Annotated in this window: 50 protein-coding genes (1 of these 50 cut by a window edge); 33 read left to right on the top strand and 17 right to left on the bottom strand. The window is 34.2% G+C overall.

All coding sequences use genetic code 11. The features are described from left to right. Positions 1-869, top strand: the 3' portion of a protein-coding gene (locus EDD66_RS12560; protein ID WP_123609938.1) for an amino acid permease. It extends 568 nt beyond the left edge of the window; the window shows 869 of its 1,437 coding nt (coding positions 569-1,437); the start codon falls outside the window, past its left edge; the stop codon is at positions 867-869. A gap of 83 nt (positions 870-952) precedes the next feature. Continuing rightward, positions 953-2,866 carry an anaerobic carbon-monoxide dehydrogenase catalytic subunit gene (cooS, locus tag EDD66_RS12555; protein ID WP_123609937.1) on the top strand — a complete coding sequence of 638 codons (1,914 nt, stop codon included), beginning with the start codon at positions 953-955 and terminating at the stop codon, positions 2,864-2,866. A gap of 182 nt (positions 2,867-3,048) precedes the next feature. On the opposite strand, the gene EDD66_RS12550 is transcribed toward cooS, so the two are convergent. Next, positions 3,049-6,402 carry a 5'-nucleotidase C-terminal domain-containing protein gene (locus EDD66_RS12550; RefSeq protein ID WP_123609936.1) on the bottom strand — a complete coding sequence of 1,118 codons (3,354 nt, stop codon included), beginning with the start codon at positions 6,400-6,402 and terminating at the stop codon, positions 3,049-3,051. 121 nt (positions 6,403-6,523) lie between these two features. Here EDD66_RS12550 and EDD66_RS12545 point away from each other — a divergent pair, with 121 nt between their 5' ends. The 4 genes from EDD66_RS12545 (at position 6,524) to EDD66_RS12530 (ending at position 10,210) form a co-directional block, all read left to right on the top strand. Further along, entirely contained in the window at positions 6,524-7,315 is a 792-nt protein-coding gene (locus EDD66_RS12545) for a MerR family transcriptional regulator (protein WP_123609935.1), read from the top strand. Next, a complete protein-coding gene (locus tag EDD66_RS12540; RefSeq protein ID WP_123609934.1) occupies positions 7,308-8,237 on the top strand; it encodes an ABC transporter ATP-binding protein in 930 nt (309 codons plus the stop codon). Before EDD66_RS12545 ends, EDD66_RS12540 begins: the two co-directional genes overlap by 8 nt. A 1-nt stretch (position 8,238) precedes the next feature. Further along, the gene (locus EDD66_RS12535; RefSeq protein ID WP_123609933.1) at positions 8,239-9,009 is read left to right on the top strand and encodes an ABC transporter permease; all 771 of its coding nucleotides are present in this window, start codon (positions 8,239-8,241) and stop codon (positions 9,007-9,009) included. Positions 9,010-9,187: 178 nt separating this feature from the next. Then, positions 9,188-10,210, top strand: a complete 1,023-nt coding sequence (locus EDD66_RS12530; protein WP_170164346.1) for a hypothetical protein — start codon at positions 9,188-9,190, stop codon at positions 10,208-10,210. Positions 10,211-10,286: 76 nt separating this feature from the next. On the opposite strand, the gene EDD66_RS12525 is transcribed toward EDD66_RS12530, so the two are convergent. Beyond that, the gene (locus tag EDD66_RS12525; protein WP_123609931.1) at positions 10,287-10,919 is read right to left on the bottom strand and encodes an SIMPL domain-containing protein; all 633 of its coding nucleotides are present in this window, start codon (positions 10,917-10,919) and stop codon (positions 10,287-10,289) included. 143 nt (positions 10,920-11,062) lie between these two features. Between EDD66_RS12525 and EDD66_RS12520 the strand changes: the two genes are divergently transcribed. After that, entirely contained in the window at positions 11,063-12,370 is a 1,308-nt protein-coding gene (locus EDD66_RS12520) for a metallophosphoesterase (protein WP_123609930.1), read from the top strand. Between the two features lie 234 nt (positions 12,371-12,604). Here EDD66_RS12520 and EDD66_RS12515 read toward each other — a convergent pair whose 3' ends face one another. Genes EDD66_RS12515 through EDD66_RS12505 form a run of 3 tightly spaced genes read right to left on the bottom strand, consistent with a single transcriptional unit; the run spans position 12,605 to position 15,478 of the window. Next, complete coding sequence (locus tag EDD66_RS12515) at positions 12,605-13,273, bottom strand: DUF6320 domain-containing protein (protein WP_123609929.1); 669 nt, start codon at positions 13,271-13,273, stop codon at positions 12,605-12,607. 14 nt (positions 13,274-13,287) lie between these two features. Then, on the bottom strand, positions 13,288-14,556 hold the full coding sequence (locus tag EDD66_RS12510; RefSeq protein ID WP_123609928.1) for a condensation domain-containing protein: 1,269 nt from the start codon (positions 14,554-14,556) through the stop codon (positions 13,288-13,290). Then, positions 14,534-15,478 carry an alpha/beta hydrolase gene (locus EDD66_RS12505; protein ID WP_123609927.1) on the bottom strand — a complete coding sequence of 315 codons (945 nt, stop codon included), beginning with the start codon at positions 15,476-15,478 and terminating at the stop codon, positions 14,534-14,536. The genes EDD66_RS12510 and EDD66_RS12505 overlap by 23 nt, the downstream gene beginning before the upstream one ends. Before the next feature lie 314 nt (positions 15,479-15,792). Between EDD66_RS12505 and EDD66_RS12500 the strand changes: the two genes are divergently transcribed. The 4 genes from EDD66_RS12500 to EDD66_RS12485 all read left to right on the top strand — a co-directional run bounded on the left by EDD66_RS12500 (position 15,793) and on the right by EDD66_RS12485 (position 19,352). After that, positions 15,793-16,815 carry a threonine aldolase family protein gene (locus tag EDD66_RS12500; RefSeq protein ID WP_123609926.1) on the top strand — a complete coding sequence of 341 codons (1,023 nt, stop codon included), beginning with the start codon at positions 15,793-15,795 and terminating at the stop codon, positions 16,813-16,815. A gap of 18 nt (positions 16,816-16,833) precedes the next feature. Beyond that, positions 16,834-18,018, top strand: a complete 1,185-nt coding sequence (locus EDD66_RS12495) for an aldo/keto reductase (protein WP_123609925.1) — start codon at positions 16,834-16,836, stop codon at positions 18,016-18,018. 105 nt (positions 18,019-18,123) lie between these two features. After that, positions 18,124-18,768 (top strand): 4Fe-4S binding protein, encoded by a 645-nt coding sequence (locus EDD66_RS12490; RefSeq protein ID WP_330511170.1) that lies wholly within the window; start codon positions 18,124-18,126, stop codon positions 18,766-18,768. 62 nt (positions 18,769-18,830) lie between these two features. Continuing rightward, entirely contained in the window at positions 18,831-19,352 is a 522-nt protein-coding gene (locus EDD66_RS12485; RefSeq protein ID WP_243115352.1) for a cytochrome b5 domain-containing protein, read from the top strand. Positions 19,353-19,433: 81 nt separating this feature from the next. On the opposite strand, the gene EDD66_RS12480 is transcribed toward EDD66_RS12485, so the two are convergent. Continuing rightward, positions 19,434-19,910: a metal-dependent transcriptional regulator gene (locus EDD66_RS12480; RefSeq protein WP_123609924.1), complete on the bottom strand. Its 477-nt coding sequence runs from the start codon at positions 19,908-19,910 to the stop codon at positions 19,434-19,436. Positions 19,911-20,060: 150 nt separating this feature from the next. Continuing rightward, positions 20,061-21,578 (bottom strand): flagellin N-terminal helical domain-containing protein, encoded by a 1,518-nt coding sequence (locus tag EDD66_RS12475; protein ID WP_170164345.1) that lies wholly within the window; start codon positions 21,576-21,578, stop codon positions 20,061-20,063. A gap of 154 nt (positions 21,579-21,732) precedes the next feature. Between EDD66_RS12475 and EDD66_RS12470 the strand changes: the two genes are divergently transcribed. Continuing rightward, positions 21,733-22,359 (top strand): carbonic anhydrase, encoded by a 627-nt coding sequence (locus tag EDD66_RS12470; RefSeq protein ID WP_123609922.1) that lies wholly within the window; start codon positions 21,733-21,735, stop codon positions 22,357-22,359. Between the two features lie 78 nt (positions 22,360-22,437). Here the strand turns inward: EDD66_RS12470 and nifJ are convergent, their stop codons facing one another. Together nifJ and EDD66_RS12460 are read right to left on the bottom strand one after the other, a co-directional pair. Further along, on the bottom strand, positions 22,438-25,974 hold the full coding sequence (gene nifJ / locus EDD66_RS12465) for a pyruvate:ferredoxin (flavodoxin) oxidoreductase (protein WP_123609921.1): 3,537 nt from the start codon (positions 25,972-25,974) through the stop codon (positions 22,438-22,440). Between the two features lie 12 nt (positions 25,975-25,986). Next, positions 25,987-26,184: a CDIF630_02480 family spore surface protein gene (locus EDD66_RS12460; RefSeq protein WP_123609920.1), complete on the bottom strand. Its 198-nt coding sequence runs from the start codon at positions 26,182-26,184 to the stop codon at positions 25,987-25,989. Positions 26,185-26,505: 321 nt separating this feature from the next. On the opposite strand from EDD66_RS12460, the gene EDD66_RS12455 reads away from it, so the two are divergent. The 4 genes from EDD66_RS12455 to EDD66_RS12440 all read left to right on the top strand — a co-directional run bounded on the left by EDD66_RS12455 (position 26,506) and on the right by EDD66_RS12440 (position 31,205). Next, entirely contained in the window at positions 26,506-26,922 is a 417-nt protein-coding gene (locus EDD66_RS12455) for a VOC family protein (RefSeq protein WP_123609919.1), read from the top strand. A 164-nt stretch (positions 26,923-27,086) separates the two neighbouring features. Next, a complete protein-coding gene (locus EDD66_RS12450; protein ID WP_123609918.1) occupies positions 27,087-28,889 on the top strand; it encodes a DUF4153 domain-containing protein in 1,803 nt (600 codons plus the stop codon). A 34-nt stretch (positions 28,890-28,923) separates the two neighbouring features. Then, positions 28,924-29,841 (top strand): GNAT family N-acetyltransferase, encoded by a 918-nt coding sequence (locus EDD66_RS12445; protein WP_243115351.1) that lies wholly within the window; start codon positions 28,924-28,926, stop codon positions 29,839-29,841. A gap of 107 nt (positions 29,842-29,948) precedes the next feature. Further along, on the top strand, positions 29,949-31,205 hold the full coding sequence (locus tag EDD66_RS12440; protein WP_330511164.1) for a cytochrome P450: 1,257 nt from the start codon (positions 29,949-29,951) through the stop codon (positions 31,203-31,205). 196 nt (positions 31,206-31,401) lie between these two features. Here EDD66_RS12440 and EDD66_RS12435 read toward each other — a convergent pair whose 3' ends face one another. After that, on the bottom strand, positions 31,402-31,605 hold the full coding sequence (locus tag EDD66_RS12435; protein ID WP_123609916.1) for a heavy-metal-associated domain-containing protein: 204 nt from the start codon (positions 31,603-31,605) through the stop codon (positions 31,402-31,404). Positions 31,606-31,950: 345 nt separating this feature from the next. Between EDD66_RS12435 and EDD66_RS12425 the strand changes: the two genes are divergently transcribed. From EDD66_RS12425 to EDD66_RS12395, 7 genes are all read left to right on the top strand, one after another. After that, complete coding sequence (locus EDD66_RS12425; RefSeq protein ID WP_123609914.1) at positions 31,951-32,577, top strand: ABC transporter ATP-binding protein; 627 nt, start codon at positions 31,951-31,953, stop codon at positions 32,575-32,577. A gap of 2 nt (positions 32,578-32,579) precedes the next feature. Further along, positions 32,580-33,359, top strand: a complete 780-nt coding sequence (locus tag EDD66_RS12420) for an ABC transporter permease (protein WP_123609913.1) — start codon at positions 32,580-32,582, stop codon at positions 33,357-33,359. Between the two features lie 156 nt (positions 33,360-33,515). Further along, entirely contained in the window at positions 33,516-34,982 is a 1,467-nt protein-coding gene (locus EDD66_RS12415) for an NADP-dependent glyceraldehyde-3-phosphate dehydrogenase (protein WP_123609912.1), read from the top strand. Between the two features lie 150 nt (positions 34,983-35,132). Further along, positions 35,133-35,855 (top strand): Crp/Fnr family transcriptional regulator, encoded by a 723-nt coding sequence (locus EDD66_RS12410; RefSeq protein ID WP_123609911.1) that lies wholly within the window; start codon positions 35,133-35,135, stop codon positions 35,853-35,855. A 95-nt stretch (positions 35,856-35,950) separates the two neighbouring features. Then, entirely contained in the window at positions 35,951-36,643 is a 693-nt protein-coding gene (gene ric / locus EDD66_RS12405) for an iron-sulfur cluster repair di-iron protein (protein ID WP_123609910.1), read from the top strand. Between the two features lie 80 nt (positions 36,644-36,723). Continuing rightward, entirely contained in the window at positions 36,724-36,954 is a 231-nt protein-coding gene (locus EDD66_RS12400) for a DUF1858 domain-containing protein (RefSeq protein ID WP_123609909.1), read from the top strand. A gap of 19 nt (positions 36,955-36,973) precedes the next feature. Then, a complete protein-coding gene (locus EDD66_RS12395; protein WP_123609908.1) occupies positions 36,974-38,182 on the top strand; it encodes a DUF438 domain-containing protein in 1,209 nt (402 codons plus the stop codon). Positions 38,183-38,462: 280 nt separating this feature from the next. Here the strand turns inward: EDD66_RS12395 and EDD66_RS18825 are convergent, their stop codons facing one another. From EDD66_RS18825 to EDD66_RS12375, 5 genes are all read right to left on the bottom strand, one after another. Beyond that, positions 38,463-38,597 carry a hypothetical protein gene (locus EDD66_RS18825; RefSeq protein WP_279232884.1) on the bottom strand — a complete coding sequence of 45 codons (135 nt, stop codon included), beginning with the start codon at positions 38,595-38,597 and terminating at the stop codon, positions 38,463-38,465. Positions 38,598-38,616: 19 nt separating this feature from the next. Further along, positions 38,617-39,153 (bottom strand): GrpB family protein, encoded by a 537-nt coding sequence (locus tag EDD66_RS12390; protein ID WP_207667787.1) that lies wholly within the window; start codon positions 39,151-39,153, stop codon positions 38,617-38,619. 262 nt (positions 39,154-39,415) lie between these two features. Beyond that, positions 39,416-40,315 carry a metallophosphoesterase gene (locus tag EDD66_RS12385; protein WP_123609906.1) on the bottom strand — a complete coding sequence of 300 codons (900 nt, stop codon included), beginning with the start codon at positions 40,313-40,315 and terminating at the stop codon, positions 39,416-39,418. A gap of 200 nt (positions 40,316-40,515) precedes the next feature. Then, positions 40,516-41,550, bottom strand: a complete 1,035-nt coding sequence (locus tag EDD66_RS12380; RefSeq protein ID WP_123609905.1) for a DUF4474 domain-containing protein — start codon at positions 41,548-41,550, stop codon at positions 40,516-40,518. A 96-nt stretch (positions 41,551-41,646) separates the two neighbouring features. Further along, a complete protein-coding gene (locus EDD66_RS12375) occupies positions 41,647-43,665 on the bottom strand; it encodes a methyl-accepting chemotaxis protein (RefSeq protein WP_123609904.1) in 2,019 nt (672 codons plus the stop codon). A 254-nt stretch (positions 43,666-43,919) separates the two neighbouring features. On the opposite strand from EDD66_RS12375, the gene EDD66_RS12370 reads away from it, so the two are divergent. Genes EDD66_RS12370 through EDD66_RS12355 form a run of 4 tightly spaced genes read left to right on the top strand, consistent with a single transcriptional unit; the run spans position 43,920 to position 50,471 of the window. After that, the gene (locus tag EDD66_RS12370; protein WP_123609903.1) at positions 43,920-46,616 is read left to right on the top strand and encodes a GH36-type glycosyl hydrolase domain-containing protein; all 2,697 of its coding nucleotides are present in this window, start codon (positions 43,920-43,922) and stop codon (positions 46,614-46,616) included. 27 nt (positions 46,617-46,643) lie between these two features. Next, positions 46,644-47,054, top strand: a complete 411-nt coding sequence (locus tag EDD66_RS12365; protein WP_123609902.1) for a cupin domain-containing protein — start codon at positions 46,644-46,646, stop codon at positions 47,052-47,054. A gap of 56 nt (positions 47,055-47,110) precedes the next feature. Then, positions 47,111-48,919 carry a cache domain-containing sensor histidine kinase gene (locus EDD66_RS12360; protein WP_123609901.1) on the top strand — a complete coding sequence of 603 codons (1,809 nt, stop codon included), beginning with the start codon at positions 47,111-47,113 and terminating at the stop codon, positions 48,917-48,919. After that, the gene (locus EDD66_RS12355) at positions 48,891-50,471 is read left to right on the top strand and encodes a response regulator transcription factor (protein ID WP_123609900.1); all 1,581 of its coding nucleotides are present in this window, start codon (positions 48,891-48,893) and stop codon (positions 50,469-50,471) included. Before EDD66_RS12360 ends, EDD66_RS12355 begins: the two co-directional genes overlap by 29 nt. 59 nt (positions 50,472-50,530) lie before the next feature. On the opposite strand, the gene EDD66_RS12350 is transcribed toward EDD66_RS12355, so the two are convergent. After that, on the bottom strand, positions 50,531-50,971 hold the full coding sequence (locus EDD66_RS12350; RefSeq protein ID WP_123609899.1) for a hypothetical protein: 441 nt from the start codon (positions 50,969-50,971) through the stop codon (positions 50,531-50,533). A 365-nt stretch (positions 50,972-51,336) separates the two neighbouring features. Between EDD66_RS12350 and EDD66_RS12345 the strand changes: the two genes are divergently transcribed. The 5 genes from EDD66_RS12345 (at position 51,337) to trxA (ending at position 56,488) form a co-directional block, all read left to right on the top strand. Beyond that, positions 51,337-52,689, top strand: a complete 1,353-nt coding sequence (locus EDD66_RS12345) for an ABC transporter substrate-binding protein (RefSeq protein WP_243115350.1) — start codon at positions 51,337-51,339, stop codon at positions 52,687-52,689. A gap of 166 nt (positions 52,690-52,855) precedes the next feature. Beyond that, positions 52,856-53,749: a carbohydrate ABC transporter permease gene (locus tag EDD66_RS12340; RefSeq protein ID WP_123609898.1), complete on the top strand. Its 894-nt coding sequence runs from the start codon at positions 52,856-52,858 to the stop codon at positions 53,747-53,749. Positions 53,750-53,761: 12 nt separating this feature from the next. Beyond that, positions 53,762-54,592: a carbohydrate ABC transporter permease gene (locus EDD66_RS12335; protein WP_123609897.1), complete on the top strand. Its 831-nt coding sequence runs from the start codon at positions 53,762-53,764 to the stop codon at positions 54,590-54,592. A 320-nt stretch (positions 54,593-54,912) separates the two neighbouring features. After that, positions 54,913-56,019 carry a GerMN domain-containing protein gene (locus EDD66_RS12330; RefSeq protein ID WP_123609896.1) on the top strand — a complete coding sequence of 369 codons (1,107 nt, stop codon included), beginning with the start codon at positions 54,913-54,915 and terminating at the stop codon, positions 56,017-56,019. A 139-nt stretch (positions 56,020-56,158) separates the two neighbouring features. Next, on the top strand, positions 56,159-56,488 hold the full coding sequence (trxA, locus tag EDD66_RS12325; RefSeq protein WP_330511159.1) for a thioredoxin: 330 nt from the start codon (positions 56,159-56,161) through the stop codon (positions 56,486-56,488). 115 nt (positions 56,489-56,603) lie between these two features. On the opposite strand, the gene EDD66_RS12320 is transcribed toward trxA, so the two are convergent. Continuing rightward, positions 56,604-57,281 (bottom strand): Crp/Fnr family transcriptional regulator, encoded by a 678-nt coding sequence (locus EDD66_RS12320; protein WP_123609894.1) that lies wholly within the window; start codon positions 57,279-57,281, stop codon positions 56,604-56,606. Positions 57,282-57,478: 197 nt separating this feature from the next. Here EDD66_RS12320 and EDD66_RS12315 point away from each other — a divergent pair, with 197 nt between their 5' ends. Continuing rightward, positions 57,479-57,634 (top strand): rubredoxin, encoded by a 156-nt coding sequence (locus tag EDD66_RS12315; protein ID WP_123609893.1) that lies wholly within the window; start codon positions 57,479-57,481, stop codon positions 57,632-57,634. Positions 57,635-57,671: the final 37 nt, after the last annotated feature.

Here is a 57,671-nt window from a genome sequence, read left to right as displayed (position 1 = left end):
ACCGTTCTTTCATTCCAGGAGGGATTGGAGGAATTGCAGGGAGTATGCTTCTTGTTATGTTTTCTTATGCAGGTTTTGAAGTGATCGGATTGGCAGCATCCGAAACAGATAATCCATCGGAAACAGTACCTAAAGCAATTCGATATACTGTTTTTTGTCTTGTTGGATTCTATGTTTTGTCAATTGGTTTATTACTTCCCCTCATTCCAACAGCAACACTTACAGATGATACAAGCCCAATGGTAGCAGCTTTAAACCGTTGGGGAATGGGGTGGGCCGGAACAGCAATTAACATTGTATTAATCACAGCGATTCTTTCTACTATGCTGGCAGCTATGTTTGGGCTGGGAAGAATGATGCGGTCTTTGGCAGAAGTGGGACAGGCTCCTGTATGGTTAAAGGAGAAAACGGATATTCCGTTTAGGGGGATTTTATTTTCAGGATTTGCAATGCTTTTAGCTCTTGGATTTGGGTTATTGCTTCCTGAGGTTTATATTTTCTTAATTAGTTCAGGTGGATTTTCTCTTTTATTTGCTTATACAGTAATTGTTGCCACCCATATCAGGTATCGTAAAAAGAATGGATTCCCTTCAGATGGAAAGTGCCAGATGTGCGGCTATCCTTATACATCTCTCATTGTTTTAATATGCTTACTGATATCAATTTTTTCCATGCCATTAGTTCCCGGTCAGAGTTCTGGCTTTATAGCAGGAATTGTTATGACGGGAATATATGGGGTCATCTATCTTATTTTGAGATACAGGACAGCTCATAAGGAGAAAATGCAAGGACTTTATAAGCAAAATAGAGAACAGTTATCCATGGAGATTTCAGATGAACTTACAAAGAGAGAGAAAGAGAAAAGTTAGTTGAATTTATTTAAGGGAAATTTTGCATTTAAATTATATGAATGGACATATTAAAAAAGAATAAATGATAAACGGAGGTTATTATGGCAGAGACAATTTTAGAAAAACTTGAGGGACGTGTAAGTTATCACGATTCAGTAGAAGAAATGCTTATTCGTATTAAAAAGGACGGACTTTCCAGTGTATTTTCCAGATGGGAAGATCAGGAGAAGATTCGATGTAAGTTTTGTTTGGAAGGGCTTAGTTGTCAGCTATGTACTCAAGGGCCCTGCAGAATCAGCGAGAAGGCACAAGCTTTTAAAGGAGTCTGTGGTATTGGACCGGATGCCATGGCAATGAGAAACCTGCTTATGCGAAATATTATGGGTGCGGCAACCTATGCCCATCATGCATACGAAGCCTTTCGAACATTAAAAGCTACCGGTGAAGGGAAGACAACTTTTAAAATAACAGATGAGGACAAACTAAAATGGATGTGTGAACAAACAGGTATTGATACAAAGCAGAGTATTAATCAGATGGCGATACAATTAGCAGAACTCCTTGACAGAGAGATGAAAATTAATCCGGATCAGGAAAGTGTCATGGTTAAAGCGTTTGCCCCTAAGAAAAGGATTCCATTATGGAAGGATCTGCACATAAATCCTTCTGGTGTTCAACATGAAGTAGAACTTTCCATCGCAAGTTGTTTGACCAATGTGGATGGTGATTATGTATCCTTAGCAAAAAAAGCACTGCGATTGGGATTGTCTACAATCTATACTGCACAAATTGGATTAGAAATGACTCAGGATATCCTGTTTGGAACTCCAATGCCTCATGAAGTAGATGTTGATCTGGGTATTATGGACCCCGATTATGTAAATATTGCTTTTAATGGACATCAGCCATGGATCGGTGTAGCAACTTTACAAAAAGCCAAAATGAAGGAATATCAGGATTTAGCCAGACAGGCAGGAGCAAAGGGAATCCATATTGTAGGTTCCATTGAAACTGGTCAGGAGATGCTTCAAAGATTTGAAGTGGATGATGTATTTGTTGGATTGATGGGTAACTGGTTAGCTATAGAGCCATTCCTTGCAACCGGTACTGTGGATGCCCTTGTCATGGAGGAAAACTGTTCTCCGCCGGCAATTGATCAATATGCGGAAAAATATCAAGTTGCTCTTGTTAGTGTAAGTACAATTATTGGGGTACCGGGTGCAGATCATGAGATGCCATATTATCCGGGGAAAGCTGAAGAGATGGCAGAACAGTGCATTAATATTGCAATAGAAAATTTTAAGAAGAGACATGATAATATAAAACCAATGGTTCCAAAACACAAGAGAAAGGCGATTGCCGGATTTTCAACAGAAGCTGTTTTAAAGGCAATAGGAAATGATCTTAATAATTTAGTGGATGTTATTGCAAGCGGACAGATCAAAGGAGTGGTAGCATTAGCAAATTGCAGTACACTTCGCAATGGCCCCCAGGATTGGAATACAGTGAATCTTACGAAGCAGCTGATAAAAAAGGACATACTTGTAGTTGCCGGCGGATGTGGTAACCATGGTTTAGAAGTTGCGGGCATGTGCAGTCTGGATGCAGCCAATGAAGCTGGTGAAGGGCTAAAAGGAGTATGTAAAGCACTTGGAATTCCACCGGTATTGAGCTTTGGTACTTGTACAGACACAGGTAGGATATCAATGTTAGTTACAGCATTAGCAGATCATTTGGATGTAGATATTTCAGATTTACCAATTGCTGTGACAGCTCCGGAATGGATGGAACAAAAAGCTACCATAGACGGTATCTTTGCAGTTGCATATGGAGCATATACCCATCTGTCGCCAACACCGTTTATCACAGGTGCACCTGATCTGGTAAAACTTGTGACAGAGGATGTGGAAAGTCTTACGGGAGGGAAAATTGCCCTTGGAGATGATCCGGTGCAGGTAGCAAATGATATAGAAGCCCATATCTTAAAGAAGAGGCAGAAGATGGGATTAAGTTAATCTGATTATTGGACTGCTTCTTTCAGTAAATAGAGGCTGTTGCATTTCTAATCCTATTATTATAACAAAGGCTATGATCTCCCTTTACACAGTGGATTACAGGGAAAGCATAGCCTTTGCTTATTATTCGTAATAGTTTTACAACAGCCTTATTTTTATTTCAACATCAAATAAGTTCCGCGTTATGCGGCTTTTTTACCCTTTATAATATCTTTTTGATTCGCTGAGATATCTTTTCCTTCAATTAAGACATTTTTACTATTAAAGTTCAGCTTACCATGTTCTTTGATATATTGAATTAATACATCACGAATTGGTATATTTGTGTTATTTACCTCAATTGCTTTGGAAAAATCATAATTATCGCCATTTTCAGCCATAAAATCATTGGTTGCAACAGAATAATATTCATCCATCATAAGTAAACTGCCATCCATTAATTTTATGGAATTTACCTTTTGACCATATGGTTTTCCAGGATTATAAAATACTTTGATACCTGAATATTGAATCCAACCGATTTCTTTATTCTCAATACCATGTTCAAATAGTTTTTTAATATCGGAACCTTTCATTTCTAAGGTTACAATTGTATTATCAAATGGCATTAAGCTGTACATTGTTCCAATTGTGATATTACCTTTTTCCACAGGAATGCGAATCCCTCCACCGTTGGTGATACCAATCTGTGCCCTGCCTGCCTGTCTCATTACTTCGGCAACCCATTCTCCAAGTTCAGAAACATTGGTAAATCTGTCATGAGGGTATTCTTTTTCTGCCTGACCAATTACAACATCCAGTTCTTTTCCTACTTGCTTTTTATATTCCTCTACCATTTGAATAACTTGTGGATTACCTTTATTGGTTTCATTCATGCTGCCAATAGGTAGTAATTCCATATCTATACCAGCTAAGTCATTACCATTCATATTTAAAGTGATAACGCCTAAATCTCTTCCGTTTTTGCCGCTTTGAATGATAGGTGTTCCATTGACCTCACCTTTTACCAGCAAATGAGTGTGTGCAGATATAATTAAATCAAAATCAGTTATCCTTTTGGCAAGATCAGCTGCTTCTCCAGTAATTGTTCCTTTGGAATCCTGGGCAGAACCTAAATGGGTTAAAGCTACAATTACATCTGCTCCTTCTGCTTTTACCTGGCTAATATATTGAGGTGCAATTTCAGCAGGATCTTTAAATTCTAATCCGGCTACATTAGATGGTTTTGTTTTAAATGCAGTTTCAGGAGTAGCAAATCCAATAAATGCGATTTTAATGCCATTTATTTTTTTTATTGCATAAGGCTTTGCCCATGCAACAGGTGTGTTTGTATTAGCATCATATATATTTGCCGCTAAGAAAGCAAAATCATTACCATTTTCCCATGCTTCAATTCTTTCTCTACCCCAATCAAATTCATGATTTCCAATTGCAGAGAATTCAACATTTGCTATTTTCAAAAAATCATTGATTGGAGCTCCATATAAAATGTTAGAGATAGCAGTGCCTTGATAGTTATCACCAGCTGAAACGGCAATTGTATTTGGATTAATCATTCTATATAAATCAATTCTTCCAGCTAAATTTGCAACCCCAGCTTCTTTTGCCGTACTTTCCACATTACCATGTAGATCATTAAAGGTTAGAATTCTTATTTTTCCTTTTTCTTCGTTACGAAGTTTATTTAAATCATCAATAGTAATTGATCTCACATTTGGTGTTCTTCCGTCTAAAGATACAGGTATGGATATTCTTCCCAAATCAATATAAGCTGATAATTCTTTTCTATCAGTCTCGGACCAATCCATTCCGATGAGTTTCCAATTGTTTTCTATAAAATTAGTAATTTTTTTATTTTTACTAATATAGTCTACAATTAATTCTCTAATTCGGCCCTTATCACCAAGCACTTCATCAGACTTATATATAACTTTAATATCATCACCAAACATTGGTTTTAGTGTTGTAGAATAGCGATAATTATTTACGGCCAATTTGAAAACATCATTATCTTTAACAGCTGTACCATCCGCTTTTGTTGGATTTACAATTCTGGATGAGGCAAAATGTAAATGAGGGCTTCCTGATTTTACGGTATCTGTTGGTACTACTGGTTTAGAGATATCAATAGTATAGTTTATACCACTGAACATATCATAGTTATAACCTCTAATGCTCTCATTAAAAGATACTGTTAAATCTCCAGGTTTGTATGTATTATAATATTGTGCGGACCATTCCATGTAATTCTTTAACTGTGCTCCGGTAATTTCCACTACATAGAGTGTATTATCATATTTATAGATCTTAGCAGCATCTGCCTTGCTTAAAGTTCCCATTTTTACATTAGCATCCGTTCTAAATCCAGCAGCAGATGAAATATCAGCTTTTCCATATTCTTTTTGTACTTTATTAATGAAAGAAATTAACGCGGTAGGTTGAATCTGAATCGTTGGAATTCCTGGAATGGCATCTTCTGGAACTAAGTCACCGTTTATCAATTGTCCAATTTTACTATTTGCATCATCAACCGCTTTTTGATGAAAAGGTGCCAGCTTCTTTGACAGTGTTTCATCCTGTTCATATACTTTGCCGGTTTTTGTATCATTCATAAGAATGAGCTCACTATTTTTAGAGACTACTTTATATCCAGAAGAGGATTTTTTTAAAGAAATTTCAATTTTGGATAAGGCCTGACCATTAGAACCAGGTTCTGTAACTAAAACTCCATTTATAATCTGGCTCGGTATTTGAGAGTGAGCATGGCCTGCTATGACAGCAGTCAATTCCGGAACTTCATTGGCAAGATCAGTGATTCCGGAACCGGTAACACCGTACTCGGAATCAATTCCCATATGCTCCACTGCAATAAAGACATCAACTTTCCCTTTTAAGGCTTTTACAATCTCTTTTGTTTCAGTAACAGGATCTGTGACTTTCCAGCCTTTTAAATTCTGTTCATCCCATTTTACGATATTTGGAGTCACCATACCGATCAATGCTACTTTTACTCCATTTTTATTAATTATTTTATAATTTTTACCAAGAGGAGTTCCATCAGGACGATAGACATTTCCGCAAAGAACAGCAGCTTTACTTTGTTTTAGGATGTGATCAAGATCAGGTAAATAGTTAAATTCGTGATTCCCTAATGTCCAGGTATCATATTTAAGCTCATTCATGGCAACGATCATCGGATGAGCTTTATCCGTTAAAAACAGTTCAGAAGAATTATCCTGTATGGTATCACCATTATCTACAAGAATAGTATTTGGATGTAACTTTCTTTGTTCTTTAATGGCAGTAGCCAGCTGTGCCAGACTTCCAGTAGTTGTAGCTTCATTGGATGCATATTCGTAAGAAATAAATCTCCCATGCAGATCGCTGGTTGCCAATATCTGTAATTCAACCATATTTTTATCTTTTGTCGAAATGGATTTTGCAGTCGTAGTGACCTGTGGTGTAAGCATAGCGAGTATTATTGCCATACTTAACAAGCGAGATAAAAACCTTTTCCCCATTTTTTTGTAATTCATAAAATCCCTCCCATAAATGTAAGATATTTACATTATAACTCTAAAAGTATGTTTTGTAAATTATGTCTTGCATATGACGTAACGTAATGTGATAAGATAAATAAGAAGAGAGGTGTAAAATATGAAAGAAGAACGTTATTTCGTGGGAGAAATAGCCAAAACTACAGGTCTTACGGTACGAACTCTACAACATTATGATAATATCGGATTACTTCCTGTATCAGGAAGAACAGAGAGTGGAAAGAGATATTATACCAAAGAGGATCTTATTAGTCTGGAGCAGATTATTTTCTATAAGATGCTAGACTTTTCTTTAGATGAAATAAAAAAGAAATTAATTGATGGGCCAACAGAAATTGAATTAAAAGAAATATTAGAGCAGCAGGAATACTTATTATTACGTAAGATTGAACAGCTGAATACTTCTTTTGCAACAATAGATGCTTCGATTAAAGTAATTGAGGCGGGAAGACAGCCTCCTTTTCATGTTTTATTGAAATTTATTAAAACCCTTCCAGGGGATGACATATTTGAATGGGCACCATCAAAAGTATCCAAAGAGCAGCAGGAAGTAATGTCTGGACAAATGAAAGATCTGTACGATGTGCAAAAATTTTATCACAAGTGGAAATCTTTACTGATTGAGGCGACGGCGCTGCTTCATTCGGATATTTCCCCATCCTCCAGGGAAGGTCAGGAACTGGCAGGGCAGTGGTGGGACATGTTAATATATATCAGCGGCGGTGATGTTACGAAACTGGAACAGATTGACCAATCAGGAGCTATGAACGAAGAGATGCTGGTGGGAGAAAAGAAGATGTTAGAAGAGGCCAATGATTTTATTCAAAGAGCATTTGATATATATTCTAAAAATAATAATATTCAGCTTAAGGAGATTAAAACCAATGATTGAGATTAAGCAGTTAACAAAAAAATATACGGATAAAGTGGCTGTGGATAATCTTACCCTTGATATTCATTCTGGTGTTGTAACTGGTTTTCTTGGGCCGAATGGGGCAGGGAAATCAACGACGATGCGAATGATCTTAGGGTTGATCGATCCCACGAAAGGTTATGTATTTATAGATAAAAAGCCATATTGTAAATTGGATAATCCTATAAATAAAATTGGAGCCCTTATTGATGCAGATGCAGTAAATCCAAGATTTAGTGCAAGACAGCATCTTACATTTATGGCAACAGCAGCTAATTTATCCAAAGCCAGGGTAGAGGAGATGATATTTCTTACAGGCTTAGAAAAAGCTGGGGATAAACCAATCAAAGAATATTCTTTTGGGATGAGACAACGTTTGGGAATAGCAGGTGCATTGATTGGAGATCCGGATACGATAATACTTGACGAGCCTTTCAACGGTCTGGATGTAGATGGAATCAAATGGCTGCGTAAACTAACTATGGATTTAGCTTTAAGAGGAAAGGCGGTTTTGGTATCCAGCCATCTAATGGGTGAAGTACAAGAAATCGCAGGAAGAGTGATTGTATTAGCCAGAGGTCAATTAATTGCAGACATGGATATGAAAGAAATGAATCAACGAAGTTTAAGTGGGTACGTTCAAGTGAAGACAAACAGGGCACAAGAATTAAGAAGAGCACTGGAAAGCAAAGGAGCTGACGTGATTTCAAATGGGAAAGATGATATACAAGTTAGAAATATGGAAATAAAAAAGATAGGAGAAATTGCTTTTGTAAATAATATTCCATTATATGAGTTATCTAAATATCAGCCAACTTTGGAACAATTATATACGGAACTGACCAAGGGAAGAGAAGATTATTCTTCCAATAATACGAAAAAGAAAAGGGAGGAGAAATAATATGATTTCTCAAATTAAAGCAGAATGGAAGAAGTTGATGTTTATGAACTTCACTAAAATATATTTGCTGATCCTGATGATTTCCAGTTTACTCTTAGGAATCACTTTTTCGCTGACAACTAATATGACTCAAGGGAGAGCACTGAATGAACTTCCAAACATAGATGTTATCACAGCCAATCTGTTAGGAATTGATGTTGGCGCCATTATGTTATTAGTGTTTACAGCTATAATAATATCTTCAGAATTTTCAACAAAGTTCATTCATGTGGTTTTAGCAGTAACGCCTCAAAGAGGGAAAGTATTTTTTGCAAAATTAGCAGCTTTTGGGATATTTTCTACCTGTGTCAGCTTAATCATTACGTCATTAACATTTAGTTGCGGACAGTTCATTCTTTATATAAATGGAAGGGATATGGTATCACTTGCCGATGGGAATATTATAAGATTACTTGCAGGCTGCATGGCCATGCCGATTTTTTATTGTTTGATCACAGTCTGTTTTACCTTTCTTTTTCGAAATAGTGCCTTAAGTATTACCTGTTCTCTTGGCATAATGATTTTACCGGCTTTTATATCATGGTTTGATGAAAAAATACAAATGGTATTGCTGCCATTATTACCCCGTGCTGCTCTTCATAGCTTATCAGGTATCAGTGAACTGGGAACGGAATCAATCAGTATTATAAGAAGTACGATTTCACTATTAATATGGCTATCCACACTATATATGTTTGCTTTATGGAATTTTAAAAGGAAAGATATAATTTGACAAAAAATAATCCGGTGATTATAATAAGCACCGGATTATTTTTTCTGTAAAGAGCATTTCTTCCGGTTATAGAGATACATAAAACATGCATAATACCTGGAAAAAACGAATAATATATAGTAAGTAATGGGTAGGAGACTGTCACTAATTAATTATGAATTCTATTAGAGAAAGGTTCGTGTTAAAGATGAAATTAAAAAACTCTCTATTTTTAATAATTTTATTATCTGTTACTGTTTTTAGCAGTGTATTTTTATTAGAAGCTTGCGGAAAAAAAGAAAAGCAGGAAGCAGATACAGAAAAAGTAACAGAAGAAAAAGCGGATGATAAAAAAAGTGATGAAATGGAAGACAAAGAGAAGAAGGATTCCAGTCAGAGCAGTGATAATGATGAAACCATAATAAAAGATCTTATTACTCAATTTGGGAGTAAGTTACAGAATGTATCGTTATTAGCAGATAAAAAAGAAATCAAAAAAAGTATGGAAGAAAATTATAAAGATTTTGTAACGGAAGAATTGCTTGAAAAGTGGATAAATGAGCCAGTTAATGCACCTGGCAGATTAACTTCCAGTCCATGGCCAGACCGTATAGAAATAAAAGAAATAAAGAAGCTAAAAGAGGATTCCTATCAAGTAAAAGGAGAAATCATTGAAATTACAAGTGGAGAGAAGGATAAAAATGAAGCAGCTTCCAAGAGATCCATTGCATTGATACTCAAAAAAGAAGATAACCACTGGCTTATTGATGATGTTACTTTAGGGGCATTTGAAAATTCCAATGAGATTATTTATGAGAATAAAGAATATGGATTCCGCTTCCGCTTACCTAAGACTTGGAAAGGCTATAAGATCGTGATGGATAAATGGGAAGGGAAGCCGATAGAAGAAACAGAAAATGCTGATTTGGCTGAAAGCGGGCCAATTATTTCTATCAGACATCCAAAATGGACCAAGGAAGAAGAAAGACAGGATATTCCGATTATGGTATTTACTCATGAGCAATGGGATGCCTTACAAAAGGAACAATTCCATATTGGAGCAGCTCCTATGAATCCAAGTGAACTTGGCCGCAATTCAATGTATGTTTTTGCATTGCCTGCACGTTATAATTATGCTTTTCCAACAGGTTATGAAGAAGTGGAAGAGATATTAGAGAGTAAACCTCTGGAACCTGCAAAAGATTTAAAAAAGGCGAAATAATTATTATAGAACAAGGAGTTGCTGCATAGTTTTGCAGCAGCTCCTTCTTAAATCAGAGCTGAATATATAAGAATTTTTAGAAAATAAATTCAACGGAAACAAAAGCATCAATTTGTTTTATTCCAGGTTCTATAGGGGTGGAAGCAATTTCTCTTAAAAAATACTGTTGTGAACGAGGCATAGGTGATGAACTATTTTCAACAATGCGAATAGGAATTGGATCAAAAGGGGTATCAAGTTGTCTTGCGATGGATTTTGCTTTTCGCATAGCATCCATAATGGCAAGATTTAAGGCTTGCTGATAAAACATAGATGGATCGTCAACTTCAAAAGAGATGAAATCTACCACATTAGCTCCATTATTTACAGCAGTATCAATCACAAATCCAGCATTATCTAAATCATTTATCTGTATTTCTAATATATTACGGACAATATATCCTTTATCGACCCTGATACCATCCTCAAATTCATAGTTTTTATCAATAACATATTGAAAAGTCCGGATGTTTGTAATTCCTAATTCAGTTAATGCCTGAATGACATTTTCACTTAATTCTGCATTTTCTGACTGTATTGCTTCAATATTTTCTCCTATTGTCTGTACTCCCAGACGTATCACTGCAGTATTAGGATTGGTTGTAACATGCCCTTGCCCATTTAAGGTCATGGTATTGTACTGAAGGTGCTCCGTTTTCGTTTCTGCCATACTAAAATAAACTCCAAAAACTCTATTTACTTAATTATATAAATGAAGTTATGAAATCATGCAGAAAAATCAAATAGTTCTCTCTATTTACTCATATTATGTTACAATGGATAGCATATATTAAAACAGAGAGGTAAATATAAATGAAATTAAAATATATCCTTATACTCAGTGGCATTTTACTTACACTCAGTAGTTGTAATAAGGTAAAGAATAGCAATTACATGGATTTAGTTGTAAAAGAAAATGGTCCAAGTATTTTTGTTGCTACAGATTTACATTATCTCTCCCGGGAACTTACAGATAATAGCGCAGCTTTTCGGGAGTTTATTAAAGGGGGAGATGGTAAGATGGTGGAGTATACACCAGATATTACAGATGCCTTAATTGATGAAGTGATAAAGGCACATCCAAGGGCTTTGATCCTAAGCGGAGATTTAACTTTTAACGGGGAGAAGAAAAGCCATAAAGAATTATCTGAGAAATTAAAAACTGTGAAGAAGGCCGGTATTCATGTTCTTGTAATACCTGGTAATCATGATATATTAAATCCGCATTCCTATCAGTATAAAGGAAATAAGGTCTATACAACGACCAATATAACGCCGGAGGATTTTAAAAGCATATATGAGGATATGGGATATAAGGATGCATTAGATTCAGATCCTGATTCACTTAGTTATTTATATGAGATAGCAGATGATCTATGGGTGATTATGCTGGATGCCAATAAAGACATGGGATATGCAATTGACTCCGGCAGGATATCTGACACATCCTTTGCATGGATACGGCAGTGCTTAGAAAAAGCAAAGAAGGAAGGAGCAACTGTGATTTCTGTTACCCATCAGAATCTATTGTCACATAATGAATTATTTACAAGCAGATATACTATCCTAAATGGAATTGAATTAACTAAACTTTTAGAAGAATATCAGGTTAAATTAAATCTAAGCGGTCATATGCATATTCAGGACATTCAAAAATCTGAGAATGAGAATGGAATTTATGATATTGTAACAAGTTCACTGGCAGTATACCCAAATCATTATGGTATTGTCCATATTAGTCCTGACAGAAAAATTACATATCAAAGCCAAAATGTTAACGTAAATGAATATGCCAGGAATAACCATAGTAAAGACGAAAACCTGTTAAATTTTGACAATTATGGAAGGCAGTTCTTTTTTGACAGCAGTTATGAAAAAATATATCATTCCCTGGAAGAGGCTGATATCACAGAAGATAAACAAAAAGCAATGGCAGAATATGCAGCAGACATAAATATAAAATATTTTAGTGGAGCTTTGAAGGATACTTTGAAAGAAGATCTAGGTAAAGTAGAATATGATTATTGGATGGAGGAAGGCAAAGATACATTTTTTGGGACTTATCTAAAAAGTATATTAAATCAGAAAAGTGAAGATGAAAATAAGGTAATCTTAAAATAGCAGACAATATTAAATAAGGTACTGTTGCAAAATACAGTTTTTTGAACTTAGAAGAACTTTATATTTCTCGAAATTTGTGCTCCATCGCGCGAAAGGCAGCGGCATTCTCTATCTTGCCGCTTTTCGCACATACATCGCACAAATTATTTACGAAATATAAAGGTTCTTCTTATATATAAAGATTCTTATATTTTTGCAACAGCCCTTAGACAGGTGCATATAAAAATTTATCAGTTATATGTGCATTCTCCGATTAAATTCATTTTTAATATTTTCGCCTTGAAATATAATAATGGCACAGGTAAAGATGATACTTACTGTTACACATAGAATAGATGGATAAATGGTGGAGATCCAATCAAATAAAATAAATCCAACCGGGATAATTCCAAACAGACCATCCAGCAAAAAATATAAAATATAATCTCTTACACCAAGCTTCATAATTTTTGCAGTGATATACATGATCAACATGGCCAGTACTAATGTAATAGGTATTACATAATTGATAGACCATCCACGCCATTTGGTTTCATAATCCCAGAAGATGGATAGAGCAGATACAATCGTTACCTGCCACATGATTGTTTTAGGAATATTATGTTTTTTCTTCATTACCGCAATTAAACTTAACCACATGCTAACCAGTCCAAAAACTACAAAGACAGGCCAGTTTATATGGGATGGGAAAACTCTGTTAAATACAAAGCTTATAACAATTGAAATGATAGAAATAAAAAGTATGATCCGGATAACAAGATGCCCTTCAAAAGTCAAAGGTATTTCAGGATATGCCAGATCCAGATCATCACTATATTCTCTTCCTGTTAAAAGATTCATACATAACGGGCATGTTTCTCTTTTTCCCCTAACATGAACCTGACAATGCTTACAATATTGCATAAGTTATTCCTTTCTTATAAATTAGAAGTAATTTCTACAGAACTTCCTTTCTTTGATAAAAATTGAAAGAAGATTCTTTGAATATCTGTTTCTATAAATGGTGAAGTAAAACTTATTGCTAATTTATCCCCATAGGAACACATACAGATCTGAGGCCTTCGTGCGCTTGTACAAAAACTGAATTGTTGTATATAATTTTCGAATTCCTCGGGCATTGTGATCCTTCCCAGGTTTGAAATAGCAGCGCTGATTCCTCTGTCCTTTAATAAATTTACAAATTTTAAGGAATAGTCTTTTAAGGGTAAGGGAATCAGTCTGGTAAAAAAGTTTTTCTCAAGAGACATAAACTGTTCTAAACGATCATTCAACTGGGCTGTGGTAAGCTCTTTCTGAAAAAGTTCGGTTACTCTTAACACAATATCTTTAAATTCTACATTATCGTCCGAAGTAAGATATCCTACATTCATTGTACTAAAAAAGTTCCTTGCACTGACGGATTCAAAATATTGACGTAAGTTAATCGGGACTGATAAAATAATAGGAAACCGGCGATTCCTGAAGGGCATTCTTTTATAAATCGAGTAGATAAATAGTGAAGTTATATAAATAGTTAAAGTTGTATTATATTCATGAGCCTGCCTAAGTACTTCTTGGACTGGCAGGATTCCTTCAATTAATTTCATCCGGTATTCATCGTTTCTTATTCCACGAATAGAATAGGCTTTTATATTTTTTCCTTTTTTTCTGACTCTATTTTTCTTTTTCCTGCCAAAATGGATTCCAAAACTATCATCCATCTTTTCGCTTATTGATGCAATATAATTAAAATCAGGCTTTTTCTCTGAAAAATCTTCCTTATATTTATTCGTCAGATAATGATACACCAAGGTTTGAAGAAACCATAAAGCTCCTGTCCCATCAGAGAGAGCATGAAAAATTTCCAGGTTTATTCTGTGTTTATAATAAGAGACCCGAAATAATAAATTTTTTTTATCGCTATAATAAACAGGAGCACAAATTGGGGTTGCTTCTATAGTAACAACAGGTTTTATATCACTTTCTTCAAAATAATACCAAAATACCCCTCTTCTTAATATGGATTGATATAATGGGAAGCTTTTTATTGTGATATCCAACGATTCCTGCAGTATGACAGGATCTATTTCTTCTGTTAGTTCACATGCCAAACGGAATACTTTTGTATCCTTTTCATTGCAAAGGGATGGAAATATCTTGGAGGCATTATCTAGTTTTGTCCATTCAACCCTTTTTCGATGTTTCATTTGTATTCCCCTTTTCATATAAAAATTGATTCATAATTTTATAACATCTGATAATAGGTTCCTTATTATGAGGTAATGATAAAAAGCCATGAAGAGCTTTCTTTATTACATATATTTTCGTATCATTTCCAGATTTTTTAAGACGTCTTCCAAAAGCGATTCCTTCATCCCGTAACAGGTCGTATTCCCCCGTGATTATTAGTGTCTTTGGCTGGTTTGACAGATCGGATGCTAATAATGGTGCAATATAAGGGTGATTTCTATTTTGTTCAGTACCAACGTACATATCCAGATAATCCTGAATTCTTTTCATGGTAAAAAAGTAATCTGTTCCATTTTCATTAACAGATGGGAAAGGTGAATTTTCACTATAATCATTATAGGTAGTGGGATATAGTAAAATTTGCTTCGGGGGCAAAAATTCACCGAAATCCCTTGCCATTAAGGAAACAGCTGCCGCCAGATTACCACCGGCACTATCACCAATTAAGGTGATATCTTTGGACTGACAGTGAAATAGATCAGGATTTAAACAGATTTCTTTAGCAACCAGATAGCAATCAGTTAAACCGGATGGGAAAGGGTGTTCTGGTGCTAATCTGTATTCCACGGATATTACTGTATGTCCGGTCTGGTGAGCCATATAATCGCATATTCTTGTATAAGTTTTGATATTTCCCGTTACCCATCCTCCTCCATGAAAAAAGAGCAAGATTTTCTTTTCTTTTTTTCTTTTTGGTTGAAATATACGGATTGGTATTGTTCGTCCGTTCACAGGAAAATCATAATCCAATATATAACTTAAATGTTTATGGCATGGATTCATAGCAATTATGATTTTACGATATATTTTATAATATTTTTTTAAATGGCTAAAAGGATGGGATAGAAATTTTAAGATAGCTTTTTTCATACGATTCATTTATTTTGTCTTCTTTCTTTTCATCTTTATCCGATGACGACCAGCTGTAATGCTCCCTATTTTGGAATAGGAGATAACGTCTCTGAATTAAATTTCACTCTATAATAGATTGAAACCGATTCCTATTGTTTATTCATAAATATTTTATTAAATTATTAAAAGATGAAAAATTTCATTCATATGGATAAAATAATGGTATAATACTCCCGAGGGAAATTTTGCTTGCAAGGATAAAATTTCCTACGAGACCATAAACGCTTTATGTTTATGGTATGGCAATAAAACAATTTTAGAAATAAAAATGGAGGCAGAAGATGTATAGTTTCAGAAACGATTATAGTGAAGGTGCTCATCCACGTATTCTTGAATTATTAATGAAATCAAATCTTGAACAGAATGTTGGATATGGAGAAGATGAACACAGTAATAAAGCAAAAGAATATATCAAAAAGTCAATAAAGAAAGAAGATGCAGATATACACTTTATCCCTGGTGGAACTCAGACGAATCTACTGGTCATATCCTCTTTCTTAAGGCCACATCAATGTGTGATTACAGCGGACACCGGTCACATTAATGTTCATGAAACAGGTGCCATTGAAGCTACAGGACACAAAGTCGTAGCAATGGCATGTTCTGACGGAAAACTGACCCCGGATATCATACAAAAAGCTCTTGATATTCATACAGATGAACATATGGTACAGCCTAAGCTGGTATATATATCAAATTCTACAGAAACAGGGACTATATATTCAAAAAAAGAATTGAGCCAAATCCATGATATTTGCAGGAAAAATGACTTAATACTTTTTATGGACGGTGCTCGTTTAGCTTCAGCCCTCACTTGCAGGACCAATGATTTAAACATATCAGATATCCCTGATCTGGTAGATGCATTCTATATTGGCGGTACCAAGAATGGGGCACTTCTGGGGGAGGCACTGGTAATCTGCAGAGAAGAATTAAAAAAAGATTTTCGGTTTCTTATGAAACAAAGAGGAGCCATGATGGCAAAAGGATTTGTAGCTGGAATTCAGTTTGAAGCTTTATTCCAGGATAACCTATATTTTGAATTGGGGTCCCATGCTAATTCTATGGCAGAAAGGATTGCAGAGGGGATAAAAGAGGGTGGCTATTCTTTTTTCACTGAACCTTGCACCAATCAGCTTTTTCCAATTCTGCCAAATGACTTATTAGAAGAATTATCGAAGAATTTTGTCTTTTCTCTTCCCGAAAAAGTGGATGAAGATCATAGTGTGATCCGTATTGTAACGTCCTGGGCTACGACAAGGGAAAGTGTAGACAGACTATGTGAATCCTTGATAAAACAATAAATTTAGGAGGGATATCCTATGTTAACCAGAATAAATCAAAAAAATGAAGAAGAACTTTCTATTTTAGGTTTTGGTTGTATGCGTTTTCCTACAAAAGGGGGCAGTATCGATGAACCCAGAGCGATTTCTTTAATCCATGATTCTATAGAAAAAGGTGTGAATTATTTTGATACTGCCTATATATATCCTGGAAGTGAGACTTTAGTGGGGAAGGCATTATTAGGCGGTTATAGAGAAAGAGTTAAGATCGCAACAAAGTTACCTCCATATATGGTCAAAAAGCTGGACCAGGGAAAAAAGATTTTTCAAACTCAATTAGAGCGATTACAAACAAATTATATTGATTATTATTTATTACATATGTTAACGGATAAAAATATGTTTGACCGTATGGTTTCCATTGGTGTATTAGAATGGATGGAAGAATTAAAAAGGGAAGGTATGATTAAAAACATAGGATTTTCTTTTCACGGAGGGAAAAGGGATTTTGAAGATATTGTAAAAGCTTATCCATGGGATTTTTGCCAGATACAATATAATTATCTGGATGAAAATAATCAGGCAACGAAATCCGGCTTACAATTGGCTGCATCTTTAGGAATACCAGTAATTGTTATGGAACCACTTCGGGGAGGAAAGTTAGTGAATAATCTTCCTGAGGAAGTAAAAACAACTTTTCATGATTGCAATCCTGACTTGACGCCTGTAGAGTGGGCACTTCGCTGGATATGGAATCATAAAGAAGTAAATGTTGTTTTATCTGGAATGAGTGATGAAGAACAAGTGGCAGAGAATATTAGAATTGCCGGTGATGCTTATGCCAATTCATTAAACCAGGAAGAACTTAAAGTGTTTGATAAAGTAAAACAGGTAATGTTAGAAAAAACAAAAGTACCATGTACGGCATGCGGCTATTGTATGCCATGTCCTTATGGTGTAAATATTCCAGGATGCTTCTCCTGTTATAATGATAAATATTTATTAAATGATAGAATGATGCGTTGGAAATATATGCAGACTTTAGGAACTTTGTCAGTACAACCGGCCAATGCTTCCATGTGCAAAGAATGTGGGAAATGTGAATTACATTGCCCTCAGCATATTGCCATAAGAGAGGAACTGAAAAAGGTTGCCAAAGAGATGGAAGGAATCTTATATAAACCTATGGTTGGAGTTGTAAGACGTTTCCTGAGAATTAAATAAAAAGGAATATAAAAAATATGCTTACATTTATGTGATGTGGTTACAGAACTTCATTTTTCTATGTATTAGAATTAGGAATATATTACGTTAAATGGAGGCAAAGAAGTGAAATATTTATTTAATTTTTACAAAAGGTATGGGTATTTTATTCTGCTGATGTTTCTAATATCAGGGCTTTTGGATTTAAGAATTGGAGTAATGGCAATTATTTGTATGGTTGCTCCCATATTAGTTTCATTCTTTAAAGGAAGGTATTGGTGCGGAAATCTATGTCCCAGAGGAAACTTTTATGACAATATTGTTTCAAAATTCAGTAATACAAAAAAAGTTCCTAACATATTAAAGTCAAAATTATTCCGTGTAATGGTAATAATTATAATGATGATTATATTTGGGGCTGGAATTAAGGCAAATTGGGGAAATTTATATGGAATAGGGATGGTATTCTATCGCATGATAGTATTAACTACGATTATAGGAGTGGGCTTATCATTTTTCTATAACCAAAGAACGTGGTGCCATTTCTGTCCTATGGGGACAATGGCTTCCTATGTAGCCCGATTACGAAAGAGCAAGAGGGTATTACGAGTATCCCCAAGCTGCGTTTCTTGTAAAATATGTGAAAAGAAATGTCCTTTGGGTCTGGTACCGTATGATTATAAAGGAGATATACTGAGTCATCCGGATTGCATCCAATGTGGCAAATGTGTAAATGTATGTCCGAAAAATGCAATAGGATATGATGTTTAATAAGTATAAACCCATTATTTTAAGCATATAATTACTAAGATTATTTATAAAGCTGGTAAAATATGAGAAAACGAAAGCAAGATTTTCTATTGTCATCAGTATATCGGAATATTTTATATTATCAAAATATGGTACAAAGAAGTATGAATCCAGAACAAAAAGAGTATTATACAAATTTGTTAAATAGAGAGAAATTATGGATGGATTATCTTCGGGAAGAACAAGGATTAAAAGTTAATTCCCGCAATCCAATGATTAACAGTGTGGATTCTGATAATGTAGGCGGCAATACTACCAATGAGGATATAACAGCACCTCAGATGACAGAACCAGATACCGACACATCAGTACCAAGAACATTTACTGTAGAAGAATTGGCAATGTATAATGGAGAGAATGGTAATCCGCCATATGTTGCAGTAAATGGAATCGTATATGATCTTAGTTCTAAAATAGTCTGGAGACAGGGAAATCATTTTGGGTTAAAAGCCGGAAAAGATTTAACAGCTGAATTCCAGAGATGCCATCAGGGAATACTTACCCGGTTGCAGCAATTACCTCAGGTAGGTATATTAATCCAATAACATACTAAAAAAGACTGGTGAAAATATATTTTCACCAGTCTTTTTTAGTACACTACCAATTTTTAAGCAGGAATATTGTAATCAACTGGTAATATTATGGCTTTGATGATCTTTAAAACGCTCCGTGATATCAGGATTCATATTGACAAAATCAATATAATCATCAAAACAGCAAATAGTATCAGAACTAATGGTATGTTCCATTTTTTCAGTTTCTAATAATATGACATCTTCCGGAACTCCTAATAATCTTAACAGGGTCTCAATTGTTTCATGCCTTTTTAACAGAGATTTGCCTAAGACACGTCCATTTTCCTCCAACATAATATAACCATATTTTTCATATTTTATCAGCCCTAACTCATTCATCTTCTGAACCATTTTGGTCGCGGAGGGTGGTTGAATATTAAGAGCAGCGGAAAGTTCATGAATTCTGGTAAAACCTGTATTTAAAGACAAGCGATATATCATCTCAAGATAATCTTCCATAGATGCAGTCAGGACATTCCCGTCTTTTTTCATTGACTCGCTAAATGTATGAAAATCATTATTATCCATAATTCCCCTCCAAGCCAGAAAAATTAAATTATTTCAGTTTATTCGGCACAAATATAAATTAAAAATTTTCAGACTTATTTCCAGATCCTAATGATGGATGCCTGAATTATGTAAGTCCTTATTTATATCTATGCAATTAAAATGAAAATACTACTCTAATAATCTTAATACGAATTCTGGCTGTTGGTTTGCCTGAGCCAATATGGAATCTCCGCTTTTCATAATTAAGTCATGTTTCATAAATAACACCATAAGTTCTGCAATATCAGCATCTCGAATACGGCTCTCAGATGATTGTAAATTTTCAGAGGTATTTAACAAATTAGAATTGATATGCTCCAATCTGTTTTGATATGAACCCATGCGGCTACGTTCTCTACTTATGTAATTAATTGCATAATCAATATCATCAAGGGAACCATTGGAGGCAGTAGTAATGGTCTCTGTGTGTGGGTCTCCCAGATTAATAATTGTATATTCTCCATTTGAATCATATCCAAATTCAGCATCTGGATAAGTAGTTATTGTCTGGGTGGAATCTACAACACCATAATAACTATTATAACCATATTGCAGGCGTAGATTTTGTAATGTTATTTTTGGCAATACGATTTCCAAACTATCATTAGAATTCGCTCCCACCTGAAGGATGATATCAGATTGTGACTTTTGATATGTTAAATGGTTAATGATCTGCCCGTATGCAGAATAAGAAGGGGCCCTTCCATCCCGCCAATCGTAAATAACAAGTTGTTTTGGGTTAGTACTATTTGGGGTATATTCAGTAAAATGGGAATACCTCGAATTTGCAATATTAGATATCCGTGACACTAATTCTTCCGCTAGTTCATCATTAGTCATTGTATTATTAGTAGCAGCCTGGATTAAGTCATTAATATTTATGACGGTAGGATATCCATAAATATTATCCGGTACGAAATTAGTTGTGGAAAAGCATATACTGTATTGATCAGAACAAGTACTACAGGTGGAATAGAATCCTTTTCCAATCAAGGAGTTCAAATTGTCAACAGCGCTGGGGATTCCAATATTACTGAAATCTATAACAGCACTGGCATTATCTGATAATGTAGGTGTCCAGACAGATTCAATCCCATTAGAAGTAACTAATTCATGGTCTGTGTTTTGAAAGGTTGCTGAACCAACAAGAGGATTATTAACTTCTAATTTAGTTGGCATGGACAACCAGGAGGGCATCTCATCTCCAACATATAATTCTATCTGTCCGGCAATCCCCTGAAGAATTTTTTGAGTATTAAATTCTGTGGTTGTTGCTAATTTATCTATCTCAGAGATAAGATTATTAATCTCATCCTGAATTGCTTCTTTATCTTTGGTCGCGTTGGTTCCGTTATATGCCTGAATCGATATTTCACGGATACGCTGGAGCATGCTATGTATTTCACTCATGGCACCATCAGCAGTCTGGATCAATGAAATACCATCCTGTACGTTCTCACTTGCAGTATTAAGTCCACGTATTTGAGCGCGCATTTTCTCAGAGATGGTGAGTCCGGCAGAATTATCAGCAGCCCGATTAATCTTATAGCCGGTAGATAATTTTTCACCAAGTTTTGATTTCTGGTTAGAATTTATATTTAATTGCTTTTGTGCAGCCATAGCTGAAAGATTGTGTTGAAGAATCATTATTCTGCTCCAATCGTAAAAAAGTCTGCTAAATATAACCATAATCTAGCATATATTAAAAAAATTGTCAATTTATTGTTCGAAATTATAAATTTATTGACGAATTGCGTCTTTATTAGCTATTATAGATATAATACACACTAGGAGGTTATCCATGCAAAAACTTATAGAAGGAATCATGAAATTTCGCAGAGAAGATTTTGAAGCTCATCAGGAATTATTTAAAGGATTAGAGAAAGGTCAAAATCCCCATACCTTATTTATATGTTGTTCTGATTCCAGAGTGGATCCTAATATGATTACTAAAACATTGCCAGGTGAATTATTTATAATACGCAATATTGCTAATATAGTGCCTCCTTACAGAGAAACGAAAGAATATGTTGCAACTACATCTGCAATTGAATATGCAGTATTAATGCTGGGAGTAGAAAATATAATTGTTTGCGGACATTCCAACTGTGGCGGCTGTGCAGCCTGTATTAATCCTTCAGAAGAGTTAAATGAACTGCCACATACTAAGAAATGGCTTGAATTAATTCATCCTGTAAGGGATTATATCATAAGAGAATTTAAAGGGGAAGAGCTGGAAGCGAAAGGGTGGATGATGGAACAGTTCAATGTTGTCGAACAACTGAAGCATCTTATGACCTTTCCTTATATTAAAGAAAAGGTCAGGAAGAATGAATTGATGCTCAGCGGATGGCATTATATCATTGAGACTGGAGAAATATATATTTATAACAAAGAAGATGGAGAATTTCATCCAGGCAATAAATAGTCCATACAAAACTCCCATATTGAAACTTGATTGATCAAATTTCAATATAGGAGTTGTTTTTTAACTTATTTCGGCCTGTTACAGTGTAGATTCATTTAATTGCTTATATATGGCATAACGTTCTTTTGCATTTTCCTCTGCTTTTTGGAATAATTCTTCTGCTTCTTCCGGGAACTGTAATGTTAAGGCTGAATAACGTACCTGACCCATTATAAAATCTCTGAAGCTTTCGGTAGGTTCCTTCGAATCCAGGATAAATGGATTCTTGCCTTCTTTCTTAAGTGCCGGGTTATATCGATATAGATGCCAATATCCGGCTTTTACTGCCTCATCGATATTTGCGATACTCTTTCCCATACCCTTTTTAATACCATGGCTAATACATGGAGAATAAGCAATAATAATGGATGGACCTTTATAACTTTCTGCTTCAAGGACGGCTTTGACAAACTGATTCATATTTGCGCCAATACCAACTTGTGCAACATATACATTTCCATAAGTCATCATCATACGGCCAAGATCTTTTTTACCTTGCTTTTTACCGGAAGCTGCAAATTTAGCCATAGCAGCCGTAGGAGTAGATTTTGATGCCTGACCGCCTGTATTGGAATAAATCTCTGTATCAAATACTAATACATTGATATCTTCTCCAGATGACATAACCTGATCTAAGCCACCATAGCCAATATCATATGCCCAGCCGTCACCGCCAACGATCCAATGGGAACGTTTTACAAGATAATCTTTCTTTAATTTAATCTCATTTATGATTCTGGTCGTTTCTTCATTGGCAGATTCATATTCATTAAGAGCATCTAATAATTTGTAACTGATTCTTTTTGAAACATCACCATCATCTTTATAATGAATCCAGTCATCCACCAATTCTTTTAAATCCGGATCCACATTGCATTCAAGTAATTCCTCCATAAGGTCTTTTAGCTTGTTACGTATCTGTTTTACTCCAAGATACATGCCAAATCCAAACTCTGCATTATCTTCAAACAATGAGTTTGCCCAGGAAGGACCTTTATCTTCATAATTAGTCGTGTATGCGGTACCAGGTGCAGATGCTGCCCAAATAGAGGAGCAGCCTGTTGCATTGGCAATCATCATACGCTCACCAAACATTTGAGTGATCAGTTTAATATATGGAGTTTCACCACAACCTGCACATGCCCCGGAGAATTCCATAAGAGGTTGTTTAAATTGACTTTCTTTTACTGAATTACCTACGGCTAATTCCGGTTTATATCCAATTTCAGAGATAGCAAACTTCCAATTTTCTACCTGAGGATCAAGTTGGGTTTCAATTTTCTGCATAATTAAAGCTTTCCCTTTGGCAGGACAGATATCCGCACAATTACCACATCCCGTACAATCCATAGGACTGATTTGGATTTTATATTCAAAGCCTTCTAATCCTTTACCAACGGCTTTTTTTGTCACAAAGGTGTCTGGAGCTTTTGACTTTTCTTCTTCATTTAGCAGGAATGGTCTGATAACTGCATGAGGGCATACATAGGAACATTGATTACATTGAATGCATCGCTCCACGATCCATTCCGGTACATTTACAGCAATACCTCTCTTTTCATAAGCTGTTGTACCTGAAGGAAAAGTACCGTCTTCCCTGCCTTGAAATACACTAACAGGTAGGCAATCGCCTTGCTGGGCTTCAATTGGCCGCATAATCTTACACACAAATTCTGGCTCTTGTATCTCGTCCGTATTCGTATCTTTGCAGGTTTTCCAATCCTCTGGTATGGTTATCTTCTTTAATGCACTTACTCCTTTGGCAACTGCATCCTGATTCATTTTAATAATATTTTCACCCTTTTTACCATAGGTCTTGGCAATTGTCTCATTGAGATGTTTTAAGAATTCATTCTCAGGAAAAATATTGACCAGTTTAAAGAAAGCACCTTGCATTATCATATTAATACGATTCCCTAAACCAATTTCTTCTGCGATCTTGATAGCATTTATAATATAAAAATCAGCATTTTTGCTTGCCAATTTTTGTTTTAAATCAGCAGGAAGTTTTTCTTCTAATTCTTGTTCATCCCATTTACAGTTTAAGACAAAAGTACCACCTGTTTTTAAATCATCTAACATAGGATAGATTGCCACGTAGGACTGGTTATGGCATGCGATATAATCAGCTTCTTTTACGAAATATGTGGATTTAATTGGGGATTCTCCAAATCTTAAATGAGATAGAGTCAAACCACCTGATTTTTTTGAATCATATGCAAAATAAGCTTGGGCATACATTTTTGTATGATCTCCAATTATTTTAATTGCTTGTTTATTTGCACCTACGGTACCATCAGATCCAAGTCCCCAGAATTTACAGGAAATAGTTCCTTTAGGGATCGTATTAGGGATTTCTGATTTTTCCAGAGACGTAAAAGTCACATCATCAGTAATTCCAATCGTAAAATGGTTCTTTGGATTATCCTGTTTTAGATTATCATATACGCTGGTAATATCTGCGGGTGTTGTATCTTTTGAGCCCAGGCCATATCTGCCGCCAACAATAAGTGGAGCATGCTCCTGTTCATAATAGCAATTTCTAACGTCAAGATATAATGGTTCTCCAACAGCACCGGGTTCTTTGGTCCTGTCCAGTACGGCAATTGCTTTTACTGAGGTTGGAATCTTTTCTAAGAAATGTTTTACAGAGAACGGTCTGAATAAGTGAACATTTATAAGTCCGTATTTTTCACCATTTGCATTGTGATAATCAATAGTTTCTTCTATTGTCTGACAGACAGAGCCCATGGCAATTATAATATATTCCGGCTCTTTTGCCCCATAATAATCAAATAGTCCATAATTCCTTCCCGTGAGGGTACTTAGCTTATTCATATAATCTTCAACAATATCCACTATGTTATCATAAAAAGGATTACTTGCTTCTCTCGCCTGAAAATAAATGTCCGGATTTTGTGCAGTACCACGTATGACCGGATGATTTGGGGAAAGTGCACGGTCTCTAAATTCTTGCAATGCATTATAATCTACCAGCTTTGCAAGATCATCATATTCTAAAGCTTCAATTTTTTGAATTTCATGAGAGGTCCGAAAACCATCAAAGAAATGAACAAATGGCAATCTTCCTTTGATAGCAGCAAGATGGGCAACAGGAGCAATATCCATTACTTCCTGAACAGAGCTGGTTGCCAGCATAGCACAGCCAGTCTGCCTTGCAGCCATTACATCCTGATGATCTCCAAAGATACTTAGAGCCTGTGCAGCTAAAGCACGGGCACTGACGTGGAATACACCGGGCAGGAGTTCACCCGCTGTTTTATACATATTAGGGATCATGAGTAACAGTCCTTGTGATGCAGTAAATGTAGTTGTAAGCGCACCAGCCTGTAAGGATCCGTGGAAAGCTCCGGCAGCCCCGGCTTCTGATTGCATCTCTGTTACCGTGACATTTTGACCAAAAATATTTTTTCTTCCTCCTGCTGACCATTCGTCAACTACTTCGGCCATGGTAGAAGAGGGAGTAATTGGGTAGATAGCAGCTACTTCTGTATAAGCATATGCTACATATGCGGCAGCAGTATTACCATCTACAGTCATTTGAATTTTTGCCATTGAATCTCCCTCCTACAATCTGCTTCCATCATCAACCCATTCTTTTGCATTAACTACATTAGGTTGTGAAGGTATACTTACATTACTCGGTTTTATTGTTTTGTCAGTTTCATTCCATGCTGCTGTATTTTCTTTGTGGATTGGAGTCTTTGAGTTTAACCTACTGTTATTTCTACCAGATAAAATATCTTTCTGCACATTCTCATGCATTTAAAACACCAACTTTCTTATTTTTTTCACGTATGCAATTTTTTCCCTTGATGAAATGCCCACGGACTTGAAAATACTCTGCAAGTCCCATGTTTTCTAAATTAGGATATCCATATAAATTTAATATATACACAAAATCTGCAAAGAATTGGCAGACTTTTCTTATATTGATATGAATGGATAAAATTATGGAATATGAGAAAATAGCAGTATTTATTCATAAGATTAATGGATGATTCAGAATAATCCCGACAGGAATAAAAAAGAAGAAAAAGTAAAACCTTACTTATATAAAATACAAGAATGCAAAGGAGTAAAACTATGGCCTTAGAAATTTATCTGAATTTTAATGGTAACTGTGGTGAAGCAGTAGAATTTTATAGTGATGTGTTTGGAGCAGAGAAACAACCTATTATGACATATGGTGATTCACATCCGGAGACTGATTTTGAGATACACCAGGAAGCAAAGAATCTGGTTATGCATACTTTTCTTATGATATGCGGCAGTAAAGTAATGTTTGCCGATGCATATCCGGGAATGCCTTTTATTCAGGGAAATAACATATCCCTTACAATAGTAACTAAGGATAGGGCTGAAGTGGAATCAGTATTTAATAAATTAAAAGAAGGCGGAAAAGTGGAGATGGAACTTCAGGAAACTTTCTGGAGCAAATGTTATGGATATTTAGTTGACAAATTCGGAATAGGGTGGCAGCTTAGTTTAGACAGTGAATGAAAATATTCAAATTTAAATGATTGAGATTGAACATTTGTTTGGCAGATGGTATAATATTAAAAAAGCAGTTAATAGAAACATAAGGTATCATATATAAAAGGAGGACCTGATAAACAGTCCTCCTTTTATATAAATAAGCAGAGCAGAAAGGCGGTTGGTGTTTTATGAAAGGGATCATGACGTTTCAAGATAGGTTACTTGGTTTGACAAATGCCATATATCGTTTTCCATTGACAATTATATTTCTTCTTCTTGCTACAGTTATTAATTCAATGGATATTCATTCGTCCAATGACTATTCCAGATATATATTAAGTCTGATTGTTGGCGCTTTTCTTGGTATTGTCAGCCAGGTGATTTATGAACGTTTTTTTAATAATAAAGTAATCAGAATTAGTTTATTTGGGATATCGGCTATTTTAGCCTTGATTTATTCTTATGTCATCTCCAATGCAGATAATATTAATACGGAAATATGGATTAAAACAATAGTGGGGCTTTTCGCTCTTTTTATTGGATTTATCTGGATACCAGTGATAAAGAGTAAATTTAGTCTCAATGAAAGTTTCATGGCAGCTTTCAAGGGTTTTTTCATATCTTTGTTTTTCTCAGGAGTTATCTATGTGGGAATCAGTTTGATCATTATGGCTGTTAATCAACTATTATTCAGGATTGGTTATAATTCTTATTCACATGCTGCAAATATTATTTTCTTATTCTTTGGGCCAACGTATTTTTTATCTTTGATTCCATTATACACTATAGATTACAGCGGGGATGATGGGGAAACCCAATACAGAGTTGAAAAAACAAAGAATAATGTAGCTATAGCTTCAAGCTGTCCTAAATATCTTGAAATACTTATTTCATATATTATCGTACCACTCACGGCAGTATTTACTGTTATACTTCTTTTTTATATCCTGGGAAATATGGGCGGGAAATTCTGGTCGGATAATCTTTTGGAACCAATGATTGTAACTTACTCTATTACAGTAATATTAATTTATATTTTGGTTAGCCGAATGGAAAATAAACTGGCTGAAGTATTTAGAATGATATTTCCAAAAGTGCTGATACCAATTGTACTATTCCAAACAATTTCTTCTATCATAAAAATTGGTGACATGGGAATTACTTATAATCGCTATTATGTGATACTGTATGGTATATTTGCAACGATTGCAGGAATTGCATTCAGTATCTTTCCAGTAAGAAAAAATGGCATTATAGCTGCATTATTGATTGTGTTCTCAATGATTTCCATAGTACCGCCAATTGATGCATTTACTGTAAGCAAGAATAGCCAGTTGAAAATATTTGAATCTGTTTTAAACAATAATAATATGCTTCAAGAGAATAAAATTGTTCCTAATAAAGATATATCCAGCGAAGATAAGCAAAAAATTATAAAAGTATTAGAATATCTTCATCAGATAGAATATACCGATAAAGTTTCCTGGTTGCCAAAAGATTACGATTATTATAGTGATTTTTATAAAACATTTGGTTTTAATCAATACGAACAAACAGAGGAAGTAAATCAATATGTGTATTTAAATTTAAATATGGAAGATCCAATAGATATATCTGGCTATGATTTTTTCATCCCTCATTATGTATATATATCTAATTACGATAAAAAAGAAGAAGAAATCAGCAAATTTGAGAAATCAAACAAAACATATACTTTAAAATTAAATGTAACAAGTAAAGATTCCTATCTTTCTTTATGGGACGAAAACCAAAAAGAAATAAATCGTTTTTCTTATGATAAGGTACTTCAGAGATTTGAGAATTATGCTGGTGATACAAAAGGTCTGATTGATATGGAAGAAGCTGTTTTTATTGAAGAGAATGGAGTATCGTCTGTTAAATTAGTGATCAAGGCATTTAATATGGATAGAACAGCAGATAACAAAAGTTTTAATATTGAGTCTTATATATTAGTAGATATTAGACAATAGAAATTTGATGCTGGTTTTGGAAGGGGAATATAATATGAAAAGTCCATCTGTAAGATTAAAAGAATATCTGGATGAGCATGACTATAATGATATTCACAGTTTGGCTGAGATATGCCGTAAACATGATAATGTAACTCTTAAATTAGAGATAGAATACAAGCTTAGTTTGGGCAGTGAAAAGTCTGGAAACATAAATTCCATAAATGAATTTATGTATTTCGATAATGAGAAACTTATCGGTTATCTTGGAATTTGTGACTTTGGTGGTGATACAATTGAAGTAAACGGTATGGTTCATCCCCAATACCGAAGACAGGGTATTTTTAAGAAATTATATTCTTATGTGGAAGCAGAATGGATGAATAGAGATAGAAAAAGGATGCTTTTATTAAGTGATCATGATTCTGATTCAGGTTTAGGATTTATAAAGTATACGAAAGCCAAGCAGGAACATTCAGAATATGAGATGTATTTAATCGGAGAAGGAAAGGAATATAAAACGGATAATATAGTCCTTAGAAAAGCAACAAACAGTGATGCAAAAGAAATTGCAAGACAAAATACCATTTATTTTAGTGATGAAATAAATGAAGAGAACAGCGAATATACTGATGAGCCATCGAAGGAGGAGGAAATCTTGCTTCCTGAAGAAGAAGAAAAACGAGGATTTACAATATACATGGCCTTGGCTCAAGATAAGATCATCGGTAAAGTTCATATTGAACTGCAGGGAAATGCAGGCGGTATCTATGGTCTTGGTGTATTGCCTCAGTATAGGGGGCAAGGGTATGGACGAGAAATTCTATTACAGTCTATTTATAAATTAAAAGAGAAGAATGCAAAATCAATTATGCTTCAGGTAGCAACCCAGAATGAAAATGCACTGAATTTATATAAATCCTGCGGTTTTGAAAAAAGATCAGTCATGGATTATTATGTAAAGACGAAATAAAGTATATTAATCCTTCTATAACACATAATATTATTGTTCCACGAAATTGAGCTTATGGCTGAACTTATAACATATTATTAGTTTAATATTATAGGAGGGTAATAAAAGTGAATTCATGTATACCATTATCATGTTTGTGCAATCTGGAAAGCAGTCCTATGCTATATTTTGAAGGATATAATTTCATTCAAAACAGATGTAAAAGATATGGAACAAATATATTTCAAACTCGTCTATTTGGGCAAAGAGTAATTTGTATCAGTGGAGAAGAAGCAGCTAAGATCTTCTATGATGAAAAGTTATTTTATCGAAAAGGTGCAACTCCTAAATTTATTCAAAAAACCTTATTTGGCCAATGCGGTGTTCAGGGTCTGGATGGGGTCTCACATAAACTTAGAAAAGTTATGTTCATGTCTATCATGTCTCCGCAGAATTTAGAAACATTGGACGAAATCACGAAAAAAGTATGGCAAAATCGGATTCGAAGATGGGAGAGGAAAGAAAGAATCATCTTATTTGATGAAGCAAGTGAGATGATGTGTAAGATTGCCTGCCAATGGGCAGGTATCCCATTACCAAAGGAAGAGATAAAACAAAGGTCAAAAGATCTATCACAATTGGTGGATGCTTTTGGCTCTGTTGGTATACGACATGTACAAGGCAGATGTGCCAGATTAAGAACGGAGAGCTGGATACGGGATATTATTGATCAGATAAGAACTTATCGTCTGGTTCCTTACAAAGGAAGTGCGGCGGATATCATTTCCTGGCACAGTAATGTAAACGGAGAACTTCTGAGCACACAAATTGCTGCTGTTGAACTTATTAATATAATAAGGCCGATAGTTGCTATTGCAACTTATATAACATTTGGTGCATTAGCCATGTACCAAAATCCCTGTTGTAAAAATAAGCTGAAAAATAATGATGAATATGTAACCATGTTTGTTCAGGAGGTCCGCAGGTTATATCCCTTTACCCCTTTTGTGGGTGCAAGAGTCAAGAGAAGATTTGTTTGGAATAATTATGCCTTTTCGAAAAGAACGCTGGTATTATTAGATATTTATGGAATAAATCATGATTCTAAAATATGGAGAGATCCATACAAATTTGAACCGGAACGTTTTCGCAATTGGGATAATAATCCGTTTACTTTTGTACCACAGGGTGGTGGAGACCCAAGCAGCGGGCATCGTTGCGCAGGAGAAATGGTTACGATTGAGATAATGAAAGAAAGTATTAAATATTTAGGAAATAATATAAGTTACAAAGTACCGGCACAAAATCTAAAATACAGCTTGATGAGAATGCCGACTTTACCTAAGAGTGGATTTATCATAAGAAAAGTAAAAATTGAAAATTAGGAAAAGATAATGTTCAAAATATTACCAATGATATTAAGGTATAAGAAATCGTAATATGCATAACATAATTATGAATTAAATACAAATGGTTAGGTTAGAAATAAATTCATAAAGAATTGAGTGATGATCTACACCACTCAATTCTTTCATCTCTAATAGGATATTTAGTTAGTGATAAAAATTATTGGCAAATATACTAAGAAATTCTACATCCCACATGTTCTATACCGCTGCGTATTTCTTGTTCATTTGTTGCATTATTAAATCCTACTTCAATAGAGCTTCTTCCGAGATCGACATTAACCTTTTGAACGCCATCTAAATCATTTAGTGCATTCTTCACCTGAGTCTTAATTTGATTGTTTAGTAATCCAGATACGTTATATTGTACTTTATTCATATCAATGACTCCTCTCTCTATTTAGTTGGGTTTTAATTAGCATTTTTGAACATTAATTGCTTCTGGTCCTTTCTTTTTATTCACAATATCAAAGACAACATCTTCTCCAACACCAGTATAACTTGCCATCTTTATACCTCCTTAAAATAATGAGTTAATAAGATGTCTTAAATCAATAACGATTTGTTATCGTCAATATTATTATTTACTTTTGTGAGAGCAATTATGATGACAATAAATAATAGGTATGGATAATAATAATTTTTAAGATGCAAAAATAATGATATAATAAAGTCAGATTACAGAAATTTATATATTATCCTAATTTTTCTTAAGAGGTGGAATATGGAAATTATTTTAAAAACGAGAGATTTAGATTTTAATGATATTATCAGGTATAAGGATCTGGAAATTTCTAAAAAAAAGATTACATTTATAACTGGAGAAAGTGGTTCAGGTAAGAGCACATTACTAAAACTTATAAACGGAACATTAAGTCCATCAAAGGGAGAGATTTATTATAATGGTATAAGTATATTAAATATTGATTCTATTGAGCTTCGAAAAGAAATTATCCTGGTCAGTCAAAAGGTTTTTCTGTTCTCTGGAACGATTAAAGATAATTTTAGACAATTTTATGAATATCGTAACCTGGAATGTCCTTCGGATGAGAGGATGATACAATTTTTAGAAATCTGCCAGATTCCTTTTTCTCTGGACAAAGATTGTTCCCTGATGTCTGGGGGTGAAAGACAACGGATATATATAGCCATTTTTTTATCTTTTGAACCTAAGATATTAATGTTAGATGAACCAACATCAGCTTTGGATAATATGAATTCAATAAATGTTATTGAAAATATCACCCATTTTTGCAAACATAGAGAAATCGCTGTCATTATTATAAGCCATGATAATACTCTGGTAGAAAGATATGCTGAAGAACATATCGTACTAAAAAAGGAGGTATAAGTTTGAATAATATCATTCAATTAAATCTGATTCAATTTAGTTTGATATATTTGTTACTGCTTTTAGTATTATTCATTATGAAGAAATCAAAAATAAATCAAACAAGACTTTTAGTACTTGCCAGTTTACGAATGACTATTCAACTGGTTCTGGCTGGATTTGTTCTAACATACATATTTAGGAATCCTCATCCCATCTTTACAACTATTTATATTATAGCTATGGTAGCTTTCGCAATACAAAGAGTGCTATCAAAAAACAGGGGGTTAAATACAAAATTTAAGATTGGAATTGCTATTTCCATTGGAATTTCAGGAATACTTATTTTAAGCTATTTTGTCATGATCATTGTGGGAGAAAGCCTGTTAAATCCACAATATACCATTCCACTTGCTGGGATGATAATCGGAAATTCAATGACTGGTGTTACCCTTGCCATTAAAACATTTATGGAATCGATCGATACTCAAAGAGATAAAATTGACAGTTTGCTTAATTTAGGAGTGACTCCAAGAAAAATATTGATTCCCTATGTGAATAATGCGTTAGAAACAGCTTTATTACCGACTATGAATTCTATGTTAGGGATGGGGATCATATCTTTGCCAGGAATGATGACGGGGCAGATTTTATCAGGTACTTTACCGTCTGTTGCAATTCTTTATCAAATCTCAATTATGATAGCTATATGTACTTCAGTTTGTTTAACCACATTTTTGTCTTTAAGTATTGGCTATAAAAGTTTATATAATAAAAGGAGCCAGATTAACATATTCTTATAGTGAATAATGAAGCAATTAACAGGCTAAAATGTCAGATAATTTGGACAGTGTTAAATAAATAACATTAAATTAGCTTGACATATTATTGTTATGCGTTTATTATTATGCAAACAGACAAAAGACTGTTAATTGTGAAAAAAAGGAGATGGATGACAAATGTCGGAAATATGTAATGATAAATTAGAATATAAGAATTTAATTCATGGTGAGTGGGTTTCATCAAAATCGGGGAAATTAATTAAAATATCGTCTCCTGTGGATGGCTCTTTCATCGGTGGAGTACAGGCGGTTACGAAAGATGAAGTTGATGATATAGTTCAGTTTTCAAAAGCGAACTTTGATGCATGGTCAGAAGTTCCGATTTTTGAAAAAGCAGATATACTTTATAGAGCAGCAGAACTATTGGAAGAGAGAGAAGAAGAAATAGCAAATATCTTAATGATGGAAATATCTAAGGATAAGAAATCTTCAATTTCTGAAGTAAAAAGAACTGCAGATTTCTTGCGTTTTACTGCAGATGCAGGAAAAAGTATGAAAGGTTCAGCAGTGAGTGGAGAGAATTTCCCAGGAGGATCACGTAATAAGCTTTCTTATGTAAAAAGAGTACCTCTTGGAACTGTTTTAGCAATCTCTCCTTTTAATTATCCAATTAATTTATCTGCTTCTAAGATAGCTCCTGCTTTAATCGGCGGGAATACAGTTATATTAAAACCAGCTACCCAGGGAGCTGTAAGTGCATTACATTTAGTGAAAGCTATTAATGATGCAGGACTTCCAGATGGCGTATTACAAACGGTCACTGGCAAGGGCAGTGAGATTGGTGATTATATTGTTACTCATGAAGGAATTGATTTCATAAACTTTACTGGCAGTACAGAAATCGGTCAGCATATATCAAAGATTTCCAGCATGACACCATTATTATTAGAGCTTGGTGGAAAAGATGCAGCGATTGTATTGGAAGATGCAGATTTAGAATTTGCAGCAAATAATATTGTAGATGGTGCATTTTCTTATTCAGGGCAAAGATGTACTGCTGTAAAACGAATTATAACTACAGACAAAGTTGCAGATCAATTAGTTGATATGTTAAAGGTAAGAATTGAAAAGCTATCGGTTGGTGATCCAAGAGAAAATGCCCAGATCACTCCTTTAATTGATAATAAATCGGCTGATTTTGCAGAATCTTTAATTAACGATGCAATTAATAAAGGTGCAAAGATAGTTATTGGGAATAAGAGAAAGGATAACTTAATCTATCCTACTTTGATTGATTATGTTACAGACGAAATGGAAATAGCATGGAAAGAGCCATTTTCACCTATATTGCCAATTATCCGGGTAAATAATATCAGTGAAGCGATTGAAATAGCCAATCGTTCAGAATATGGTTTACAATCTTCAGTATTTACAAATGATATTAATAAAGCATTTAGTATTGCAGAGAAATTAGAAGTGGGAACGGTACAGATCAATAATAAAACGGAAAGAGGACCGGATCATTTCCCATTTTTAGGAGTAAAAGCCTCAGGTATGGGAACCCAGGGTGTGAAATATTCTATTGATGCCATGACCAGACCAAAAGCTATTACGGTAAATGTAACAGATCATACTATTATATAAGAAATAATTAATGACGTAAGGTTATAAGTATCTGAATTAATGAGTTATTTAATCTGGTACTTGTAACATACGTCATTTTTAATTTGACACTTAGGATTGTTCCCGATAGAATGAGGTTATAATAAATACATAACAGAGGAGATGAAAAAAATGATAGAATGTGGACATGGATGTAACCATTGCAGTGATCAATTATGTTTACATAAAGTACCAATATTTAACGCATTAGATGAAAGCGATCTGGAAAAAATCGCTTCCATTATCATTCATAGAGAATATAAAAAAGGTGAGACAATCATTATGGAAGGTGAGAAGTCAGAGTCTGTTGTAATTATGCATGAAGGAAGTTCGAAAGCTTATAAATATACTCCAGAGGGACGGGAACAAATTCTTTATGTATTCTCAGAGGGTGATTTTTTTGGAGAGACCAATTTGTTAAGAAACCAATTGGCAACATTTTCAGTTGAAGCACTTCAGCCAGTAAAGACTTGTATGATTATGAAAAGCCAGTTTCAATCGTTAATTCAGCAATATCCAATCATGGGTATAAAAATCATAGAAGATTTAGGAGATCGTATGGTCAGACTTGAAAATGCATTGCAGAGTATGGGAGTACGGAATGTAGATGCGCGTATTAGTGGTCTGCTGCTTGATTTTGCTAATAAATATGGGAGTAATGATAAGAAAGGCACTGTGGTCCATTTACCCCTTAGCAGGGAAGGGATGGCCAATTATCTTGGAATAGCCCGTGAAACGGTAAGCCGTAAATTAGGACAACTTGAGAATGATGGAATTATCCAGACTCTTAATAATAAATCGATTTTAATCAAGGACGACGAAAGTCTGAAAGTAATTGCAGGTGAACTTTACTAATTAATTTTTTAATTTTGATTACAATCACAGAAATGATTCTCCATAATGAGTAAACTCATAACATAACAATAGCACATTATGTAGGAGGAGAATATATGATTAATTATTTAGATAATGCAAAAACAATTGGTGGTGTAGTAGCGGAGCTCCCACAGGCAAGTGAAATATTTAAGGAGTTTGACATTGATTTCTGCTGTGGTGGACATCGTTTACTAAAGGACGTAGTGAAGCTGCAGGGGATTGATGAAAAAGCAATTAATGAGAAACTAAATCAAATATATGAAGAAAGGGTAAGCAGCTATCAAAATAAGAGTCAGGAATTTAGTAATATGAGTCATCCGGTATTGTCTACTTATATTGAGGATAAACATCATAGTTATCTACGAAAGGTATTGCCTGAGACTTTGGAATTGCTTACTACAATATTAAGAGTTCATGGAGTGAATCATAAAGAACTATTTGATGTCTATAAATTATTTGGAACATTAAAAACTGATCTGGAGCAACATCTTTTAAAAGAAGAAACCATGCTCTTCCCGGCATTTAATAAAGAAGAAGAGAATAAAGACAGCATTCAAAAAGTAAGTATAGAAATTATTAATGAACATGAGGCAGCAGGTGAGATTCTTAGTGAACTTCGCAGGGTTACAAAGGATTACCAGATACCGGAGGATGCATGCCAAACATTCCAGAATGCCTATAGATTACTTGAAGAAATTGAAGATGATTTACATCAGCATATCCATTTAGAAAATAATGTTTTGCTTAAAAATTACGACATACGTTAAAAGTGATTGGGAAACTTCAAATATTATGTTACCCTATTATCTAATGAATGAAACGATATAGAAAGGAGATAATCTATATAATGAGCACAAAGATGATTGATTTAAAGAAAACAGTGCATGATCTGTGCAGTAAAGATCAAGATCTCCCCATGATTCTTGCAGAGATAGGATTTAAAGATATAACAAAACCGGGTATGCTTGTAACTGCCGGCAGATTTATGACCATCCCCAAAGGAGCCATTGCTAAAAATATAGATATTGAAGTAATTAAGCAAGAATTAATAAAAAGAGGTTATACCATCGTAGAGTAAATTGAATGGAGGTATGTAAATGAGCGAATACATTAATAACAGAGAATATCGACAGAATGTAATTAAAGACATATTGAAAGAATTACATGAGGGTAAAAGTGTTGAGGATGTAAAACAAAAGTTTGAGGAAGCATTTGATGGAGTTTCAGCTACAGAGATATCGGAAGCGGAAGGGGCTTTAATTGCACAGGGTCTTCCAGTGGAAGAAGTCCAAAAGTTATGTGATGTCCATGCAGCAGTATTTAAAGGCTCTATACAAGAGATTCACCAACCTACGGATGCAACGGAGATTCCAGGCCATCCAGCCAATATATTGAAAAGAGAAAATAGAGCGATCGAAAGAATTATTGAAAAGAAAATCAAACCCCTCCTTGATACAGCTCAAAGTGGAGAAAGTATCGAATTATTAAAAGAAGGATTGGATGAATTGGGCAAAATCGATATTCATTATTCTAAAAAAGAAAATCTTTTCTTCCCATTTATGGAGAAATACGGCATAACAGCACCTCCTAAAGTTATGTGGGGAGTGGATGATGAAATCAGGGATCAACTAAAAGAAGTCAAGCTTGAGTTACCACAATATGCCAATGATGTTGAAACTTTAAGAGAAAAAGTAGATGCACTTATTCTTAGGGTAAATGAGATGATATTTAAAGAAGAAAATATCTTAATCCCTATGCTCCTCGAAACTTTAACGGTAGATGAATGGAAGCAGATAGCAGATGACAGTAGTGAGATTGGATATCTGATTAAAAATATACCAGTGTGGAATCCAACTACATCAAAAGAAGAAAAAGAGATCCAAGAGGAAAAGTCCGAACCGGGTGCTATTACATTCCCTACAGGTGTTTTAAAAGTAGAAGAAATTATACGTATGTTAGATACACTTCCTTTAGATATTACATTTGTAGACAAAGATGATACGGTAAAATATTTCTCACAAGGTGCGGATCGAATTTTTCCAAGAACAAAGTCTGTTATTGGGAGAAATGTATCCAACTGCCATCCACCGGCAAGTGTTCATATTGTAGAGAAAATAGTAGAAGATTTTAAATCAGGAAAGAAAGATCATGAAGATTTCTGGATTAACATGGCAGGAAGGCTTGTTTATATTCGCTATTTTGCAGTTCGTAGTGAAACAGGAGAATATTTAGGTGTCCTGGAGGTAACCCAGGATATTAAACCTATTCAAGAGATCACTGGAGAGAAAAGACTGGTTTCAGAATAATATTTTACAGTCTTTTCAAACAGATGCTTTGCCTTTTAAATATATAAAACCTTGGATATAATATATTAATTTTGCTACCTTTCCTTCGTTGGCATGTTTCTTACAAGCCTCTAAGCTAGCCAGAATGTGAGTCATGGACTCTCATTCTGACCAAGAGTCTTGGCGAAACATAAACGCCTTCCTCAGCCGGATGACGCAAAATTAATAATATATCCAAGGTTTCCTAAGTATTGAGGGCAAAGCTGATTTTCTGTTAGGGAATACGATATGTATTTTATAATCATAGTTTATCTCGTCTTAGCTTAATTATATTTACACAGCCAGCAATAGCTTCTTTCACAGGTGGATTTATATTATCTGGTAGCGAATTAATATCAAACCATTGTAAATCAGAGGTCTCAACATAACTTGGCATCTCTCCATCTCCTTAAGCTTTATGGTTTGTATATATTTCCCGATTCCTCTCTTGCCATATTAGAATACTTCAATATAAATTCACTTTTTGCTTCTGTATAGGCATCTCTGTTATGTTCATATATTTCTTTTAATGTTAATTTCAAATCACCATACTCATTAGCCACATCTTTATGCAAATTTAGATAATCCCTAAAATATAGTTCATCCCAATCTCCCAAATAGCGAATATGTAAATGAAACACTTTCTCTGCAAATCCTTTTGGGGTATATCCTTTATTCAAAGATATGTTTAAATGAGGTTTCTCTTGATAAGACATACATACCCAACCGTCTTTGTCCAATATATTTTGCAGAGAATTGATATCACAATCAGAACGAATTTCCATTAGGATATCAATAGTAGGTTTGGAAATTAGATTTTCAACATAGGTACTTCCGATATGGTTTATCCGCTCAATGATATTTGGACCTGCAATTTTGACAAGATTATTTCTTTCTTCCTCATACCATTCTTTATATGATAAATTATGTTCTGTTAATAGTTTCTGCCCAATACAGCTTTGCTCATAGCCTATCTTGAATAGAAAGGACTCCCATTAGGTTTTGTGACATTTTAAGGATTCGTTTTGTTTCTTATAATAATTTAATTGAGCCAATCTCACTGTGAGGTTCTGTTTGAGCATAGCGAGTTGGCCTCACGGTGAGATGAATTAAGCAATTAAATTATTATTAGAAACACTCGTATCCTTAACTAACACAAAACCTAAAGGGAGTCCTTCTATTCTTCTATATCCATAATAGCAAAGCGTCTGTTTGTTAATTTAGATTCTCAAAATAATCTTTTAAGAGAACAGGTCCTTCCAGAACTTCTTTATCTACATAGAGAGTTCGGTCTTCCCTGGTTTTTACAGCCCATTTTACGAGAGCAATGGAACCATTCCAGATTTCTATTGCAGTAATGCAACGAGGATGTACGCAACTTCCATCATTAAAATAAAGAGTCTCTCCTACTTGTGGAAATGCCGGTCTATGAGTATGACCTGCAATTAGCATTTGATTATTCTTATCTACCCAGTGCATCATACGAAGCTCGGTTTTATGTTTTTTGGAATAATTTTTTGCTGAGCTGGTTGGGTCCTGGAAGCCGATTAATTCCAGACGCCGCCAAAGAAATCGCACTAAAAATCTGGATAATCGCCAAAGAGTATCGTTAAGTAAATCCCCCTGATGTCCATGTACAAGGAAAATTTGATAATTTTTTCTGTAGTTTTTTAAAATAATACCTTCGTGAACTTCTATATCAGGAAAAAGATAGCATTCCATTTGCTCTGTTTCATTAAAATAGGAAGAGCAATGATAACTTAAGTATTTTGAATATTTTTTAGCCATGTCATGATTTCCATAGAGCATATACAGTCTGTTCTCCTTATAAAATTGCGACATAAGCCAAAATGAATCACTATGTACTGAGACAATTTGATTCAATTTCCGGTTCTCCCATAATTCATCTCCATCGCCTAATTCTATATAAGTATAGTTGTTTTCATAATAATAAGTAAGAGCTGCAAAAAATAAATTCTGGTTCTTTAAAAAGTTATCACTCCATGTTCCATCGCCTCTATGACAATCACTCATTAATACAAATCTGGAATTATCATCAAAATATAAAATCTTTGCAGAGGATAGTACTTGAGATAATCGTTTGGATACTGACATAATGCTCCTTTCTTATTTAGAAATAAAGGTGCCTTTTATATTAATATATTCTTATGTTTGATATATGGGAAATATAAAAAAGAAATTATTGGAATTATATTTCAAATTGCAGAAAATACTTACTATAATGTATGAAAGAGTATGGAAAATTGCGGCCTATTAATAAGACCTCTATGGTATTACCATAAAGGTCCCGCCTTTTAAATATTAAGGTTATCATCTTCATCTTCGTCTTCATCTTCGATTGCAATTCTATTGAAAAATGCTTTGATACGGTCATAATCTTTATAGAATTCCTTGGTTTTTCCGATACTAAGAGCATGACGGTATAGAAATGGTGAATAGACTCTTAGATATTGTAATTTATCTAAAGTATTATCATATTTTCTGGTTATGAATTTATAAAAACTACAATAAAACTTATTATTGCCTAATATAAATTTTTGCATCAATTTAGTACGTGTATATGGTTGTTTGGTTTTTGGCTTATCAAATATGATATAAACAGTGTAATGTTTTATAAATACATTTTCATAGGAATAACCTGTTTCGAATAGGGCATCTACAAAAGCATCTCTCATTGCTGTGTTTGGAAATGAAATACGGATTTCCATCAAAAGAGATTTTGGATTTGTGTATTCACCAAGTTTAAAACCAGTTAACCACCAATGCAGCCCCTCTCGATAGAATAAGAGATTATTGTCTTTTTTTAAAGAAAAAGACATCACTAATCGTTCTTCATCGCTTACACTATCATACATTGTATCATTGAAAAAATCAGGGAAATCAGTTTCTAAATTTGTGGTAGCATATACACCTACTTCTGCACCAGTGGTCATTCCGTACTGACCTTTCCAAAATTCAATCAGCCATTTTCTTCCATTGTATTCAAATCGAATGGGTTCACAATCAATTATCATACTTAGCGGAGCAGCAGCTTCATCATAGAATCTACAATAACCCATATTTCTTTGCCAGCAGTACATAAGAGAATAGAAGAGATCATTTTTATAATTATAGGAAAACCCGAAAGGTTCTAATTCACTGTTTAAGGTTTCAACCTGAGCATTTCTATCAGTAGTTTCCGGTACCATTTGGCGTAAAAGCTTACGTCTAAAAACTCTAAATAACAACACCCCTAATATGATATAAACAGCATGAAGCAGTATAAAGAGACTTAAATTTATTTGCAGCACGCCGGTAATGATACTAGGACTTATTAAATACACTATCATGAATAGAACTCCTTTCCGATGATGATACAATATATCATATTCAAAAAGGAGTCGATTTGTTATAGATTTTTCAGATATTTTGTAGTTTTTAAAGTATTACAGAAGAAATGCCTGAATTGAGGTATTTAATGTGTTCATTGAGTCACTTAATTCTTTTGATAAAGCCGACAGATCTTTTATGACATCAAGCTGTTCGTTGCTTAAGTCTTTTACCTGTTCTGCTGAGGCAGCAGTTTCTTCCGTAAGAGCAGCAATATTTAAGATTTTTTCAGAGGTTTTGTTTTTTAAAGATTGCATGCCCTGTAACTGCAAATTAATATCGTTTAAATTTGTATCTACAGTTAATAAGTTATGGACAAGCTCCCTAAAAGTTTCATCTGCATTCTTTACGGAAGTTTCCTGAGTGCTAAATATGAGGGTGGACTTTTCTATGAAAGTAAAAGTATCGTTCGTCTTTTGTTCCATTTTTAATAAATTGTCTCGGACAATATTTGTTGAATTCTTTGATTGTTCAGATAGATTTCTGATTTCTTCTGCCACAACGGCAAATCCCTTGCCTGCTTCTCCAGCTCTGGCGGCTTCAATACTTGCGTTTAAGGATAGAAGATTGGTTTGTTCGCTAATATCATCCAGTAATTTCATAAGTGAATCCACATTTTTATTAAATATGCTAAGTTCATTCATACTTTTTCTGATTTCTTCTACAACTTTAAGAGAGGATGCCATGGAATCATTTAAAGAATCCATGGATTTTGTGGCAGTATGAATCATTTCCTTTGAACCCTCATTGCTTTTGGCAATGTTTTTGCTTGTCATAAGTAGTTTACCAATTTCATCTGACAGATCAGACATAGCCTGAGAACCTTCTGTCGCATCTTCTGCCTGATTGTTTGTACCTTCTGCAATTCCTTCAATAGAAAAAGAAAGCTGGTCAAAAGAAGCTACGGAATTGGTAGCCGCGGCAGTCAATTTTTCAGTATCCATAATTGTATGATGAATTACATCTTTCGTTTCCCTGAGTAGGGCACATATATTATCAAACATATGGTTAAAGCTTTGGCACAGTCTTGTAATTTCGTTCTGCCCTCTTACCTTTGCACGTACCGTCATATCTCCATTTTCTGCTTTTTTCATTAAGTCCATTAATAATATGATTGGATTAGCGAAGCTATTTGCAACATATCTGCCAACTATGATAGCCAGTATTCCTGCAAGGAAAATGAGAAGCCATATTAGAAATGTTGCAAAATCAAGCTGTTTTGTCAGAGAACTAAGTGGTATTAATGAAATTAAGCTCCAGCCATTGTTAAGATTGTAGTAAGTTACCATTTGATCATTGGAAGAAAAAGAACCCGTGGATTCCTTTTTATTTATTGTGTCCCACACCTGGGATAAAACAGATTTATGAACATTTCCTTTGGTATGTACCTGAGTATCTTTATCAGATAGTAATGACAAAGAAGAAGAATCTGGCAATTCAATTCCATCAAGTATTGTTTTTAAATTATCAGTATTCAGCTCTACTACCAGATTGCAGGATTGTTTCTCATTATCAACTAAAAAGGTGAGCTGCTGCAATATATATACTTTTTCTGACTCTGATCCCAAGCCAGAAGTCCATGTATATTTGTCAGTGATATTTAAAGAATTTACAAAAACCAAATCCTCTTTAGGGATGGAAGTACCATTCCCTAGAATGACACCGTCCCGAAATATCAAAGAAATATTGGACATGGTAGAGTCTAAACTTTCTGTATATATTATTTTATCCTTAATTTCTTTCTCAGCTTTCATCTTTTTCATTAAATCAGTGGAATAGAAATTAGATAATAGATTGCTCTGTATAAGGTCTGTAACAGTAAATTTTGTTAAGCTTTTTTCTGTCTGATCAATGTAATGAGTGACGTTGATACCAGCCTGATTCATAATTTGAACGGTTAACTGATTGCTGGTATCCCGCAAAGTATCTTTCGATATTTTAGTGGATAAGATATTTACAATAATTAGTGGAACAATTGCAAATAAGATACATATAATGATTAGTTGTGTTTTAATTGATTTAAAGTGTTTCGCATGTTCAGCAGTTTTAATTTTTTTTGTATGCTTCCTATACATAGAAATACCTCCTTAGTGAAATCCCTCTTTTGTACCCCTGGATAAGTGAAACTAAAGTCAGATGTGACTCAAATCTGAGATAGGTTACACTCGATTCCATATTCTAACATGAACTTATTTTCTTGAGAAGAAAGAAAAGGGAATGTGTAAAAATAATGCACCAAATAATAAAAATTTTGTGTTTTATATCATGTATTCTTTTTTTATAATACAATAGAGAAAGTTTAAATTTTAGTATAACAAGGAGAAATGACATGAACGGATATAAGTATTTAGATAAAAAAGGTACATTCCAAATGGAAAATCCTGAATTAACAAGTTATTTATATTTTCCAATCGCCAATGAAGCGGGTGTAATGAGTAGTGTAACGCCATCTCTTGGAGGGGATTCTAAAATGGGACAAAATGCATTTTTACTTTCCCCGGTAAGCAGTGAAGACTTACATAATAATAAAGCATCTAGAAATTTCTGGTGTAATATTAGTGGGAAAGGGTTATGGTCTGCAACAGGAAAATCAGCGGGCCAGCAGGCTGATCTTTTTACGGATGCTAAAGAAGAAACCATATTAGAAGCAGGAATAATGTGGCACAAGTTACTAAGAAAATCCAGGAAATTTGGAATCACATCAGAGATAACATCCCTTGTACCTTATTCAGGCGAATTATTGGAAATAATGGTTGTAACTCTTAAAAACACAGGAGCGGCAGATTTAGAAATAATTCCAACAGCAGCCATTCCACTTTATGGCAGATCTGCGGATAATATAAGGGATCATAGACATGTTACTTCCCTCCTTCACCGGATCGTGACAACAAAAACAGGGGTAGTTTTAAATCCCACACTTACTTTCGATGAAAGAGGGCATCAAAAGAATACCTGTGTATATGGAGTATTTGGAGTGGAAGAAAATGGGGGTGAACCTGAAGGATTCTATCCTACAGTAGAGGAATTCATCGGTGAGGGAGGATCTTTTGAGAATCCTAAAGCTTTGACAGATACAAATATACAGTCACAGAAAGCAGGATTTAGCATTGACGGTTATGAAGCAATTGGTGGAATTCAATTTAAGAAGATACTATTAGCTCCAAAAGAAGAGAAAACATATATTATCTGCATGGGATATGATAAGGGGCAGGAAGAATTAGAAAATGCAGTTTCAATGTATTCTTCCAAAGAAACGTGTGTCACTGCTTTAGAAGAAACAAAAAAATACTGGCAGGATAAAATTAATGTATCATATTCCTCCGGCTGTAAAGACTTTGATACCTGGATGTACTGGGTTAATTTTCAACCAATGCTTCGAAGGATCTATGGATGTTCCTTCCTGCCTCATCATGATTATGGGAAAGGAGGACGGGGATGGAGAGATCTGTGGCAGGATTGTCTGGCCTTACTTATTATGAATCCGGATGGAGTAAGGAATATGTTAATTGATAATTTTGCAGGTGTTCGAATGGATGGAACCAATGCAACAATTATAGGTTCAAAACAGGGAGAATTTATAGCAGATCGCAACAATATTACCCGAGTATGGATGGATCATGGAGTATGGCCATTCTTAACCACGAATCTTTATATAATGCAGAGTGGAGACATTGATATCCTGCTAAAAGAAAATACATATTTTAAAGACCCTCAGGCAGTAAGAGGGGAAGAAAAAGATACTTTATGGGATACCGCCTATGGAAAACAATTAAAAACTGAGTCAGGAGAAATATATCAAGGTTCCATATTAGAGCATATGCTGGTTCAGCACTTAACAGCATTCTATGATGTAGGGGAGCATAATCATATACGTTTGCGGGGTGCAGATTGGAATGATGCTCTTGATCTGGCAGATAAGCGTGGTGAAAGTGTTGCATTTACAGCTATTTATGGCGGAAATTTAGAAAATATGGCAAAATTGATTCTTCTTTTAGAAGGTAAAGGTATAAAAGAACTAGGATTTGCAAAAGAACTTGAAATACTTCTTAGTGATGACAATAATCTATATAATGATGTTCAGAAAAAACAGGAACTTCTAAATAGATACTGTCATGAAGGCATTCATAATATCAGTGGTGATAAGATATTCATATCCTGCAGAGAACTGGCAGAAAACTTACTAAATAAAGCGGAATGGATTAAGGACCATATCAGAGAAACAGAGTGGATCACAGGTGAAAGAGGTCATTCCTGGTATAATGGCTATTACGATAATAATGGAAGAAGAGTTGAGGGAGATAATGATAACGGAGTCCGAATGATGCTGACCAGTCAGGTCTTTACCATTATGTCCGAGACAGCAACCATGAAACAGGTTGAGGATATTGTAAAAGCTGCAGATGAATATTTGTATAATGAATCTATTGGCGGCTATAAGTTAAATACAAATTTTAAAGAAGTCAAAATGGACCTTGGAAGAATGTTTGGATTTGCATATGGCCAGAAGGAAAATGGAGCAGTATTTTCCCATATGGCAGTTATGTATGCCAATGCTTTGTATCAAAGGGGATTTGTGCAGGAAGGCTATAAGGTAATTCATAGTCTTTACTCTCATTGCAGTAATTTTGAGAAGAGTAAGATATATCCCGGCATTCCCGAATATATAGGAGAAAATGGAAGAGGATTATATCATTATCTTACAGGAGCAGCAAGCTGGTTATTACTAACGGTATTAACAGAGATGTATGGTGTGAAAGGGGAACTGGGAGAACTCTTATTTGAGCCAAAACTTTTGTTAAGCCAGTTTGACAGTAACTCAAAAGCGGGTGTGGATTGTGTATTTGCAGACAGGAAACTAACAATTGAATATTATAATAAGAATCAAAAAGAGTATGGTGAGTACAAGATCACAAGTATAGCAATAGATGGAAAACCATATGAATCTGTCCGGGAAATGGTTTTAAGAGATGATATTATCAGGCTGGATGCAAAAAAGACACACAAGATTGATATTGTTCTGGAATAATATAAGATCAGTTAAGGAGGGATAATTTTGAATAATGAATATATTGATATTACCGCTTATGAGGGAGAAGGTTATAAGCCGATGATCGATTATGGCTCATGGCGTGTGGCAATACTTAGATATTGCGAGGAACTGGAGATACAGAACTTAAAAACAATGCAAAAGCATAATGAAACAGATGAAGTTTTTGTTCTGATAGAGGGGAACTGTACTCTGTTTGCAGGTGGAAAGGGAGACGCAGTGGGAGAAATTGATGGAGTCAAAATGGAACCGGGAAAGCTTTATAATGTAAAAAGAGGGGTGTGGCATACTCATACTTTAGACAAAGATGGCATGGTACTTATTGTAGAGAATAAAGATACCGGCGACTGTAATTCACCAGTAAAGAGTATGAATGAAGAACAATTGGAGCAGCTATACAAAGTATATGGACTATAGTATAATTTGGATATATAAGATGGAGCCGGGAAACTGGTAATACGGAGGAGACAGGAATGATCATAGTGAAAGACTTTCTAAAAAGGTTAAAAATCAGAACAAGGATTATTCTTGTATATATCTCCGTATTAATTTTATCCATTATTTTAACTTTTGGGGTCTTTACTATCATTAATGAGAAGAAAGTAGAACAAGAAGTTGGGGAAGCAGCTATGCAGACCGTGAATGCATTAAAAGGGAACCTTAGTTTTATTTTTGAAAATGTGAGCCAGTTTTCAGATTTAATTTATTTTGATAAGAATGTTCAAAAAGCTTTAACAAAGATTAAATCAGATAGCATTGACCCTGCGGTTCATCAAACTATGCAAAAGAGTTTAGTAAACATGCTATTATCCGGAGATTATATATCCAGTGTGTTTGTATTTGATAGTTTTAATAATTATTATTCTTCCTATAAAACAGGACCAATTTTTGTAAATAAAGAAAAAGTCAATCAAACGGATTGGTACCGGAAGATGAAGAATGCGGGAGGGGATGTCTTGTTCATCCACCAAAGTGAAGAGGTATTATCTTTTCCAACGAAAAAAGATAAAAATTATATCTCTTTGGTTCGGGAAATTTCAGATGTGGATACTTACGAACCTTTGGCAGCATTAATGATTAATGTGGATGAAATTACAATTCAGAATTATTTTGATGAAGTAGGTAAGAAGTATAATTCACAATTTTGCATTGTTGACTCCAATAACAGGTATATCATTAAACCATCCGGTTATAAAAAAGAAATGGATCAGTACATATTAGATGGAAAATATTCGAAAAAAGGATATCATATGGTTGCTTCTTCCAGCAATAAGATGATTGTAGCCAGACAGGATTTGGGAATAGAAGACTGGAAATTAGTAGGGGCTATACCATTGAGCTCCAATACCTTTTCTGTTGGCAAATATTTTAGTTCATGGATTATTCTGATCATTATATTAAATTTGATCTTTATATTTGCTTGTTCTGTAGTATTAACCAAGTTGATCTTCAATCCTCTTAATAAAGTTCAAAAACATATGAAATTAGTGGAAGATGGCAGATTAATAAAACTTTCCATAGATACAGAGCATCCGGATGAAATAAATGACTTAAAAAAAGTATTTAATCAAATGATTGTATCCATTATAGAATTAATAAGTAAAGTAAAGGCAGAAGAAAAAATCATAGCGAAAAATGAATTGGATATCATTCAGGCACAGATCAATCCTCATTTTTTATATAATACTCTTGATGCGGTTTCCGCTCTGGCTTTGATAGAGGACCACAAGAACTGTCTTAAGATGACCCAGGCCTTAGGTAATTTCTATCGAAACAGTTTGAACAGCGGACAGGATCTTATAACCGTCAAGGACGAAATTGCCTGCATTGAAAGTTATATTACCATTTTAAATATCCGTTATGATAATAAGATTATTATGAAGTATGATATCGAAGAAAGAATTAAAGAATATAAGATTCTTAAATTAATCTTACAACCAATCATTGAAAATGCTGCACATCATGGAATTCGTGATAAAAAGGGCAAAGGAAAGATTGGAGTGAAAGGATATCAGGATGAAGATGAAATCATATTTATTGTAACAGATGATGGTTCAGGAATGACGGATGATCGCGTAGAAGAAATTCTAGAAGGGAAAACTCAAAAAGAAAAATCAGGATTTGGATTATATAGTTCAATTCAGCGAATCTCTCTCTTTTATGATATTAAAAAACCACTTACAATAACCAGTGAAATTGGTAGTGGAACAGAAATTACAATACGTGTAAAAGTGATCGAAGGGGTGAGTGGAAATGAAAACGAGAGTATTATTAGTAGATGATGAGAAATTAGAACGGGTGTTAATCCGGAAAGGATATCCATGGGAAGAAAATGGATTTGAAATAATAGGGGAAGCAAGCAGTGGAGAAGAAGCACTTGAATTCTTCGATATAAAAGAACCGGATATTGTACTTACTGATATCAATATGCCATTTATGGATGGACTGGTCCTGACTGAGAAAATCAGACAACGTTCCGAAAAATGCCGTGTGGTTATTATCACAGGATATCGTGAGTTTGATTATGCAAGGCGGGCATGCCAGCTGGGTGTGAAAGATTTCATTTTAAAACCAGTAAATATTAATGAAATTGCTACCATTATTGAAAATATAAAAGAAGAATTGAAATTAGAAGAAGGCCATCATGAAGAATATAAGAAGCTAAAAGAAACAGCAGCTGAAAATCAGGATATTGTAATAGAGAGCTTTTTACAGCGCTTGGTAGAAAATCGTATTGAAGAAGAGGTAGCAAAATATAAATTATCCATGTATGATTTTGAAGATTTGCAAAAAAGATGTATCTGCATTAACATCAGTCCCCTTGTAAAGGATAAAGCAAATGAAGAAGAAACATTAGAATACAGCAAAAAGATTTTACAGATGATTCAGGACAAATACAAACAATCTGTGAGCTTTATTCATTATTTGTGTAATATCATACTATATCTATATGGCGACGAGGCAGATCATGGATATGATATTGCAAAAGAAATCAAGGATAGGATTAATAATGAAATTAAAATTGATGTGGATATGGGCATCAGCCTAATTGAAAATGGGTTTCATGGGATAGCAAAAGCTTACAGGCAATCAGTGAAAGCTATTAGTGCAAGTGTAATTATTGGGCGTAATTGCTGCATTACATATAAGGAATACGCTGAAATAAAGAAAGATGATGGAGGAAAAATAGACATTAACTGGAAGGACTTTGAGTTTAATGTTGAGAACTGCTTGGAAGCAAAAGTGGAAGAATATATTAATGAATACACCAATGTTATTAAGAATGCAGGAGTTACAGACACCGGATATTTAAAATTAATGGCAATGAATATGCTTTCAAAAGCAGCCACAGTACTGACAAAGCATGGGAAAAGCCTTGGTCAGCTTGTAGGTGAAGAATATTTATATGAAGAAGTTTCAAAGATTGAAACAGTTTCGGAAATGAATCTTTGCCTGAAAAAGATAATTAAACCTATTTTAGAATACAGTGACAGTATGAGAACAAGGAAAAGCAATAAATTAATTGATCAGGCTCTTGAATATATTGAAAAACATCTTTATGAACAAACACTTACACTAAAGACTATCGCGGGTAAAGTATTTGTAAATGAAAGTTATTTAAGCCGTATATTTAAACAGGAGATGGGAGAGAGCCTTATTGAATATATCACGAGAAAACGAATCGAACAAAGTATAATTCTTCTTAATACAACAGATTTAAAGGCGTATGAGATCGCTGAACAAATTGGAATAAGTGACCCTCACTATTTTAGTATCTGTTTTAAAAAGCAAGTGGGAGTCACAATAAAAGAATATAAAAAGCCTAAATTTTAATATAGTTCAGCCATGCAGGGTCGCGAATTCGAGCTTTATGGCTGAACTATAACTATAATTTAGGCTTTCTTAAACTTATTATATATTAATAGAACTATATTTGCCGGGAAAAGGCGCTGCTCTAACAAGATGAGGAAGGATAATAGTGCTTCGATTAATCCAATGATAAAATATAAAATATGTAAAATACCAATTGCCCAGAGCATGATGCATTGTACAACAATCCAAATTATTAAAGCCCAGCTGAAGATACTGCTAATATATCCCTGGTACTTTAATTTATAGCGAAATAATATGGCGCTAAGTATATTTCCCAGTCCAATTACAGTAAATAAAATAAGTCCTGGTATAAAGAAATTATCAAATGGTGAATTCTTTAAATATTGGGTAGACATGCCCATTGGTTCATTCGGGTTTAGTATAGCACCCAGGCCGCCAGCAATGGCTCCGACCCCTACAAAAGCATGTATGACTGGTAATATGCGATAGATTTTGTTCATAAAAATCCTCCATTCCTGCAAATATGTTTAGTAGTATTATCTTATAATAATTGTAGTTCATAAAGTTGAATGTTACATTATTTTTAGACATAATTATACCATTATTTACTATACAGTGTAAATATAGATAACGTGTCTAATTCATTATTTTTTATTATTGTAATACCAGGTAAAAATAGTTACCTTTTAGTTAAAAATATTAAATTGAGTAAATACCATATATTTTGTATACTGGTTTCAACATAGAAAGCATGCTTATGTTGTGTTACAAGTCTTGTAGCAAAAATGGAAGAAACTCTATATGAGGATTTCTTCAAAATTATAATATGATTCAATTTAAAATTGAATAATGTGGAGGGAATATTATGAAAAAAGTTTCTAAAAAACTGATTGCTTTATTATTAGTAGGTGTACTGACAATGAGTATGGCAGCTTGTGGGAACAAAGAAAAAGAAGCAGCTACAAATGATACGACGAATGAAGCTGCTACAGATGACGCAGCAAAGACAGAAGACGATGCAGCAGAAGCTGTTACATTAAATGTATGGCACCAATGGTCAAATGACACAAATGAATTGAAAAAAATCTATGATCAGGCAGTTGCTGATTACATAGCAGAGAATCCTAATGTAACAATTAATACGCAAACTCTTGATACAGAAGCATATAAAACTAAAATTTCAGCTGAATTTGCAGGGAATGCAAGTGGTATTGATGTTTTCTATTACTGGGGAGCTGGTATGGCAAAAAAACTTGTAAATGCTGATAAATTACTTCCTTTAGATGATTATCTTACAGATGATGTTAAAGCAAAAATTTTGCCAGGTTCTACTTCAGCATTTGAATATGGCGGAAAAACATATTCTGTACCGATGTTTTCATGGTTTATGACTCTTTATGCTAACAAAGAATTATTTGAAAAAGCAGGAGCTGCATTACCTACTACATATGACGAATTATTAGATGCTTGTAAGAAACTTTCAGCACTTGATGGAGTAACTCCAATTGCAGCTGGTGCAAAAGACGGCTGGAATGCAGCATTTATCTATCAGGCTTTAGCACTTAGAGAAGTTGGTGGAAGCAATATTAATGCAATGTTAAGTGGTGAAAAACCATTTGAAGACCAAGGATATACAGATGCTGCGAATAAGGTGGTAGAACTTTATAATGCAGGTGCATTTGGCAAGAACCCATTAGAAACCGGTAATGATGATGCAAACTCTTCATTTATCAGCGGCAATGCAGCAATGAGAATTATGGGCAGCTGGTTTGCGAACCAGGTTTATACAGATGCAACAGCAACAATCAATCCTGAAAATGTAGTTGCATTAAAGATTCCTATGATTCCTGGTAAAGGCAATGAAACAGATTATGCCGGTGGATTTATTGAATCTTTCTGGGTTAATAAAAATACAAAATATGCAGATGAAGCAGCTAAATTCGCTATCTATATTAATGAAAAAATGGGTAAAGCAGCTTATGAAACAGGAACAGGATTCTGTGGATGGGATGTTGAACTTGATGAAAGTAAATTAAATCCTTTATTTGTACAAATCAAAGGATTACTAGGTGAAAGCGTAGAAGGTGTTTTAGCATGGGATACTTCTCTTGAATCTAACCCAGCTACAATTCATAATGAACAAGTACAGACTTTATTTGCTCCAAATGCAGATGTAGATGCATTTATAGAAGAACATAAAGGGGCAATTAATCAGTAAAAATAAAAGTTCGCACTTTTAATGTATAAGGGGTTATCACTTAGAGTATTTAAAAGTGATAATCCTTTATCATTTGTGAAGGTGTAAAGCAACGACGACTTTAAGGGTATCTTTTGTCTGACAAACACCCTTGACTAATCAATTGACAATATAGGAGGGGAAATCTATGGATAAAATGTTAGGTAAGAAACGTTATATTGCTATATTCGTCCTGCCGGCATTATTACTATTTTTATGTTTTGTTGTGGCACCACTTTTTGTCACAGGTATCTATAGCTTGTTTGAATATGACGGAATAGGTACAATGAAGTTTTTAGGAATGGATAATTATATTGAATTATTTACAAAGGACAGATATTTTCCAAAAGCACTTATAAATTCTTTTGTATTAGCTGGGGCATCTATATTTATTCAGCTTCCACTATCATTACTTCTTGCTATTGTACTTGCAAGAGGAGTAAAAGGTGAGAAATTTTTTCGAACTGTCTATTTTGTTCCAGTAGTTATCTCAAGCATGGTTATTGGACAATTGTGGATGAAAATCTTTAACAGCCAATATGGATTGATCAATATATTCATTCGTTTCTTTGGGGATAAAAATTATGAGTTTTCATGGTTATCGACTCCTTCAACGGCATTTATAAGTACAGTGATTCCTGCTGTTTGGCAATATATCGGATATCACATGCTGATTTTTTATGCTGGTATTAAATCAATCTCAACAGATTATTATGAAGCAGCCAGGATCGATGGAGCTTCTAAAACTCAGGTATCCCTAAAGATTACATTGCCATTATTGGCTCCAGTAATTAAAACTTGTTTATTATTCTCTTTAACCGGATCTTTTAGGGCATTTGATTTGATTTATGTTATGACAGGTGGTGGACCAAATCACGCAAGTGAGGTTCCTGGTACATTAATGTACAACAGTCTATTCCGCCGGGGGCTCTATGGATACGGCAGTGCAGAGGCTTTCTTTATTGTAATTGAATGTTTACTGTTTAGTTTTGTAATAAGGAAAATATTTAAGAAATCAGAAGAAAATGCTTCGGCGATATAGGAGGATATTCATATGAAAACCAAGAGAATAAAGAAAAGAATATTATTAATAATATTAATAATAATAGCTCTGACTCAGCTGTTTCCACTTTACTGGCTGATTACATTTTCCTTAAAAAGCAATATTGAAATCTTTGGGGATAATGTAATTGGTCTACCAAAAGATTGGAGATGGATTAATTATAAAACTGCATTATCAGATGGAGGAATTTTAAGATATTTCTTAAATTCAACATTCTATTCTGTAGTAACGGTAGGAGTCACTGGATTATTTACAGCAATGGCAGGGTATGCAATCGCCAGAATGAAATGGAAATTAAGTAATGTTACATATGGTTTTTTTACCCTTGGTATTATGATACCGACTCAGGCAGCATTATTACCTCTCTTTCAAGTCCTTGATAAGATGGGGTTAAAGGGTGGGTATCTTGGATTATTAATTCCTTATATCTCATTTGCAATCCCCATGAGTATTATGATTCTGGTAGGCTTTTACAGGGGAATCCCAAAAGAAATTGAGGAAGCAGCATATATTGATGGTAGTGGGGTCTTCAGGTGTTTTGCTACAATCATCTTACCAATTATCAAACCGGCATTGGCAACCGCATCTATTTTTACATTCTTAGGAACTTGGAATGAATTAATGTTTGCTAATACTCTGGTAGACAGTTCTGATTTTAGAACACTGCCGGTAGGTATCATGTCATTTTCGGGACAGTATTCAACTGACTGGGGGCTCATTGGTGCAGCTATGGTTATTGCCACATTACCTACTATTATAGTATATTTCTTTTTAAGCAATCAGGTTCAGGAAAGTCTTGTTGCCGGTGCAGTAAAAGGATAGTTTCTGTAAAAATGGGAAAAGATAAACCAATAATTCCAATCCTTTAAAAATTTTTGGCTATATACAATTAATATATAATATTAGAAACTATATATTTCTAGATATTTTTGATCCAATCATTGTAATAATGGGAATCTCTTCATTATTTACATATGGAAAATTTCTAGAAGTATATAGTTTCTTTTCTATAATTAAGAATTTTTTAAATATAAGTATTTCTTATTAAAAAAAAGGATTTTACCCCTTGGTATGGAATTATATAAGAAAGGGAAGTATAAGTATAACGTTAAGACTGAATACAGGAGAAAGGCGGGTTTGCTATGAAAAAATTTTTATTGGTACTAAGCCTGACAGTATGTGCCACATTTTTGTTTAGCTGTGGAAAACAAAAAGAAGAAAATCTTAGTGGAAATACCCAGAATGCGGGTAATACAAAAGATGATGATGTGAATTCTGAGGATGAGACGAAAGAAGAATTACAAAATGAAATTCGAAAGATAAGTGATTATTTTCCATTCCTATCTGATACAAAATATATATATGAAGGGGAAGGAAATGAATACGCCTCTTATTATCTTGTAACAGATTATATAGATGACAATCGGATTCAACAAAGAAGTAATAATAGTGGTACTGAGACAGTAAAAATTATTGAGAATAAAGATGGTAATCTTAATTTATTACTGGCTCAGGGTGAAACTTATTATAGAGAAAATCTACTTAAGGTAAGCAATGACAATCCTGAGATTCTTTTAAAAGAACCCCTAAAAGAAGGTACTCAGTGGACATTATCAGATAATCGTAAAAGATATATTTCCAAAGAAGATGTAACTGTAGACACACCAACAGGTACGTATAAAGCTCTTGAAGTTGCAACACAAGGAGATAATGATATTATATATGATTATTATGCACCTGGAGTGGGACTTGTGAAATCCGTTTTTCGTTCCGAAGGATTAGAAGTAACTTCAGTCCTAAGTAAAATTGAGAAAAATGTGCCATTTACCCAGACAGTAAGATTTTATTTCCCGGATGTGGCCAATGACAAAATCTACTATGTCAATCGAGACTTAAATTTTAATACAAATGATATTACAAAATCAATTTTTGAAAAGAATTATAAAGAGTTTTCAGAAGATAATTTTGATAAAGTATTTGGTCCGAACGTAAAAATAAAAAGCTTATATTTAAATAAAGATAATAAAGTCTATGTTGATTTCTCAAAAGAGTTGGAATCTGAAATGAATGCTGGTTCTGGATATGAAGCCATGATCCTGCAATGTATTACCAATACACTTGGAGGATATTATGGTGTACAGGATGTATATATTACTGTAGAAGGAGAGCCATATTCATCAGGCCATATTGTTATGGAAAAAGGAGAATCATTTACAGTAGACTATAACAATACAATTGAATATAAATAATAGTAAAGGGTTTTTGCAACAGTAGAATATTGTGATATGCAAAAACCCTTTTCCTAAAGAAAAATGAATTGTATTGTGATTAAGTTACAGATATATTTTCTAAAAAGAGTATAATTATAGGTAGAATCAAGAAAACAAAATGGAAAGGAGAATATGTATGAGTGTATTAACTATAACGAAAGAAAATTTTGAATCAGAGGTTTTAAAATCAAAAAAACCTGTTTTATTGGATTTTTGGGCAACCTGGTGTGGACCATGCAGAATGGTATCCCCGGTTGTTGATGAAATTGCAGGGGAAATGCATGATATTAAAGTTGGTAAAATTAATGTAGATGAGCAGCATGAGCTTGCCGCAAAATTTAAAGTAATGAGCATACCAACATTAGTAGTCATGAAGGAAGGAAAAGTAGTCCAAAGTTCAGTAGGTGCAAAACCAAAAGCTTCTATTTTGGATATGCTGAATGCCTGATTTTTACATTCAACAGGATTAAAATAAACTATATATTCTCACCTTTTTTATTATCTTCTAAAAGTGGTGAGATATATAGTTTATTTTTATGCAAACGTGAAGTTTTCAGTTCATTCTACTCGGTTAGTTTGCGCAGTTTCTTTTTATCGGTCACCTTAACGATTCCTCTGGAGAGTTCAACGATTCCTTCATTTGAAAAATATTTGAGCATACGGGAGACTACCTCTCTGGCAGAACCCATGTATTTGGCAATTTGTTCATGGGTAAGTGTTAAAATATCATTCCCATTCCTTGAAATTTCATCTAACAAAAAGATGGCAAGGCGTTTATCAAAACTCATAAATAATATCTGTTCCATAGACCACATAACATCTGAAAATCGTTCCACTGTTACTTTGTTTGAGAAATTTTCAGCATAAATGTTATGGTTACATATTTTTTGGAATACAGTAGCATTTACAATAATAATTTCTGTATCTACTTCTGCATCAATATGTACATCAAAAGTAATATTCCTTAAGATACAGGAGGCAGAAAGAATACAGATATCTTCTTCTTTTAAACGGTATAGTGTAATTTCACGTCCATCTTCTGAAAGTATGTAGGTTCGAAGCCCGCCATTTTTTATAATAAGAACTCCTAAACAATCCCTGCCTCCACTATAGATATTGTCTCCTCGCTTGTAATGAAGGAGAGTAGAATTATTTATAATAAGTTCCTGTTCTGATAAACTTAATTTATCCCAGAAATTAAAGGCTTTATATAAAACAGCCTTATTAGCATCACTGATCATTTTTTACCTCCAATTAATCATATAAAATATTATAGCATAATTATATGTATATTTGTTCATTTATATCAATATAGTGGGTAATAATCATATTTGCCTGCGTATAGGACTTGACACAGGAGAGAAAATAATATAATGTCATTATATAGTATAAAATAACTTTTATACTTATTTTTTCCAAATTAAAGGAGGTAGTAATTATGAAACAATATGAATGTCCTTGTGGATATGTGTATGACCCAGCAGTAGGTGATCCAGATAGTGGTATTGCACCAGGTACTCCTTGGGAAGAAGTTCCAGAAGATTGGGTTTGCCCGGTTTGTGGATTAGATAAAGCTTCTTTTACAGAACTATAATAACTTTATTTTAATGTGATTATTCACATTCGATGAA

The organism is Mobilisporobacter senegalensis (assembly GCF_003752155.1).
GTDB lineage: Bacteria > Bacillota > Clostridia > Lachnospirales > Lachnospiraceae > Mobilisporobacter > Mobilisporobacter senegalensis.
The sequence above is the reverse complement of the archived record's forward strand: the minus strand, read 5'-3'. Positions and strand labels throughout refer to the sequence as shown.

What these genes read in the sequence shown, in the direction of transcription:
- EDD66_RS12425 (WP_123609914.1), top strand. Translation starts at nt 31,951, where the DNA reads ATGGAAATTATTTTAAAAACGAGAGATTTAGATTTTAATGATATTATC.
- EDD66_RS12510 (WP_123609928.1), bottom strand. Translation starts at nt 14,556, where the DNA reads ATGAAACATCGAAAAAGGGTTGAATGGACAAAACTAGATAATGCCTCC.
- ric (WP_123609910.1), top strand. Translation starts at nt 35,951, where the DNA reads ATGATTAATTATTTAGATAATGCAAAAACAATTGGTGGTGTAGTAGCG.
- EDD66_RS12320 (WP_123609894.1), bottom strand. Translation starts at nt 57,281, where the DNA reads ATGATCAGTGATGCTAATAAGGCTGTTTTATATAAAGCCTTTAATTTC.
- EDD66_RS12410 (WP_123609911.1), top strand. Translation starts at nt 35,133, where the DNA reads ATGATAGAATGTGGACATGGATGTAACCATTGCAGTGATCAATTATGT.
- EDD66_RS12395 (WP_123609908.1), top strand. Translation starts at nt 36,974, where the DNA reads ATGAGCGAATACATTAATAACAGAGAATATCGACAGAATGTAATTAAA.
- trxA (WP_330511159.1), top strand. Translation starts at nt 56,159, where the DNA reads ATGGAAAGGAGAATATGTATGAGTGTATTAACTATAACGAAAGAAAAT.
- EDD66_RS12470 (WP_123609922.1), top strand. Translation starts at nt 21,733, where the DNA reads ATGCAAAAACTTATAGAAGGAATCATGAAATTTCGCAGAGAAGATTTT.
- EDD66_RS12525 (WP_123609931.1), bottom strand. Translation starts at nt 10,919, where the DNA reads ATGGCAGAAACGAAAACGGAGCACCTTCAGTACAATACCATGACCTTA.
- EDD66_RS12450 (WP_123609918.1), top strand. Translation starts at nt 27,087, where the DNA reads ATGAAAGGGATCATGACGTTTCAAGATAGGTTACTTGGTTTGACAAAT.
- EDD66_RS12340 (WP_123609898.1), top strand. Translation starts at nt 52,856, where the DNA reads ATGGATAAAATGTTAGGTAAGAAACGTTATATTGCTATATTCGTCCTG.
- EDD66_RS12485 (WP_243115352.1), top strand. Translation starts at nt 18,831, where the DNA reads ATGAGAAAACGAAAGCAAGATTTTCTATTGTCATCAGTATATCGGAAT.
- EDD66_RS12445 (WP_243115351.1), top strand. Translation starts at nt 28,924, where the DNA reads ATGAAAAGTCCATCTGTAAGATTAAAAGAATATCTGGATGAGCATGAC.
- EDD66_RS12350 (WP_123609899.1), bottom strand. Translation starts at nt 50,971, where the DNA reads ATGAACAAAATCTATCGCATATTACCAGTCATACATGCTTTTGTAGGG.
- EDD66_RS12515 (WP_123609929.1), bottom strand. Translation starts at nt 13,273, where the DNA reads ATGCAATATTGTAAGCATTGTCAGGTTCATGTTAGGGGAAAAAGAGAA.
- EDD66_RS12335 (WP_123609897.1), top strand. Translation starts at nt 53,762, where the DNA reads ATGAAAACCAAGAGAATAAAGAAAAGAATATTATTAATAATATTAATA.
- EDD66_RS12455 (WP_123609919.1), top strand. Translation starts at nt 26,506, where the DNA reads ATGGCCTTAGAAATTTATCTGAATTTTAATGGTAACTGTGGTGAAGCA.
- EDD66_RS12355 (WP_123609900.1), top strand. Translation starts at nt 48,891, where the DNA reads ATGAAAACGAGAGTATTATTAGTAGATGATGAGAAATTAGAACGGGTG.
- EDD66_RS12330 (WP_123609896.1), top strand. Translation starts at nt 54,913, where the DNA reads ATGAAAAAATTTTTATTGGTACTAAGCCTGACAGTATGTGCCACATTT.
- EDD66_RS12475 (WP_170164345.1), bottom strand. Translation starts at nt 21,578, where the DNA reads ATGATTCTTCAACACAATCTTTCAGCTATGGCTGCACAAAAGCAATTA.
- EDD66_RS12315 (WP_123609893.1), top strand. Translation starts at nt 57,479, where the DNA reads ATGAAACAATATGAATGTCCTTGTGGATATGTGTATGACCCAGCAGTA.
- EDD66_RS12360 (WP_123609901.1), top strand. Translation starts at nt 47,111, where the DNA reads ATGATCATAGTGAAAGACTTTCTAAAAAGGTTAAAAATCAGAACAAGG.
- EDD66_RS18825 (WP_279232884.1), bottom strand. Translation starts at nt 38,597, where the DNA reads ATGCCAAGTTATGTTGAGACCTCTGATTTACAATGGTTTGATATTAAT.
- EDD66_RS12370 (WP_123609903.1), top strand. Translation starts at nt 43,920, where the DNA reads ATGAACGGATATAAGTATTTAGATAAAAAAGGTACATTCCAAATGGAA.
- EDD66_RS12520 (WP_123609930.1), top strand. Translation starts at nt 11,063, where the DNA reads ATGAAATTAAAATATATCCTTATACTCAGTGGCATTTTACTTACACTC.
- EDD66_RS12540 (WP_123609934.1), top strand. Translation starts at nt 7,308, where the DNA reads ATGATTGAGATTAAGCAGTTAACAAAAAAATATACGGATAAAGTGGCT.
- EDD66_RS12505 (WP_123609927.1), bottom strand. Translation starts at nt 15,478, where the DNA reads ATGAATCGTATGAAAAAAGCTATCTTAAAATTTCTATCCCATCCTTTT.
- EDD66_RS12385 (WP_123609906.1), bottom strand. Translation starts at nt 40,315, where the DNA reads ATGTCAGTATCCAAACGATTATCTCAAGTACTATCCTCTGCAAAGATT.
- EDD66_RS12415 (WP_123609912.1), top strand. Translation starts at nt 33,516, where the DNA reads ATGTCGGAAATATGTAATGATAAATTAGAATATAAGAATTTAATTCAT.
- EDD66_RS12400 (WP_123609909.1), top strand. Translation starts at nt 36,724, where the DNA reads ATGAGCACAAAGATGATTGATTTAAAGAAAACAGTGCATGATCTGTGC.
- EDD66_RS12435 (WP_123609916.1), bottom strand. Translation starts at nt 31,605, where the DNA reads ATGAATAAAGTACAATATAACGTATCTGGATTACTAAACAATCAAATT.
- EDD66_RS12380 (WP_123609905.1), bottom strand. Translation starts at nt 41,550, where the DNA reads ATGATAGTGTATTTAATAAGTCCTAGTATCATTACCGGCGTGCTGCAA.
- cooS (WP_123609937.1), top strand. Translation starts at nt 953, where the DNA reads ATGGCAGAGACAATTTTAGAAAAACTTGAGGGACGTGTAAGTTATCAC.
- EDD66_RS12495 (WP_123609925.1), top strand. Translation starts at nt 16,834, where the DNA reads ATGTTAACCAGAATAAATCAAAAAAATGAAGAAGAACTTTCTATTTTA.
- nifJ (WP_123609921.1), bottom strand. Translation starts at nt 25,974, where the DNA reads ATGGCAAAAATTCAAATGACTGTAGATGGTAATACTGCTGCCGCATAT.
- EDD66_RS12550 (WP_123609936.1), bottom strand. Translation starts at nt 6,402, where the DNA reads ATGAATTACAAAAAAATGGGGAAAAGGTTTTTATCTCGCTTGTTAAGT.
- EDD66_RS12545 (WP_123609935.1), top strand. Translation starts at nt 6,524, where the DNA reads ATGAAAGAAGAACGTTATTTCGTGGGAGAAATAGCCAAAACTACAGGT.
- EDD66_RS12345 (WP_243115350.1), top strand. Translation starts at nt 51,337, where the DNA reads ATGAAAAAAGTTTCTAAAAAACTGATTGCTTTATTATTAGTAGGTGTA.
- EDD66_RS12535 (WP_123609933.1), top strand. Translation starts at nt 8,239, where the DNA reads ATGATTTCTCAAATTAAAGCAGAATGGAAGAAGTTGATGTTTATGAAC.
- EDD66_RS12460 (WP_123609920.1), bottom strand. Translation starts at nt 26,184, where the DNA reads ATGCATGAGAATGTGCAGAAAGATATTTTATCTGGTAGAAATAACAGT.
- EDD66_RS12500 (WP_123609926.1), top strand. Translation starts at nt 15,793, where the DNA reads ATGTATAGTTTCAGAAACGATTATAGTGAAGGTGCTCATCCACGTATT.
- EDD66_RS12375 (WP_123609904.1), bottom strand. Translation starts at nt 43,665, where the DNA reads ATGTATAGGAAGCATACAAAAAAAATTAAAACTGCTGAACATGCGAAA.
- EDD66_RS12480 (WP_123609924.1), bottom strand. Translation starts at nt 19,910, where the DNA reads ATGGATAATAATGATTTTCATACATTTAGCGAGTCAATGAAAAAAGAC.